At 57.4% G+C, this 54,212-nt stretch carries 61 protein-coding genes and 1 tRNA gene (1 of these 62 running past the window's edge); 32 read left to right on the plus strand and 30 right to left on the minus strand.

Features of this window, described 5'->3' with window-relative positions; translation table 11 throughout:
• Positions 1-1,771 carry the 3' portion of a DNA primase gene (gene dnaG, locus GOW48_RS00540; protein WP_170750540.1) on the plus strand. Its footprint begins 176 nt before the window's first position, so the window shows 1,771 of its 1,947 coding nt (coding positions 177-1,947); its start codon lies off the left edge, out of view; the stop codon is at positions 1,769-1,771.
• A 114-nt stretch (positions 1,772-1,885) separates the two neighbouring features.
• Positions 1,886-3,877, plus strand: coding sequence for an RNA polymerase sigma factor RpoD (rpoD, locus tag GOW48_RS00545; RefSeq protein WP_170750542.1), 1,992 nt, complete (start codon positions 1,886-1,888; stop codon positions 3,875-3,877).
• A 174-nt stretch (positions 3,878-4,051) separates the two neighbouring features.
• On the opposite strand, the gene GOW48_RS00550 is transcribed toward rpoD, so the two are convergent.
• The gene (locus tag GOW48_RS00550) at positions 4,052-5,071 is read right to left on the minus strand and encodes an AraC family transcriptional regulator (RefSeq protein ID WP_170352738.1); all 1,020 of its coding nucleotides are present in this window, start codon (positions 5,069-5,071) and stop codon (positions 4,052-4,054) included.
• Between the two features lie 303 nt (positions 5,072-5,374).
• Here GOW48_RS00550 and GOW48_RS00555 point away from each other — a divergent pair, with 303 nt between their 5' ends.
• The 6 genes from GOW48_RS00555 to ribD all read left to right on the plus strand — a co-directional run bounded on the left by GOW48_RS00555 (position 5,375) and on the right by ribD (position 8,958).
• On the plus strand, positions 5,375-5,812 hold the full coding sequence (locus tag GOW48_RS00555; protein WP_170750545.1) for a thiol-disulfide oxidoreductase DCC family protein: 438 nt from the start codon (positions 5,375-5,377) through the stop codon (positions 5,810-5,812).
• Positions 5,813-6,355, plus strand: a complete 543-nt coding sequence (locus GOW48_RS00560; protein WP_170750548.1) for a DUF4166 domain-containing protein — start codon at positions 5,813-5,815, stop codon at positions 6,353-6,355.
• A gap of 78 nt (positions 6,356-6,433) precedes the next feature.
• The gene (locus GOW48_RS00565; protein WP_170352741.1) at positions 6,434-6,838 is read left to right on the plus strand and encodes a hypothetical protein; all 405 of its coding nucleotides are present in this window, start codon (positions 6,434-6,436) and stop codon (positions 6,836-6,838) included.
• 17 nt (positions 6,839-6,855) lie between these two features.
• Complete coding sequence (locus GOW48_RS00570) at positions 6,856-7,269, plus strand: secondary thiamine-phosphate synthase enzyme YjbQ (protein WP_170750550.1); 414 nt, start codon at positions 6,856-6,858, stop codon at positions 7,267-7,269.
• Positions 7,270-7,390: 121 nt separating this feature from the next.
• Entirely contained in the window at positions 7,391-7,861 is a 471-nt protein-coding gene (gene nrdR / locus GOW48_RS00575) for a transcriptional regulator NrdR (RefSeq protein ID WP_170352743.1), read from the plus strand.
• Positions 7,858-8,958, plus strand: a complete 1,101-nt coding sequence (gene ribD / locus GOW48_RS00580) for a bifunctional diaminohydroxyphosphoribosylaminopyrimidine deaminase/5-amino-6-(5-phosphoribosylamino)uracil reductase RibD (protein ID WP_331251777.1) — start codon at positions 7,858-7,860, stop codon at positions 8,956-8,958. Before nrdR ends, ribD begins: the two co-directional genes overlap by 4 nt.
• Here the strand turns inward: ribD and GOW48_RS00585 are convergent.
• From GOW48_RS00585 to GOW48_RS00595, 3 genes are read right to left on the minus strand one after another with little or no spacing between them, the layout of a single operon-like run.
• Positions 8,955-10,952, minus strand: a complete 1,998-nt coding sequence (locus GOW48_RS00585; RefSeq protein ID WP_170751363.1) for a capsular polysaccharide biosynthesis protein — start codon at positions 10,950-10,952, stop codon at positions 8,955-8,957. The two genes, ribD and GOW48_RS00585, sit on opposite strands and share 4 nt — an antisense overlap.
• A complete protein-coding gene (locus GOW48_RS00590) occupies positions 10,952-12,082 on the minus strand; it encodes a polysaccharide biosynthesis/export family protein (RefSeq protein WP_170352744.1) in 1,131 nt (376 codons plus the stop codon). The genes GOW48_RS00585 and GOW48_RS00590 overlap by 1 nt, the downstream gene beginning before the upstream one ends.
• Positions 12,083-12,114: 32 nt before the next feature.
• Entirely contained in the window at positions 12,115-13,461 is a 1,347-nt protein-coding gene (locus tag GOW48_RS00595) for a capsule biosynthesis protein (protein ID WP_170750552.1), read from the minus strand.
• A 140-nt stretch (positions 13,462-13,601) separates the two neighbouring features.
• On the opposite strand from GOW48_RS00595, the gene GOW48_RS00600 reads away from it, so the two are divergent.
• The 5 genes from GOW48_RS00600 (at position 13,602) to GOW48_RS00620 (ending at position 16,809) form a co-directional block, all read left to right on the plus strand.
• Positions 13,602-14,189, plus strand: coding sequence for a riboflavin synthase (locus GOW48_RS00600; protein ID WP_170352746.1), 588 nt, complete (start codon positions 13,602-13,604; stop codon positions 14,187-14,189).
• A 103-nt stretch (positions 14,190-14,292) separates the two neighbouring features.
• Positions 14,293-15,414: a 3,4-dihydroxy-2-butanone-4-phosphate synthase gene (gene ribB / locus GOW48_RS00605; RefSeq protein WP_170750554.1), complete on the plus strand. Its 1,122-nt coding sequence runs from the start codon at positions 14,293-14,295 to the stop codon at positions 15,412-15,414.
• Positions 15,415-15,416: 2 nt separating this feature from the next.
• Positions 15,417-15,968, plus strand: a complete 552-nt coding sequence (locus GOW48_RS00610) for a 6,7-dimethyl-8-ribityllumazine synthase (protein WP_170750556.1) — start codon at positions 15,417-15,419, stop codon at positions 15,966-15,968.
• Positions 15,965-16,447, plus strand: coding sequence for a transcription antitermination factor NusB (gene nusB, locus GOW48_RS00615; protein WP_170750558.1), 483 nt, complete (start codon positions 15,965-15,967; stop codon positions 16,445-16,447). Before GOW48_RS00610 ends, nusB begins: the two co-directional genes overlap by 4 nt.
• Positions 16,448-16,503: 56 nt before the next feature.
• Entirely contained in the window at positions 16,504-16,809 is a 306-nt protein-coding gene (locus tag GOW48_RS00620) for a hypothetical protein (protein WP_170750560.1), read from the plus strand.
• A 214-nt stretch (positions 16,810-17,023) separates the two neighbouring features.
• On the opposite strand, the gene GOW48_RS00625 is transcribed toward GOW48_RS00620, so the two are convergent.
• Together GOW48_RS00625 and GOW48_RS00630 are read right to left on the minus strand one after the other, a co-directional pair.
• Entirely contained in the window at positions 17,024-17,449 is a 426-nt protein-coding gene (locus GOW48_RS00625; RefSeq protein WP_170750562.1) for an SRPBCC family protein, read from the minus strand.
• Positions 17,446-17,766: an ArsR/SmtB family transcription factor gene (locus tag GOW48_RS00630; RefSeq protein ID WP_170750564.1), complete on the minus strand. Its 321-nt coding sequence runs from the start codon at positions 17,764-17,766 to the stop codon at positions 17,446-17,448. Before GOW48_RS00630 ends, GOW48_RS00625 begins: the two co-directional genes overlap by 4 nt.
• A gap of 114 nt (positions 17,767-17,880) precedes the next feature.
• Here GOW48_RS00630 and GOW48_RS00635 point away from each other — a divergent pair, with 114 nt between their 5' ends.
• A complete protein-coding gene (locus GOW48_RS00635) occupies positions 17,881-18,312 on the plus strand; it encodes an MmcB family DNA repair protein (protein WP_170750566.1) in 432 nt (143 codons plus the stop codon).
• A 4-nt stretch (positions 18,313-18,316) separates the two neighbouring features.
• On the opposite strand, the gene GOW48_RS00640 is transcribed toward GOW48_RS00635, so the two are convergent.
• Positions 18,317-18,505 carry a DUF6324 family protein gene (locus GOW48_RS00640; protein ID WP_170750568.1) on the minus strand — a complete coding sequence of 63 codons (189 nt, stop codon included), beginning with the start codon at positions 18,503-18,505 and terminating at the stop codon, positions 18,317-18,319.
• Between the two features lie 77 nt (positions 18,506-18,582).
• On the opposite strand from GOW48_RS00640, the gene GOW48_RS00645 reads away from it, so the two are divergent.
• Both GOW48_RS00645 and GOW48_RS00650 read left to right on the plus strand, forming a co-directional pair.
• Positions 18,583-19,065 (plus strand): GNAT family N-acetyltransferase, encoded by a 483-nt coding sequence (locus tag GOW48_RS00645; RefSeq protein WP_170750570.1) that lies wholly within the window; start codon positions 18,583-18,585, stop codon positions 19,063-19,065.
• 47 nt (positions 19,066-19,112) lie between these two features.
• Positions 19,113-19,189 (plus strand) — tRNA-His (locus GOW48_RS00650).
• 78 nt (positions 19,190-19,267) lie between these two features.
• Here GOW48_RS00650 and GOW48_RS00655 read toward each other — a convergent pair.
• From GOW48_RS00655 to secG, 10 genes are all read right to left on the minus strand, one after another.
• On the minus strand, positions 19,268-20,074 hold the full coding sequence (locus GOW48_RS00655; protein ID WP_170750572.1) for an ABC transporter permease: 807 nt from the start codon (positions 20,072-20,074) through the stop codon (positions 19,268-19,270).
• Positions 20,071-20,958 (minus strand): ABC transporter permease, encoded by an 888-nt coding sequence (locus GOW48_RS00660; protein ID WP_170751365.1) that lies wholly within the window; start codon positions 20,956-20,958, stop codon positions 20,071-20,073. Before GOW48_RS00660 ends, GOW48_RS00655 begins: the two co-directional genes overlap by 4 nt.
• A 72-nt stretch (positions 20,959-21,030) precedes the next feature.
• On the minus strand, positions 21,031-21,744 hold the full coding sequence (locus tag GOW48_RS00665) for a transporter substrate-binding domain-containing protein (RefSeq protein ID WP_170352757.1): 714 nt from the start codon (positions 21,742-21,744) through the stop codon (positions 21,031-21,033).
• A 32-nt stretch (positions 21,745-21,776) separates the two neighbouring features.
• Positions 21,777-22,553: an ABC transporter ATP-binding protein gene (locus GOW48_RS00670; protein ID WP_170750574.1), complete on the minus strand. Its 777-nt coding sequence runs from the start codon at positions 22,551-22,553 to the stop codon at positions 21,777-21,779.
• Positions 22,554-22,678: 125 nt separating this feature from the next.
• On the minus strand, positions 22,679-23,431 hold the full coding sequence (locus GOW48_RS00675) for a phosphate/phosphite/phosphonate ABC transporter substrate-binding protein (RefSeq protein ID WP_331251776.1): 753 nt from the start codon (positions 23,429-23,431) through the stop codon (positions 22,679-22,681).
• On the minus strand, positions 23,428-23,865 hold the full coding sequence (locus GOW48_RS00680; protein WP_170750576.1) for a tellurite resistance TerB family protein: 438 nt from the start codon (positions 23,863-23,865) through the stop codon (positions 23,428-23,430). The genes GOW48_RS00675 and GOW48_RS00680 overlap by 4 nt, the downstream gene beginning before the upstream one ends.
• A gap of 20 nt (positions 23,866-23,885) precedes the next feature.
• Complete coding sequence (locus GOW48_RS00685) at positions 23,886-24,335, minus strand: tellurite resistance TerB family protein (protein WP_170750578.1); 450 nt, start codon at positions 24,333-24,335, stop codon at positions 23,886-23,888.
• A gap of 123 nt (positions 24,336-24,458) precedes the next feature.
• The gene (locus tag GOW48_RS00690) at positions 24,459-25,235 is read right to left on the minus strand and encodes an isocitrate lyase/PEP mutase family protein (protein ID WP_170750580.1); all 777 of its coding nucleotides are present in this window, start codon (positions 25,233-25,235) and stop codon (positions 24,459-24,461) included.
• 94 nt (positions 25,236-25,329) lie between these two features.
• Positions 25,330-26,973: a CTP synthase gene (locus GOW48_RS00695; protein WP_170352762.1), complete on the minus strand. Its 1,644-nt coding sequence runs from the start codon at positions 26,971-26,973 to the stop codon at positions 25,330-25,332.
• A gap of 161 nt (positions 26,974-27,134) precedes the next feature.
• Positions 27,135-27,500: a preprotein translocase subunit SecG gene (secG, locus tag GOW48_RS00700; RefSeq protein WP_170353144.1), complete on the minus strand. Its 366-nt coding sequence runs from the start codon at positions 27,498-27,500 to the stop codon at positions 27,135-27,137.
• 150 nt (positions 27,501-27,650) lie between these two features.
• Between secG and nthA the strand changes: the two genes are divergently transcribed.
• The 5 genes from nthA to GOW48_RS00725 all read left to right on the plus strand — a co-directional run bounded on the left by nthA (position 27,651) and on the right by GOW48_RS00725 (position 31,025).
• Positions 27,651-28,265, plus strand: a complete 615-nt coding sequence (gene nthA / locus GOW48_RS00705; RefSeq protein ID WP_170750582.1) for a nitrile hydratase subunit alpha — start codon at positions 27,651-27,653, stop codon at positions 28,263-28,265.
• Positions 28,262-28,939 carry a nitrile hydratase subunit beta gene (nthB, locus tag GOW48_RS00710; protein ID WP_170750584.1) on the plus strand — a complete coding sequence of 226 codons (678 nt, stop codon included), beginning with the start codon at positions 28,262-28,264 and terminating at the stop codon, positions 28,937-28,939. Before nthA ends, nthB begins: the two co-directional genes overlap by 4 nt.
• On the plus strand, positions 28,936-29,274 hold the full coding sequence (locus GOW48_RS00715) for a nitrile hydratase accessory protein (protein ID WP_170750586.1): 339 nt from the start codon (positions 28,936-28,938) through the stop codon (positions 29,272-29,274). The genes nthB and GOW48_RS00715 overlap by 4 nt, the downstream gene beginning before the upstream one ends.
• Before the next feature lie 213 nt (positions 29,275-29,487).
• Entirely contained in the window at positions 29,488-30,783 is a 1,296-nt protein-coding gene (locus GOW48_RS00720) for an adenylosuccinate synthase (protein WP_170750588.1), read from the plus strand.
• A complete protein-coding gene (locus tag GOW48_RS00725) occupies positions 30,783-31,025 on the plus strand; it encodes a DUF2842 domain-containing protein (protein WP_170352767.1) in 243 nt (80 codons plus the stop codon). Before GOW48_RS00720 ends, GOW48_RS00725 begins: the two co-directional genes overlap by 1 nt.
• A 7-nt stretch (positions 31,026-31,032) precedes the next feature.
• Here GOW48_RS00725 and GOW48_RS00730 read toward each other — a convergent pair whose 3' ends face one another.
• Complete coding sequence (locus GOW48_RS00730) at positions 31,033-31,596, minus strand: GNAT family N-acetyltransferase (RefSeq protein WP_170750590.1); 564 nt, start codon at positions 31,594-31,596, stop codon at positions 31,033-31,035.
• A 185-nt stretch (positions 31,597-31,781) separates the two neighbouring features.
• Positions 31,782-33,485 (minus strand): hypothetical protein, encoded by a 1,704-nt coding sequence (locus GOW48_RS00735; RefSeq protein ID WP_170750592.1) that lies wholly within the window; start codon positions 33,483-33,485, stop codon positions 31,782-31,784.
• A 123-nt stretch (positions 33,486-33,608) separates the two neighbouring features.
• Here GOW48_RS00735 and GOW48_RS00740 point away from each other — a divergent pair, with 123 nt between their 5' ends.
• Positions 33,609-34,316 (plus strand): thiamine diphosphokinase, encoded by a 708-nt coding sequence (locus GOW48_RS00740; protein ID WP_170750594.1) that lies wholly within the window; start codon positions 33,609-33,611, stop codon positions 34,314-34,316.
• Here GOW48_RS00740 and GOW48_RS00745 read toward each other — a convergent pair.
• The 3 genes from GOW48_RS00745 to GOW48_RS00755 are packed head-to-tail and all read right to left on the minus strand — an operon-like array spanning position 34,261 to position 37,297.
• On the minus strand, positions 34,261-35,175 hold the full coding sequence (locus GOW48_RS00745) for a DMT family transporter (protein WP_170750596.1): 915 nt from the start codon (positions 35,173-35,175) through the stop codon (positions 34,261-34,263). The genes GOW48_RS00740 and GOW48_RS00745 overlap by 56 nt on opposite strands.
• Positions 35,176-35,220: 45 nt before the next feature.
• Positions 35,221-36,594, minus strand: a complete 1,374-nt coding sequence (locus GOW48_RS00750; protein WP_170750598.1) for an L-serine ammonia-lyase — start codon at positions 36,592-36,594, stop codon at positions 35,221-35,223.
• Position 36,595: 1 nt separating this feature from the next.
• On the minus strand, positions 36,596-37,297 hold the full coding sequence (locus GOW48_RS00755) for a glutathione S-transferase family protein (protein ID WP_170750600.1): 702 nt from the start codon (positions 37,295-37,297) through the stop codon (positions 36,596-36,598).
• Positions 37,298-37,463: 166 nt separating this feature from the next.
• Between GOW48_RS00755 and rpiA the strand changes: the two genes are divergently transcribed.
• The 6 genes from rpiA (at position 37,464) to GOW48_RS00785 (ending at position 43,621) form a co-directional block, all read left to right on the plus strand.
• Positions 37,464-38,249 carry a ribose-5-phosphate isomerase RpiA gene (gene rpiA, locus GOW48_RS00760; RefSeq protein WP_170750602.1) on the plus strand — a complete coding sequence of 262 codons (786 nt, stop codon included), beginning with the start codon at positions 37,464-37,466 and terminating at the stop codon, positions 38,247-38,249.
• 101 nt (positions 38,250-38,350) lie between these two features.
• Entirely contained in the window at positions 38,351-39,709 is a 1,359-nt protein-coding gene (gene gor, locus GOW48_RS00765) for a glutathione-disulfide reductase (protein ID WP_170750604.1), read from the plus strand.
• A gap of 72 nt (positions 39,710-39,781) precedes the next feature.
• Positions 39,782-40,927, plus strand: a complete 1,146-nt coding sequence (hflK, locus tag GOW48_RS00770; protein WP_170352776.1) for an FtsH protease activity modulator HflK — start codon at positions 39,782-39,784, stop codon at positions 40,925-40,927.
• Positions 40,927-41,805 carry a protease modulator HflC gene (gene hflC / locus GOW48_RS00775; RefSeq protein WP_170352777.1) on the plus strand — a complete coding sequence of 293 codons (879 nt, stop codon included), beginning with the start codon at positions 40,927-40,929 and terminating at the stop codon, positions 41,803-41,805. Before hflK ends, hflC begins: the two co-directional genes overlap by 1 nt.
• A complete protein-coding gene (locus tag GOW48_RS00780) occupies positions 41,805-41,999 on the plus strand; it encodes a DUF2065 domain-containing protein (protein ID WP_170352778.1) in 195 nt (64 codons plus the stop codon). The genes hflC and GOW48_RS00780 overlap by 1 nt, the downstream gene beginning before the upstream one ends.
• A 131-nt stretch (positions 42,000-42,130) precedes the next feature.
• On the plus strand, positions 42,131-43,621 hold the full coding sequence (locus GOW48_RS00785; protein ID WP_414478912.1) for a Do family serine endopeptidase: 1,491 nt from the start codon (positions 42,131-42,133) through the stop codon (positions 43,619-43,621).
• Positions 43,622-43,851: 230 nt separating this feature from the next.
• On the opposite strand, the gene GOW48_RS00790 is transcribed toward GOW48_RS00785, so the two are convergent.
• The 5 genes from GOW48_RS00790 to GOW48_RS00810 all read right to left on the minus strand — a co-directional run bounded on the left by GOW48_RS00790 (position 43,852) and on the right by GOW48_RS00810 (position 48,146).
• Positions 43,852-44,520 (minus strand): Crp/Fnr family transcriptional regulator, encoded by a 669-nt coding sequence (locus GOW48_RS00790; RefSeq protein WP_170750606.1) that lies wholly within the window; start codon positions 44,518-44,520, stop codon positions 43,852-43,854.
• A 120-nt stretch (positions 44,521-44,640) separates the two neighbouring features.
• Positions 44,641-45,261, minus strand: coding sequence for an inner membrane-spanning protein YciB (locus tag GOW48_RS00795; RefSeq protein ID WP_170750608.1), 621 nt, complete (start codon positions 45,259-45,261; stop codon positions 44,641-44,643).
• A gap of 16 nt (positions 45,262-45,277) precedes the next feature.
• Entirely contained in the window at positions 45,278-46,180 is a 903-nt protein-coding gene (locus GOW48_RS00800) for an EamA family transporter (RefSeq protein ID WP_170750610.1), read from the minus strand.
• An 87-nt stretch (positions 46,181-46,267) separates the two neighbouring features.
• Complete coding sequence (ftsY, locus tag GOW48_RS00805) at positions 46,268-47,449, minus strand: signal recognition particle-docking protein FtsY (RefSeq protein WP_170352782.1); 1,182 nt, start codon at positions 47,447-47,449, stop codon at positions 46,268-46,270.
• 58 nt (positions 47,450-47,507) lie between these two features.
• Positions 47,508-48,146, minus strand: coding sequence for a lysoplasmalogenase (locus tag GOW48_RS00810; protein WP_331251860.1), 639 nt, complete (start codon positions 48,144-48,146; stop codon positions 47,508-47,510).
• A 133-nt stretch (positions 48,147-48,279) separates the two neighbouring features.
• Here GOW48_RS00810 and GOW48_RS00815 point away from each other — a divergent pair, with 133 nt between their 5' ends.
• Positions 48,280-48,675: a hypothetical protein gene (locus tag GOW48_RS00815; protein WP_170352784.1), complete on the plus strand. Its 396-nt coding sequence runs from the start codon at positions 48,280-48,282 to the stop codon at positions 48,673-48,675.
• A 7-nt stretch (positions 48,676-48,682) separates the two neighbouring features.
• Here GOW48_RS00815 and xseA read toward each other — a convergent pair whose 3' ends face one another.
• Positions 48,683-50,176, minus strand: coding sequence for an exodeoxyribonuclease VII large subunit (xseA, locus tag GOW48_RS00820; protein WP_170750614.1), 1,494 nt, complete (start codon positions 50,174-50,176; stop codon positions 48,683-48,685).
• Between the two features lie 75 nt (positions 50,177-50,251).
• On the opposite strand from xseA, the gene purD reads away from it, so the two are divergent.
• Positions 50,252-51,514 (plus strand): phosphoribosylamine--glycine ligase, encoded by a 1,263-nt coding sequence (gene purD / locus GOW48_RS00825; protein ID WP_170750616.1) that lies wholly within the window; start codon positions 50,252-50,254, stop codon positions 51,512-51,514.
• Positions 51,515-51,619: 105 nt separating this feature from the next.
• Here purD and GOW48_RS00830 read toward each other — a convergent pair whose 3' ends face one another.
• Positions 51,620-52,318 carry an FG-GAP repeat domain-containing protein gene (locus tag GOW48_RS00830; protein WP_234899395.1) on the minus strand — a complete coding sequence of 233 codons (699 nt, stop codon included), beginning with the start codon at positions 52,316-52,318 and terminating at the stop codon, positions 51,620-51,622.
• Between the two features lie 92 nt (positions 52,319-52,410).
• Positions 52,411-52,734: a 2Fe-2S iron-sulfur cluster-binding protein gene (locus tag GOW48_RS00835; protein WP_170482635.1), complete on the minus strand. Its 324-nt coding sequence runs from the start codon at positions 52,732-52,734 to the stop codon at positions 52,411-52,413.
• A gap of 127 nt (positions 52,735-52,861) precedes the next feature.
• Between GOW48_RS00835 and GOW48_RS00840 the strand changes: the two genes are divergently transcribed.
• Both GOW48_RS00840 and GOW48_RS00845 read left to right on the plus strand, forming a co-directional pair.
• Positions 52,862-53,236 carry an OB-fold nucleic acid binding domain-containing protein gene (locus GOW48_RS00840; RefSeq protein WP_234899408.1) on the plus strand — a complete coding sequence of 125 codons (375 nt, stop codon included), beginning with the start codon at positions 52,862-52,864 and terminating at the stop codon, positions 53,234-53,236.
• Between the two features lie 112 nt (positions 53,237-53,348).
• Positions 53,349-54,209, plus strand: a complete 861-nt coding sequence (locus GOW48_RS00845) for a DUF2189 domain-containing protein (RefSeq protein WP_170750622.1) — start codon at positions 53,349-53,351, stop codon at positions 54,207-54,209.
• The last annotated feature ends 3 nt before the right edge of the window (positions 54,210-54,212 follow it).

Raw genomic sequence — 54,212 nt, forward strand, 5'->3', positions numbered from 1 at the left:
GGGGTTCTACTATTGCTTCGGCTGCCACGCCAAAGGCGACGCGATCAGTTTCGTGAAAGAGACCGAGAATGTCTCGTTTATCGAAGCGGTCGAGATTCTGGCGCGCGAAGCAGGGATGCCGATGCCACAGCGCGATCCCAAGGCGCAGGAAAAGCAGGACCGCCGCGCGCAACTGGCCGAGGTGATGGAGCAGGCAGTGCAGTTCTTCCGCCTGCAGCTCAAAACTGGGGCAGGGAGTGCCGCACGCGATTACCTGACCCGTCGAGGATTGGACGCGCAGGCGCTGGACCGGTGGGAGATCGGATTTGCCCCCGATGGGTGGCAGGCCCTGTGGGATCATTTAACTGGTAAGAATGTGGCGGAAGATCTGATCCTCGGGGCGGGTCTGGCCAAGCCGTCGAACAAGGGCAAAAAGCCCTATGACACGTTCCGCAACCGGATCATGTTCCCGATCCGCGAGCCGCGCGGGCGCTGTATTGCGTTTGGCGGGCGGGCGATGGACCCGAATGACAATGCGAAATACCTGAACTCACCCGAGACCGAGTTATTCGATAAGGGCCGCAGCCTCTATAACCACGGCCCCGCGCGGCAAGCGGCAGGGAAGGGGCAGCCGCTGATCGTGGCCGAAGGCTATATGGATGTGATCGCGCTGGCCGAGGCCGGTTTTGGCGCTTCGGTGGCGCCGCTGGGTACCGCGATTACCGAGCACCAGTTGCAACTGCTTTGGCGGATTTCCAATGAGCCGATCATCGCGTTGGACGGCGACACGGCGGGCTTGCGCGCCGCGATGCGCGCGGTTGACTTGGCCTTGCCACTGCTTGAGGCCGGGAAATCCTTACGGTTTGCGTTGATGCCCGAGGGCAAAGACCCCGATGACCTGTTACGTGCCGAGGGGCCGGGGGCCGTTCAAACGGTGTTGGAAGGCGCGATCCCCATGGTCAAACTGCTGTGGCAGCGCGTGACCGAAGGCAAAGTCTTCGACAGTCCCGAGCGCAAAGCGGCGCTGGACAAGGCGCTGCGCGACAAGATCAAGCTGATCCGTGACCCTTCGATCCGCTTGCATTATGGGCAAGAGATTAAGGATCTGCGCTGGCAACTGTTCCGCCCGCAGCGTCAGCCTCAGAACCGATCGTGGCAGCCGCGCGGTAAATGGCAACCTAAGCCGACGGCGACACCGGGCGCGCGCGCGTCATTCTTGGCGTCGTCCGAAGGTGCGGAAGTCCAACTGCGCGAGGCAGCGATTTTGGCAATTGCGGCGTTGAACCCGCAAGTGGTTGTGCAGTTCGAAATTCAGTTGGAAGAGATGGAGTGCCGTGACCCTGACCACGCCGCCCTGCGCCACGCCATTTTGCGTCATGCGATTGACGACCCCGAGAACCTGAAAGACCACATAGCCGAAACTTTGGGGGCTGAGGCCCTTGAAAACCTGCTGGCCCTTCGCCATGTCGCAGTGATCCCTTGCGTGCATAAACCGGGCGATGTCGAAAAGGCCGAAATGACACTGGCCGAGGAACTCGCAAAGATCAAAGCTCTCAGGGGGTTGGACGCAGAGATTGCCGAAGCGGAGGAGGAGCTGTCGGATCTGGCAGATGAGGCGTTGACATATCGGCTGGCTCAGGCGGCCGAAGAGCGCAACCGCACAAGCCGTAGCCAGAATGAAGACAGGGCGATTTTCGACGTGGCCGACAATGGCGCGCGAATCAATCGTGACGAGAAAGACGCGTTTGAGGCAATCATGTCTGGGATCAATTTTGAGCGGAAACGCCGGTAAACTGGTGTTTTCGTAAGGCACTGGAAAAGAAAAACGGGTAAACGGGTAGCCGAATCACTTCTACGCGCTAATGATTCGGTTCAATCGAATCACCCATCCCTGCAGGAGCATTGAATGGCCGCCAAAGACACGACCGAAGATCGCAAATCCGACGAGCAGGAACAGGAAATCTCGCTGGACATGAGCCAGGCCCAGGTCAAGAAGATGATCGCTGAGGCCCGCGAGAAAGGGTACATCACCTACGACCAGCTTAATCAGGTTCTGCCGCCGGATCAGGTCAGCTCGGAACAGATCGAAGACGTGATGTCGATGCTGTCCGAGATGGGCATCAACATCATCGAAGATGAAGAAGCCGAAGAAGAAGAAAACAAAGGCTCGACCGAACTGACCACGACAGAAAGCAACCGCGAGGTTGCGCTGGCCGGTGCGGGGACCGAAAAGCTGGATCGCACCGACGACCCTGTGCGCATGTACCTGCGCGAGATGGGCAGCGTCGAACTGCTGAGCCGCGAGGGCGAGATTGCCATCGCCAAGCGGATCGAGGCTGGTCGGAACACCATGATTGCCGGGCTGTGCGAAAGCCCGCTGACGTTCCAGGCGATCACCATCTGGCATGACGAATTGCTGTCCGAAGACATTCTGCTGCGCGACGTCATTGATCTGGAGGCCACCTTTGGAAACCAGATGGACGAAGACGGCGATGTCGAGGAACCGGTAGTCGATACCTCCAACGTGCAGGCCGCCAAGCCTGAGAAAGAAGACAAAGGCCCCGAGCTGGATGCTGACGGCAACCCGTTGAACAACGACGACGATGATGACGACGATGATCAGGCCAATATGTCTCTCGCCGCGATGGAAGCCGCGCTGAAGGATCAGGTTCTTACCACCCTGGAACGCATCTCGACCGACTTCTCGATGCTGTCGGAAATGCAGGACAGCCGGATTTCGGCCACACTGAACGAAGACGGCACCTTCAGCGAGCAGGATGAAGCAACCTATCAGAAGCTGCGCGCCGAGATTGTTGAACTGGTGAATGGACTGCACCTGCATAACAACCGGATCGAAGCGCTGATCGACCAGCTTTACGGTATCAACCGCCGCGTGATGTCGCTGGACAGCTCAATGGTGAAGCTGGCGGATCAGGCACGCATCAACCGTCGGGAATTCATTGACGCCTATCGCGGGCGCGAGCTGGACCCGAACTGGTTGTCGGATATGGCTGAAAAGCCGGGCCGGGGCTGGCAGATGTTCATCGAACGCTCGACCGCAAAGGTCGAGGAACTGCGCAATGATATGGCTCAGGTCGGTCAGTATGTCGGCTTGGACATCCCCGAATTCCGCCGCATCGTGCAGCAGGTTCAGAAGGGCGAGAAAGAGGCGCGGCAGGCCAAGAAGGAAATGGTCGAAGCCAACCTGCGTCTGGTGATCTCGATCGCCAAAAAATACACGAACCGTGGCCTGCAATTCCTTGATCTTATTCAGGAAGGCAACATCGGCCTGATGAAAGCGGTGGACAAATTTGAATACCGCCGCGGCTACAAATTCTCGACCTATGCGACATGGTGGATTCGTCAGGCGATCACGCGAAGCATCGCGGATCAGGCGCGCACGATCCGTATTCCGGTCCATATGATCGAAACGATCAACAAGCTGGTGCGGACCGGCCGCCAGATGCTGCACGAAATCGGCCGCGAGCCGACACCGGAAGAACTGGCCGAAAAGCTGCAAATGCCGCTGGAGAAGGTTCGCAAGGTGATGAAAATCGCCAAAGAACCGATCTCTTTGGAAACGCCAATTGGCGACGAGGAAGACAGCCAGCTGGGCGATTTCATCGAGGACAAGAATGCCGTGCTGCCGCTGGACAGCGCCATTCAAGAAAACCTCAAGGAAACGACCACACGGGTTCTGGCCTCGCTCACCCCGCGCGAGGAACGGGTTCTGCGGATGCGGTTTGGCATCGGCATGAACACCGACCACACGTTGGAGGAGGTTGGCCAGCAGTTCAGCGTGACCCGCGAACGTATTCGCCAGATTGAGGCGAAGGCGCTAAGGAAGCTGAAACACCCAAGCCGGTCGCGCAAGTTGCGGTCATTCTTGGATCAATAGACAAATAGGCGCCTCATCTGAGGCGCTTATTTTTTGCGCGGGTGGTGAAAGTGGCCAGTCCAAAATTCAAATTGGCAGAAAGTCACAAGTGTCATCTGGCTTGGTCGCCTATTTCCGTTTTGTCCACTCATGGGACGGGCCGGGGAGAGGCGACGGTGCCGATGACCCCCGGTCTCAGGCCCCGGAAGTAAAATCCAATCTGCTGCGGAATGTGCTGGGTGCCTGACCTGTCCAGCGTTTGAATGCTGTCGAGAACGCTGGTTGATCAGCGTATCCAAGTGAAAATGCGATCTCTGACAAGGGCATGCCGTTGGTGATAAATGTTTGCGCCAGATCACAACGAAGGTCATCGACAATCTCGCGATAACTGGTTCCTTCGTCTTTAAGACGACGTGCAAAGGTGCGCGCGCTGAGGCCAAGGTTGGCGGCAGCGTCATCCGCCTGAATGATCGCTCCGGGCAGAGAGCGGGTGATCAAGCCTTCAACCCGAGCACGTAGTTTTTGCTTGGGCTGTCGGTGTTCTGCGATGACTCGGTCTCCGTATTCCAACAAATGCGCGCGCAGCTTGGGGTCATAAGTTGGGACAGGTAGATCAAGCGATGATAGTGCCAGCACGATTTCAATTCGTTCCGCCCCAAAGATGACTGGAAAACCCGCAAGCTTTTGGTACGCGGTCCGATTGCCTCCTGTTTCATGTTGAAAACGTATTTCCATTGGGAAGAAATCAATCTGAGTCAGGTTTCGCATCCGTGCCAGACCTGCAAATACTAAAAACTCTGTGCGTCTGTGGTATCGAGCAAAGCTGGCATCTTTCCATTCAGCCTCGATCGACGCGAAATTCCCTGCGACGCGCAAACTGAACATCAGAGCCGGATCAATGATCCCGTGAAAACGCGAGGTATTTTCTAGAACTTGTTTCAAATCTCGCGAGTATTTGCTGATGTATGCGGTAAGGCTTGAGGAAGATCGGTATTCTAGCCCGGCCGCTGCGGCAAAAGTCGGGTCCTCAAGAATATCGCAGGCATATCTGGCAAAGAGGGCTTCTGTGTGGGCGCTACAAGTGCCCGCAGAAACCGTGATGTCATCGCGCTGTATGTTACATTTTTCCAATACTCGATCTGTGACAGCAGGATTCTGTGTCTTGTGATCAAGCATGCGCGTCAAAAGCTGAATACGTGAGATATCGACGTCCATGCTGTATCTTATCGCGATATCTGTTTGTTTGCACCCTTGCTGAGAGGTGTGGGACGCATCCGCCGTGACATAAATCCGTAAAACGTTGGCAAAAAGTCACAAGCGCTTTGGGCGGCAAACCCGTATTTCTGTCACGTTGCCGGGTCAGCGCCTTTTTGGGGATGGGGCCAGAGCCCAGACGATAATTCGAGCAGGCATACTGTGGCTCCCCGGCACGCCCATTCCTGCTGTTGCCTGTGTCGCATTGTGGCGTCGTGTTTGCGGTGTCACTTTGGTGGAAATTACGGCAAAGGCGATTCTAAGATGCACGACATTGCATTGGACGAATTGGTCAAGATCCAAGATTTTATTGTGTTTGATGGCGAATGCGTGCTGTGCACCGGCTTTTTTCGTTTCATGCTGAAACGGGATAGGGCGCAAAGGTTCAAGTTTGTAACTGCGCAGTCCGAGTTGGGGCGAAATCTCTATTCAGATCTTAAATTACCGACACAGGATTTTGAAACGAACCTCGTCGTGTTGAACGGTCAAGTTTATCAACGGTTGGATGCATTTGCTGCAGCCATGCAGGCTCTGCCAGGGATGTGGCCCGTCGTGTCCCTGTGCAAATATCTGCCTGGGGTGGTTAAAGACCCGATATATCACGTTTTGGCGCGCAACAGATATGCCGTGTTTGGTCGGGCTGATACCTGCTTGGTTCCGGACAAAGATCTAATGTCGCGCTTTCTTCCCAAAGGGTACTAGATGCAACCTGATCCGTTTTGGCAGGCGTTGCCGGCGCAGTCAGTTTTGCCCGACGCCTTGCGGCACCTGCACGGCCGTCAGGGAACCTATTCGGGTTTCTGCGATATTGAGCGTGGCCGCGGCCTGTTAGTGCGTATGGCTTTGTGGCTTGGAAGGTTCCCCACTGGTGGCCGCAATGTTCCTGTCTCTTTATCCGTAACAAAACGGGACAGGGCATGGATATGGGTCAGGAATTTCAACGGCCAGACGACCAGGTCGAGGATCGGCTATAGGTCAGGCTACGTACTCGAGCGGATGGGCCCATTGACCTTGTGGCTGAAACCCGTGCTTTTCGATGGGCAGTTGTCCATTCATCTTCACCGGTTACGCTTGTGGGGAATCCCGTGCCCAAAGCTCATAGTACCCAGGTCTAATACGTTTGAGTGGCAGGATGACGAAGGGCGCTTTCGGTTTGATGTGTCCGCTCGGATGCCTGTTTTGGGGTTGCTGATCCGATATCACGGATGGCTAACGGCTGATCACGCAAAACAGGACGTGGGCTGAATTGATCGTGAACCCGCTTTGCCGTTGGGCGGGTTATACTATTTCCAGTCTTACCTCGTAACAGGAAAGAGTATGATTATGAAACAGGTTATGACTTACGCTGCGCTTGCCGCAGTTGTTCTGACTACACCGCTTTCGGCCGCTGGCTTTGCGCGATTTGGGTTTCAGACGGTTTCGGTCAATGCCAACGTCTACGAAGTGATCCCGCGTGGGCGCAACGATGTTGATGGGTATTGGTGTGCCGCTGCCGATTATGCCCGCAGGACTTTGGGCGCGGGTTGGAAACAGCCGATCTATGTAGTGCGCGGTTATGGACCCAGCGAAGCAACTGGACGCCGGACTGCTGTGCAGTTTTCCGTCAGTCCTCCGCCTGGTGTTGATTTGAACGTCAAGTCAATCAACGTCGGCTTTGTTGCTGGTCAAAGCAGATCGGTTCAGAGTGCGAACGCACTGTGCTATCGTCGGCAAATCTTTGACGACTAAGCGAGAATGAGCACCTGTTGCAGACCGAGTTTATTATTTCGACACGCGGACCGGGGTTATATGAATTCACCCCGGACGTAGGTAACTGGCTAAACTCGGTCAAACGCGACGGGCTGCTGACGTTGTTTGTGCGCCATACGTCCTGTTCTCTGGTGATACAAGAGAACGCGGATCCCGAGGTGCAAACTGACCTGAGTGCTTTCTTTGAGAGGCTGGTTCCGCCCTCGGATCATCCATCGATGTCCTATTTACGGCACACTTATGAAGGGCCAGATGACATGCCAGCACACATAAAGGCTGCCTTGCTGCCGGTATCATTGACGATCCCAGTGGCAAGTGGCCGTCCGGCTCTGGGCACATGGCAAGGGATCTATTTGTTTGAACATCGTTCAGCGCCCCACCACCGAAAGGTCGCTGCGCATTTCGCGTGACCCCTTTATCTTGCGGTGAAAAATTCCGACTACCCAAATCCTAGCGGCTGCCCTATAGTTGTGGATAAGTAAGCCACAGCGCTTACAATTAGAGGCGGAATTAGGGACGAGGAGACGGCGGATGCGCTGCCCGTTTTGCGGAAATATTGACACTCAGGTGAAAGATTCACGCCCCGCAGAGGATCACGTCGCGATCCGCAGGCGCCGGTTCTGTCCTGCGTGTGGCGGACGTTTCACAACCTATGAACGGGTGCAACTGCGCGATCTGGTTGTGATCAAAACCAATGGCAAACGGGAAGACTTTGACCGCGACAAACTGGAACGGTCTATCCGTATCTCAATGCAGAAACGTCCAATCGACCCCGAACGTATTGATCAGATGATCTCGGGGATTGTGCGCCGCCTGGAAAGCATGGGTGAGACCGATATCCCGTCGAACAAAATTGGCGAGATCGTCATGGAAGCGTTGGCGCGCATTGACACGGTTGCTTATGTGCGCTTTGCAAGCGTGTACAAGAATTTCCAGGCGGCCGATGATTTCGAGGAGTTTGTCCACGAACTGCGCCCGCCGCAGCCTTCGTCTGACGAGTGAACGACACAGATAAACGATACATGGCGTTGGCCCTGTCTTTGGGGCAACGCGGTCAAGGCACGTGTTGGCCAAACCCCTCGGTGGGTTGTGTTATCTTGCGCGATGGTCGGATTGTTGGGCGAGGTTGGACCCAACCCGGCGGACGACCGCATGCGGAAACCGTTGCGTTGGCACAGGCTGGTGAAACGGCCAAAGGCGCGACGGCCTATGTCTCGCTGGAGCCTTGCGCACATCATGGGAAAACCCCTCCTTGCACGGATGCGCTGATCGCAGCGGGGATTGCGCGCGTGGTTTCACCGGTCGAGGACAGTGATCCGCGTGTTGCAGGGCAGGGCTTCGCCAAATTGCGCGAAGCCGGAATCGAAGTCACGACAGGTGTTTTGGCCGCGCAGGCCGAACGTGACCACGCAGGTTTTTTCTTGCGGATGGAGCAGGGGCGCCCGTTCATAACCCTTAAATTGGCGAGCAGTTTCGATGGCCGGATCGCGACGGCCAGTGGTCACAGCCAGTGGATCACCGGTCCGCAGGCGCGGCGAGAAGTCCATGCGATGCGCGCGCGTCACGACGCGGTTATGGTTGGCGCAGGTACTGCGCGGGCCGATGACCCTTCACTGACCGTCCGTGATCTTGGTGTGGCGCAGCAACCTGTCCGTATCGTTGTTTCGCGCCATCTTGATATCCCATTGATGAGCCAACTGGCCCGATCCGCCAAGCAAGTTCCTGTTTGGCTGTGCCACGGCCATGCCCCCGATGCCGAGCGGGCCCGGGCATGGGAGGGGCTAGGGGCCACATTGATCCCTTGCGCATTGCAAGATCACCAGATTGATGCTGCGGATATGTTGCAACAACTGGGGCAGGCGGGGCTGACACGTGTTTTCTGCGAAGGCGGCTCGGCGTTGGCGGCATCTTTGTTGGCGCAGGATCTGGTTGACGAACTGGTCGGATTTAGCGCGGGTCTGACCATCGGTGCAGAAGGTTTACCGGGGATCGGAGCATTGGGACTGGAGACGCTGGAAGCAGCCCCTCGGTTTGAATTGATGGAAACGCGCGCTGTTGGCCCCGACGTCATGCATCGCTGGCGGCGGTCACTGCGCTAGCGTCGCCATAGATGAGCATGTGTCGCAAAGGCGCCCTGCAGTTTAGATAGCAATCGTAACATCGGCGGACCTTTCATTCCTTCACGGTCGGTCAGGCGCTGCAGCGCGACCTCGACTGGGCAGGGGTTGCCTGTGATCGGGTCCAGATACCGCGGGTAGTCGATCAACGCGGCATGGACCAAACCCAACACTGTGGGATGTGCGCCACGCCGGGCCGGGACGGTGCCGAGGTCCTGCGTCAACCCCCAACCCGCATAGAAGGGGGCACCGACAGTGGTCACAGGCAGGTTGCGGATTAGCGCCTCGAACCCAAGCAAAGAAGTCATTGTCCAGACTTCATTGACCTGAGGCAATAGCTGGGCCGGATCCGTATCACGTATGATGACATCAGCGAGGCCGTCGGCATCTATCGCACCGTCTCGTAGACCGGCCTCGACATCTGGGTGGGGCTTATAGATCAAAACAGCGTCCGGGTTCTTGTCCCGTACCATCTGTAACAGTTCAAGGTTGGTACGGATCGTTCCGGTCCCTAACAGGATCGAGGCGTCGTCCTCTACTTGTCCGGGTACAAGAATGCGATGCCCCTTGGGCAAGTCCGGTACTTGGCCGCCGATATTGTATTTGCTGATCTGCCCCGAGGTGATTTTCTCAACCAGCCTGTCTGCGCGCAGTTCCTGATCCGGGCGCAGAGTTTCCCGTTGGGCGATCAGCTGTTCAAGCCGACTAGCTCGCGTCGGGTCGTAATATATGCCCAGATCATCGGCGACCAGCGAGACGGGCGGAACCAAGGCAGCGCCCAAACCACGGGACCGCAGGAAACCATCCTCGATCCTAACAACACTCTCTTGCCCTTCGGCTCGGCTGGCCCAAACCATATGTGGTTTTTCGGAAGACGCAGGAGCGCTTTTGGTAAAGCGAATTTTGGTCTCACGCCCAAACATCCTTTGAAGATGACCACGTTTCCACAAGCGCATCCCCGAGGCCGTCCAGCCCGCGTGATCCTGACGCCATGCGCGTGTCTGCGCCTCTAACGTATCCAGAACCATTTCCAATTCGCAAAGTTGATCCCGATAGGGGTCATACCAAGTAGGATAAAGGATCATGGCGGCCGCAAAAAGCTGGGCTGGTGTCAGGCTGCGCTGACGGCGGGGCAGGTATTCTTCGTCCTGCGTTAGGCCCCAGCCCGCATAGAAGGGTTGACCAAAGACGCGGGGCTTGTGGCCTGCCAAAATGGCCTCGAACCCGAATTGCGAAGACAGGGTGTAGACGCCCACTGCACCTTCAAGCAAGTCCCACGGGCTGATCGGTTCTTCAAACAAGGCGACACGACCTGATTGGTCCAGGTCAGAGAAATACCCACTGCGATGACCGCTAATGGTTTCGGGGTGGGTTTTGATCAATACGCGCGCGCCTGGGTGCTCTTCTTGCGCCATGACCAACATTTCGCGGAACCGGGCCGCGTCGCCTTTGCTGGCAGTAACCGATGCATCGTCTTGGGCCTGATCGACAACCAACACATACCCCGGCGCCGGCAGAGACTTAGTGACTTCAAACCCCGAGTACTTGCTGAGATGCAGTTCCTTCATCCGCGCAATCGCACCGCGCGCCCGGTTCAGCAGGGCCGTATCATCCAAAGGGTGCGTCGCCAGCAAAGTCTCAAGATCGGATGGGCGCGTAGGGTCGAAGTGTAGACCGGACCGGTCCAGCAATAGGCCTAGCGGCGGTTCGCCATCCCGACCAGGATGCAAAGATCGCAGAAAAGCATCTTCGACACGCAAGACAGGGGATTTGTGTTTTTCTGCGATATTCAAGCCGCGGTGGGCGGTTGGACTGTTGCCCCATATGGCAACGGTATCTCCGTCTTTGGGTAGACCCAGCCGAATGTCGTAGCCCGCAAGCTTAAGAATGCGACGAATACGGCGGTTGGTCAGGAAACCGCCATTGTAGACACGCAGGCGGGTACGCTGTTCCTCGACCATCGCCGCAGCCGACATCACCCGCCTGTCAGGGTCGTAACGTTGGCCAGCGGTGTAAGCCCGCCCGCGATCAGCGATATCGACTTGCTCCACTGCGCATAGGGCGCTTCGGTAACGTAAATCGTGTCGTCGTCGCGGATGACGAAATCACGGGCCACGAACAGGCCGTTTGGTGCAGTAAGGTTAAGCAGGTAAATCACCCGCTGTTCGCCCTGTAAGTCCGAGCGTCCCATGACCGAACGGGCAATGTCCTGTCGTTCGTTTCGCAGCACGAAGATGCCGGTAGGGTCCGAGGACAGGGACTGTAGCCCTCCGACTTGGGCCAAAGCTTCGAGTGCAGTCAAATCTTGACTGTCGAACGCAACACGCGACTGGCCGGTAGCCCCTAGGGCAACATAAGACCGACTGTCGGCTTCGACCAATATGCGGTCACCGGCGCGCAGTGCGATATCCAGCTTAGGATTGGTGAACAGGTCATTGTACCAGACCGTTCCCCGTTGATTGCCCCGAATAACGGTAACAAGCGCGATGTCAGACCCGACTGAAACGCCTCCGGCTTGGGACAGCATGCCAGCCAGAGTGCGGGTCGGGCTTTCGATAGGGTATATACCTGGCGAGCCAATCTCGCCGTTCAGCGTAACGGTTGAACCGTTTCCGGCTGTCCGCCGGACCTCGACCTGTGGATCTGGTGTTTGGTCTTGCAGTTTGCTTGTGATCAGTTGGCGCAGCTGTTCTGGGGTATTCCCAGAGGCCCTGACGCGACCGGCATAAGGAACAAAGATAAACCCTTCACTGTCCACTTGAATTTGATCCAGCGTCGTCGCGCCGCCGATATCTGAAGAAAGCAGCCCGTCATCGACGTTCTCCCAGACCGACAGGCTCAGGGAGTCACCGGGGCGCACTGTATCGGCGGCCAGGTTTGGCGCGCTGAGGAAAGACTGCGAAAACCCGAATTGGGGAACAGCGGACGTGACCTCTGTGATACGATCATCCACTTCGACTATGAACGCATTGCCACCATTCTGAACTGAGCCAGCCAAAATTTCATTCTTGCTCGGGCCAGATTTGGGAAGCTGACACCCGGCCAAAAAGCCAAAAACGGCAACAAGGAAAAATCCCCGTGCCCATTGGAGCGGAAAGCACTGCACTGCCGAATATCCTCAGTCTTCTTTTGTTTGTCTTAAGTTAGCTTGTCATTGCGTTGACTTCCAGCATCAAGCCGTTTGTTTCCTTCAACGATCTTCAACTGTGGCGTCTGCGCCGCGTTACCCGGCAGCAGTGTCTCATAGGGGTCGCATTGGGCAAGCAACATATCCGTTACACGCCGCAGCAACTGCCGCCGACCACGTCTGGAGTAAAACCCTCCGGGCACCTGACAAGTTTTAAGCAGGAACTGGCGATAAGCCTGATACGCGGCCGTGTCAGGAGGGGTGGGGTTGCCAAAAAACTGGGCAAATGTCTGTCCCGAGATGAACTCGGGCTTGTTGTAGACGGACCGCCCGAAACTGCGCAGCGGAATTCCGCGCCACAAAACTTGCTGTCCGGCGGTCGAGTTGATGGTGACAGCGGAATTCGCTTCGTTCAACAGCCGCGCAAGCTTTCCACCCGGCACATAGTGGACACGGTCGCCGACACCATGGGCGTTGGCGATTTGACGGGTTCTGCGGTTCAGGGGTTCTCGGTGGTTTTCAAGCGGATGTTCTTTGATGACAAGCTGGTGGTGACGCGGTGCCCCATCAGCAAAGCCCTTGATGGCCTGTTCCAGAAATTCTGACATGTTGGAATAGTCGGAATGCGATTGAACCGAGCTGTCATGCCCCAATTGCAGCAGCACAAGATGATATGGCATACCGCTTCTGCGAGCGCGAAACGTCGCCCAGCGTCGTTGCAAGCGGTGAAAGGGCATCAGCATAAGCCGTTTGAAATACAGCGTAAATTCCTTGGAAACTGGCAGCTCTCTGTGCCGCTGGAAGTTGCGATACCTCTGATTGAGGAACAACAAAAACCAATGATATAGCGCACCATAAAAGATGTGCTGCCGCATGTCGCCCCAATGCGAAGGCGGCGGGGGATCCTGAGTGTCCGAGCGTTCGAGGGCTTGTTCCATCTGCGGGATCGTAAGCGACATCAGGCGAGAGTTCCCGTTCGATCCCATGCGTTCATAAGTGACCCACCACGGACGCAGATAACCTTCTTCGAACACATGCACGGTTATGTTTCGTTCGCTGGCAATCTTGATTGCTTGGGCATGTATTGGGCGTGCGTCGCCGTATAAGACGAGGTCGGTCACACCAAGCGTCTCAGTCAGCCCGCGGAAACTTTCAGGCCATTGCTCAGGACGGTCGGTAAAGGGAATATAGCTTGCACGGTCGAACCAGAACGCGCGGTCACCGGCATTGAAGCCCACACGCCGAACCTCGGCACCTGTTTTGCGCAGCACGCGTGCGAGTGCATTGAAAAACGGTCCGTGCGGTCCCTGTAGAAACAGGAAAACACGGCGCTCAGAGCCTTTTGTGAGTGGTGGCATTGGTGCTGCTCTTGCTCGTTGGTGCGAAATTTATGCCTTTTTGTGCTGCGTCCGGCAAGGCGGGCCTTGCCCGGAACCGCCGATACGCTTACCTCGGCAAGTAGACTGGATGGAATATTAGGAACCGAAGGGTAAAGGAAATGTTCACAGGTATCGTCACCGATGTTGGCACCATTGCCGAACTTGACCAACAGGGCGACCTGCGGGCGCGGATCAAGACCGCCTATAAGACATCCGGCATCGATATAGGTGCCTCAATCGCGAGCGATGGGGTGTGCCTGACCGTCATCGCCTTGGGGGACGACTGGTATGATGTTCAGATCAGTGCCGAGACGGTATCCAAGACGAACCTGTCCAACTGGTCGGTCGGCAAACATGTCAATCTGGAACGCGCTCTTAAAGTCGGGGATGAGTTGGGTGGTCATATCGTGTCTGGGCACGTGGACGGAGTCGCTGAGGTCGTTGCTATCGAGGATGAAGGCGACAGTACCCGTGTGACCTTGCGCGCGCCCAAGGACCTTGCGCGCTTTATCGCACCCAAGGGTTCGGTTGCGCTGAACGGGACGTCTCTGACCGTCAACGATGTGGACGGCAGTGACTTTGGTATCAACTTCATCCCTCATACCAAAGAGGTGACGACATGGGGCGATGTTGCGATTGGAGACAAAGTCAACCTCGAGATCGACACCCTGGCCCGCTACGTTGCCCGCCTGGCCGAAATGTCCTGAGTTAAACGCCGCGTTCTGACCGGTTCGGGACGTTTGCAGACTGGCCTTTGCGCGCGGGGTGGTCTATCCACCCGTGCAAACATGCTCTGCGAAAGGCTGCCCAATGAGCTTTGAAACCCCCGGACCCGTCGAAGCGCAACTGCGCGACGCGATCAGCCCGATTGAAGAGATCATCGAAGAGGCGCGCAAAGGCCGGATGTATATTCTGGTCGACCACGAAGATCGTGAGAATGAAGGCGATCTGGTCATCGCCGCCGAGTTTGCGGATGCCGAGGCGATCAACTTCATGGCCACCCATGGGCGCGGCCTGATCTGCCTGCCGATGACCGCGGAACGGGTGGATGCGCTGGGACTGCCGATGATGGCGGTGAACAATTCCTCGCGTCATGAAACCGCGTTCACCGTTTCGATCGAGGCGCGCGAAGGTGTGTCGACCGGGATTTCCGCCGCTGACCGCGCCCTGACTGTTGCGACGGCCATCAATGAACAAAACACGATGGCGGCCATTGCCACCCCGGGCCATGTCTTCCCATTACGCGCCAAGCGGGGCGGGGTGCTGGTGCGTGCGGGCCATACCGAGGCTGCGGTTGATATCTCGCGCTTGGCCGGGCTGAACCCTTCGGGCGTGATCTGCGAGATCATGAAGCCCGACGGCACAATGGCGCGTCTGCCCGATCTGGTGGAATTCGCCAAAACCCATGACATGAAAATCGGTACGATCAGCGACCTTATCACCTATCGATCCCGCAATGACAATCTGGTGGTCGAGACGTCTCGTGAAACCGTCAATTCGGAATATGGTGGCGAATGGGAGATGCGGCTGTTCACTGACCAGCTTCATGGCATCGAACATGTGGTCATGATCAAAGGCGACATCACCACGCCCGAACCCGTTCTGACCCGCACCCATGCTTTGCACGAAGCGCCGGATATCTTGGGCCTCGGGCCTAAATCTTCGCGCGAACTGCCGCGTGCGATGGAGAAGATCGCCGAAGAGGGGCGCGGCGTCGTCTGTCTGTTCCGCCAACCGCGCAACTCGCTTTACGCGGTCGAGGATGAAGGCCCTAGGACCATCAAACAAACAGGACTGGGGTCTCAGATCCTGTCCAAATTGGGCATTCACGAGCTGGTGCTGCTGACCGACTCGCCCGAAACCGTATACTTGGGGCTCGACGCGTTTGGCCTGTCCATCGTCGGCACCCGTTCCATCCTCAAGGAAGACTGATCGTGGCTGAACAAGACAAACACGGCGTCCTGCCGACTCCGACATTCGACAAGCCAGTGAAACTGCTGCTGGTGGTGGCCCCGTTCTATCGTGCCATTGCCGACAATATGGTTGCCGGTGCCAAGGACGAGATCGAGGCTGCGGGCGGCACTTGTGACGTGGTCGAGGTTCCCGGCGCGTTGGAGATACCCACCGCCATCGCCATGGCTGACCGGCAGTGCAACTATGATGGCTATGTCGCGCTGGGCTGCGTTATTCGCGGTGAGACGACGCATTATGAAACCGTCTGCAATGACTCCAGCCGCGCGATTCAGTTGATGGGCCTGCAGGGCCTGCTGATTGGTAACGGCATCCTGACCGTCGAGAACGACGAACAGGCCGAGGTTCGCGCCAATCCAGAAAAGATGAATAAAGGGGGCGGGGCAGCCGCTGCGGCCTTGCATCTGATCGCGCTCAGCCGTAAGTGGGGCTCTTCCAAAAAGGGCGTGGGCTTCAAGCCACCGTCCGAGTCCATCCTAGTGGCGGGCGACAGCAACGGACCCACGACAGCATGACCCAGACAGACGCGCCGAAACCGGCAAACCAGAAACGCCTGATGAAATCCGCCGCTCGGCTTTACGCCGTTCAGGCGCTGTTCCAGATGGAACAGTCAGGCCAGACGACCGAAGCAGTCGTGAACGAGTTTCTGGATCACCGGTTCGGTGCCATCTATGAGGGCGAAGAAATGCTGGACGGCGATATCCGCCTGTTCCGCAAGCTGGTCGAGGACGCCGTGAACTATCAGGCCCCGATCGACCAGATGACCGACCGCGCGCTGGTGGCCAAATGGCCCATCGCGCGCATCGATCCGACCCTGCGCGCTGCGTTCCGCGCCGCAGGCGCCGAACTAACCCAAAGCGACACGCCGCCCAAGGTGGTCATCACCGAATTCGTCGACGTGGCCCGCGCCTTCTTCCCCGAAGGAAAAGAGCCGAAATTCGTCAACGCTGTACTGGACCACATGGCGCGCGAAGCCCAGCCCGAGGCGTTCTGACGCCTTTACTAGGTGCTCTGGCAGACTAAGCTTCTTGCAGAACAAGGAGTGCCGCAATGCCCAAGCTCATCCGTCTTTATATCACTCAGGTTATCTGGGGCTTCGTGATCTCAGCCGTGTTTGTCGGTGTGCTGTTGGCGGTGAACGTGGCTAACCTGCGCGGGCTGATCTGGGGTTCGGACGTTGGGCTGGTGGCGTTGGTTATGATTTGGTTCATGAACGGGATTGTCTTTGCAGGCGTCCAGTTTGCTTACAAGATCATGAGCATGGCCGAAAAGCCGGGTGGCCCACGGCGCGGCTCGCCGGTCGTTAATCTATTCAAACCGGTTCCGGTCAAGCAGGATTCCAGCGCAGAACGCTGAAATTAAAAGAAAATTGTGGCGGGACCACCAGTCAACCGTGCGGTGTGATTCCCGAGGACCTGTATGTACAGGTGGGCGCCAGGTAATCAGGCCAGGACCTGAACAGAGCCAGCCCCCTCGGAATTGCTTAAGGCCACCAGAATGCTAACAGTCACAAGAAGGGCAGAACCCGCCAAGCGCTTAGTTAGGGCGTCTTACGGGCTGGCACAAGGGGTTAAGCGTCAACAGTCTCGTGCAGGGCTTTGCGCATCTTGCCGAAATGCTCGTCCCACCCGTTATCCAGCGCCAGGATCAGGCCGAAAGCCTCTGCGCCTTGTGGCAGGCCTTCGTGCTCCAATGACAATCGCGTGCCGCCGTCTATGGGTTCTAACGTCCATTTGACCACGCTGACAGCGTCCCCCATCGGTTTCACCGTGAAGGTATATTCAAGATACTGCGGCTTGCGCGCCTCACGCACCTCTCCCCAGATCAACAGGTCGCCACTTGTGGTCCCGAACATCTCAAGCCTTTGTCCTGCTGCCAGTGGGCGTTCGGGCTTGTGAAACCATTCGGCAAGATGTTCCGGTTCGGTCAGATAGGCCCAGACAGTGTCCGGTTCGGCGCGCAGGAAGATGGTCTTTTGCAAAACTGCGTTGGTCATGTCTCTTTCCTCTCAATGGCTTCTTTCAAGTTACGCAGGCGCTCGTCCCAGAACTGATCAAAGAAGCTCAACCAATCCAGAACAGGGGCCATTCCCTTGGGTTCAAGACGGTTGATGCGTTCTCTCCCCCGAGCTTCGACCCGGATGAGGCCCCCGTCCGACAACACGGTCAGGTGTTTCTTGACGGCTGCTCGGGTCATGTCGAAGCAATCTGTCAGTTGCGCGATTGTCATATCCTGCGATGCAAGCATCTGAACGATGTCCCGGCGCGTGGGGTCCGCAAGCGCGCGAAACGCGTTTTGGATTTGGTCAGGCATCCGTTTCCTCATATTCGATACCATTTGGTTTCATATTTATCCAATACCATATGGTATCATGTCAACGGCAATCTCACCCTTGCAATTTGTTCACGAATTGTTCACATTTTCCCAATGACATTGGATCTACAACCCGGCCAGAAGCTAGCACGCGGCGTGGCGCGTCATCTCAGCGCGCACGGTTTTGTTTCTGTTGAGGAATTCGTGCCGGCGCGCGGGTTGCGTGTGGACGTTATGGGGTTGGGCCCCAAGGGTGAATTGTGGGTAGTGGAATGCAAATCCAGCCGAGCCGATTACCAATCGGATTCCAAGTGGCAGGGCTATTTGGAGTGGTGTGATCGGTTTTTCTGGGCCGTGGATACAGATTTTCCGACCGAGCTGTTGCCGCCTGAGACGGGGCTAATTATCGCCGATGCCTACGATGCTGAAATAGTTCGAATGGCACCCGAGGATAAACTGGCACCAGCACGTCGCAAAAAGATGATCCAGAAATTCGCCACAGATGCGGCCCGGAGACTACACGCGTTGCGCGATCCAAGGCTTTGATACTTCAGCCTTTAACAGCCCGAGCAGCCTGAGCAGCAGCACGGATTTCTTCCGCAATTTCTTCGGCTTCGTCCGGTTCAAAGTCCATCGGAATCTCGACGCCATCCGCCTCAATGAACAGGCGTACCATACCTCGATCGGTTGGGCCGATCTGCAGATTTGCCTGAATGTCACGTTCGGTGTTGATGCTCATTTGCGCCTCCGGGGATGAGGGTCTGTGCTAGCGCGCAAAGACTTGAGAATCAAGACAGAGATGCGCTCAGATACAGTATGAACGATGTAGCAATCAGACTCTTTCGCGCGTCAGATGTGCCTTGGTTGGTAGAGCAGCACGCAATCCTATACGAGCGCGATGAAGGGTTCGACAAAAGCTTTGCCCGGTTGGTGCGCAAGATACTTGACGAGTTCGTGGCCAGTCATGATCCCAAATGCGAATGCGGTTGGGTGGCCGAGCAGGCAGGTGATCGCCTTGGGAGTATTTTTTGTGTCCGGCTAGATGAGGACACAGCGAAACTGCGGCTTTTTTTCCTGGTGCCAAAGGCGAGGGGGAAGGGGCTTGGCAAACGCTTGTTGCGCACCTGTATGAACCACGCGCGTGCTGTTGGTTTCACGAAGATGTCACTATGGACCCATGAAAGCCATAGGGCGGCTTGCGCGCTTTACAAAGCTGAAGGGTGGCATTTGACGGACAGCAAACCAGTGCATTCCTTTGGGGTCGATCTTGTCGAACAAAGCTGGAAAATTCGGCTTTAATCCTCTTGCATTCCCCCGGCGCGTTCGGTAAATCGCCCCTCACGAGTGCCGCCTTAGCTCAGTTGGTTAGAGCGCTGGATTGTGGATCCAGAGGTCCCCTGTTCAAGCCAGGGAGGCGGTACCATTTACTCGAAAAACGCGAATAAAGAAACGCACAGGGCAGAGCCGTGCGCGTGTTGTGTTGCGAAAAGGTGCGCCGGGGTCAGCGCACCAGATTCAGCCTCAGTTTCATTTTACTGCGTTTGGCAACCGGCAGATGCCGGTTCAGACGCTTGTTGACCATTCCAAATCCCCAGATCACGGCCAGAGTCAGCAAGATGAAATAAAAGGCCAGAATCGGGTAGGGGACAAACGGATTGAAAGTCTTGTCCGCGAAATATCCCGCGTAATACAGAGCGTCCCCGCGCTGCTGCCAGACCGGGAAGGCCGAGAAGAAGACCAGCGTGGTTGCGTGGAACAGAAAAATCGCCTCGTTGGTGTAGGCAGGCCAAGCCAGCCGCAGCATGGTGGGCCAGATGATGCGGCGGAACCGTGGCCAGCCGGTCATGCCATAGGCGTCTGCGGCCTCGATATCGCCCTTGGGGATCGAACGTAGCGCGCCATAGAAGATCTCGCCCGAATAGGCTGCCGTGTTGCAGAACAGCACGATCAGCGCGCCCAACCAAGCGGATGTCAGGGCGTCAAGGAAGGGAAAATTCTGTTTGAGGGAGAGGAAGAAGAAATAGGCAAAGAAAAACTGGATAAACAGTGGCGAGCCTCGGAAAAGGAAGATGAACCATTCCGAAGGTTTGCGCAGCCATTTCTTTGTCGACGCTTTTCCCATGGCCAGTGCAGTGGCCAGAAAGAACCCGGTGATCAGCGCCATGATGCCGAAATAGATATTCCAGATCATGCCCGAGCCGATCAGGGTGAAATGTTCGCATAGCGTGAAACCATCGCGTGGCAGCAACCGCTCACCAATCCCGATCGAACGCAGGCCGTAATCCTGAATAGTCTGAAGACAACTCATGCCGTCGTCTCCTTACGCAGCAACTCTCCGCCTGAGGTGGCCTGACCGTGCGACAGTCGGCGCATCAGGCGTTCCAGGCCAATCTCGGACACACGGGTCATTCCAAGGTAGAACACCAGCAGAGCAAGGAAGTACCACATACGCCAGTCACCATGGGGGTATTGGGTGAATTTCGGGTTCTTGATCGCGCCCAGCTCACGTGCCCAGTACACGATATCTTCGATGCCTAGCAGGAACAGAAGCGGCGTGGCCTTTATCAACACCATCCAAAGGTTGGATAAGCCGGGCAGGGCATAGACCCACATCTGAGGAACCAGAACGCGCCAAAAGGTCTGGCGATTTGTCATGCCATAAGCTGCGGCCGTCTCTAGTTGTGCATGGGGAACCGCGCGCATACCGCCAAACAAGACGTTCGCTGCAAAGGCACCAAAAACGATCGAAAAGGTAATAACGGCCAGAAAGAACCCATAGGTTTCGTGGACCCATTCAGGGGATGTGCCCAGCGGCAATTTCGCAGCCTGACAGACGATAAAATCATTGCCTTGCCTAACCGGGTCCGTCCATTCGGGGCACAGAACTTTGTGTCGCGTCCATTCGAACGCCTGATCCAAAGCGATTACGAAGAACATGAAAAAGGCAATGTCAGGGACACCGCGCACGACGGCGATATAGCCTTTGCCAAGCCATGCCAGCGGCAAAAAATGAGATCGGGCCGCCATCGCTCCAAGAAAGCCGAACCCCAATGCCACAGGCGCGGTGATTGCCAGCAGCAGCAGAACCTTGAAGAAGGACAGGTAGAACAGCCAATGGACACCGTTGGTCAGGTAACAGGAGAACCAACGGACCGTGCCGAGCGTTTCGGGATCAGTGCAGAACGAGAAAATGGCGGGCCTCTTTGACTTGCAAGGGCTCAGATGCGGCGCGCCCTGTGATCGGGCGCTCCGCTGAGGTTTGGATTAGAAGGTCGAAGACACTTCCCATTTGGTGATAAGCGCGTTCAGGCTGCCGTCATCCTTCATGGATTGGATCGCCGTGTTGAACTTTTCTTTCAGCTCACCGTCGGATTCGCGGATGCCCATACCGACACCGCCGCCCAGCGGCACTTCGTCACCAACGAATACCATGCCCGAGCCGTCTTCGGTGAAGGGCGCCAGGAAGGATTTATCCGCCAGGACTGCATCCGCCTCACCGTTCTGAACGGCTGCGATTGTTTCTTCGGGGCTGGCGAATTCGACCAGAGTCGCGCCGGAATCGGCGACATAGCCCGCCTGAATGGTGCCGGTCTGCGCAGCGATCACACCACCGGCAAGATCAACGCCATCGGACATCGCAACATAAGCAGACGGATCCGGCGGCGTGTAGTTTTGGGTGAAATCGATGACTTCGTCACGTTCGTCGGTGATCGACATACCGGCGATGATGGCATCGTAGTTGCCCGACACCAGGTTCGGAATGATCGAATCCCAATCGTTCTTGACCCATTCACATTCCAGGTTGGCGCGTTTGCACAGCTCGTCGCCCAGCTCACGCTCAAACCCGTCGATTTCGCCTGCATCGTTGACGAAGTTCCACGGAGCATAGGCGCCTTCCGTGCCAAGACGGACGGTATCCGCCATTGCCATACCAGCGCCGAGCGCCAGGGCTGCTGTGGTCAGAATCAGTTTTTTCATTGGTTACTCCCCAGTTTGGTCCTGTCCGTTTATTAGGCCGCCTGTGTGGCGGATAGAAAGCCCTGAAGCCTCTTGGATTCAGGGGTGGTGAAGATGTCCTCCGGCAGACCTTCTTCTTCGATGAGGCCCTGATGCAGAAAGACGACATGGCTTGAGATATCAGCCGCCATCTTCATGTCGTGGGTCACAATGATCATAGTACGCCCCTCGGCGGCCAGATCCTTGATCACCTTAATTACTTCTTGCTCCAACTCGGGGTCCAGCGCCGATGTCGGTTCGTCAAACAACAGGGCTTCAGGCTCCATGCATAGCCCGCGCGCGATAGCAGCGCGCTGTTGTTGGCCGCCAGAAAGCTGGGCCGGGTAGACGTCGCACTTGTCGCCAATGCCCACTTTTTCCAGATACTTGCGGGCGCTGTCCTCAACCTCGGCCTTGTCACGCCCCAAAACGGTAACAGGGGCTTCCATCACGTTTTGCAGAATGGTCATGTGAGACCACAGGTTGAACTGCTGGAAAACCATCGACAGGTTCGTGCGGATACGCAGAACCTGCTTAGGGTCTGCGGGTCGGCGGTGATGGTCGCTACCTGTCCAGCGCACGGGTTCGCCCTTGAACAGAATCTCACCCTGCTGACTGTCTTCCAACAGGTTGCAGCAGCGCAGCAAAGTGGACTTCCCGGACCCGGACGAACCGATAAGCGATACGACGTCGCCCCGTCTTGCCGTAATATCCACCCCTTTCAGCACCTCAAGATTGCCGAAACTCTTGTGTAGGTTTTTGATCTCGATGACCGGAGTGGAATCTGTCACGGGCGACCTGAGTGTTGTTGGTGTTGGTGCGGTACTAGGGCTTAAATTTCAGCTCAATGCAATGCGCAAATGACACGATTGGGGGGCGAAACCGTCAAATTGACCAGACGTTCTGGTCAAATCGGTCAGGGAATAAGCTGCTTGACCATGTTCGGAGAGGGGTTTGGAATAGCAAGATAGTCTTGCGCAGGTATCGTGATCAGGTCCAGCAGATGCAGAGCATTGCGGTCGCGGGGCGGCAGAGCGTTGATTGCGTGTCGAACGGCATTGGCCACAGCGGTCGCGTCCTGTGTGCCCGAGGTGACATAGGGCAAGGCAGGGGTTGGTTCTGTCGCGTCGACATCGCGCAGTTCCGTTCCCAGTTTTGTATGTTCTTTCAGCATCAACCACGTGAGCGCATCCAGTGCCGCAAAATCGGCTTCGCCTTCAGCCACAGCGCGGGCCGACATGGCGTGAGATCCGGTTTCCAGACCGGACAGAGGACACAATCCCATTTTTTCAAGATGAACCAAGGGGCCTGCCCAACCGGACTGAGACGTCGTCTCGTTATAGGCAAAGGTACCTCGGGAAAGGTCAGCAAGCCCGCGTGAATCCCGTGCGCGTGCCACAAATACCGATCGATAATGACCCGGTGGACAGCCAGACAGACCATAATCGGGCGTACCAACCAACTGAACGTGACCATATAGCCGCGTGCGAAAAGGCATACCGCAGGCCTGCGCGAACAACAAGTCAGGGTTTAGCCAGATATCCCAGGGTTCCGCATCGCGCGTAAGTTCAACCGGGCCGTAACCCAAAGCTGAGCGAATCAACGACCAGTAGCGGTCGTTGGCCGGCCGCAGGCTGGGCAAGTCATACATGCCCAGCGCAGCGATCACGACTTAGCGGCCTTCTGTCGGGCCAGTGCCGAGTCTACGTCACTGACGCCCAAAAGACTTACCACGAGCCGTAAGAGTGAATCTTCTTCACCCGTCCGGTGTCCATCCGCCAAAGCAACCGACCACAGGGCCTGAACGACCGCGAGCCGTTCATCATAGGCAACCGCTTCTTTAATGGCACGTGTAAAACGCACAGTGTCCGGTGCCTCGGCTTCAAGATCTTCGGCACGGGCGCGCAAACCGGCGGCCTCGAAAGGGGACAGGCCATAGCGTTCCATGGATATCCGGTCGATGCGGGACATCTCGCTATCGGCATAGTCATTGTCAGAACGTGCGATCCGCACCAAAAGGGCCGTAAGCGCCAGGCGCGCATCATGATCGGGCAGCGGATCGGGCTGCGGGTTTGTCAGGCGGGACAGAAAATCACTAAACATGCGCCAGATATAAAGCGCCGTCAGGTCTCTTCCAAGCGTCTTTGCACGCGGCCACGGGCGGCTTGGCTGTCATTATAGCTTAGACCCATCGCAATCCGGGCCTCTTCGACGATTTTCATTTCGCCTTCGTCCGAGCTGCCATCGGCCAAAACGACTTCCCATAGTGCGTCTAAGGCGGCGAGACGTTCATGCAGATCGGTGGTCTCACGGATCAGCTTGCCGAATGTGTCCGTCTCAGGAGCGGCGGCGTGCAGTTTCTCGCAGGTTGCGCGAACCTTGGCGGCCTCGATCGCGTTGTGCTGATATAACCGCGCCAGAATGCGGTCGATCAGGCTGATTTCTTCCAGCTTATAGTCCCTATCCGCCTGCGCCACGCGCACCATCAGCGCCCCTAGCGCAAGCTCTGCATCAGGGTCAGGCAAATTGTCGTGTTGTGGCGGTCGGAACGCCAGAAAAAACTTTTTCAACATATCGCGAGGTTATTCCATATTTGGTAGCCCGCCAAGCACGGACTACCTGTCATAGCCATCCGTGATCATCAAACCACCATTGACGATCACAATACGCGAAAAAGCGCCAACAAAACTCGGTTTTCAGCCGCCTTGCTGTAATGCCGCGCTTGCTTGTTCCTGCAACCAGCGCAGCATTTGGCGATAGGGCACGGGGCCATAGCTGATACGTGCCACACCAAGCGAGGCCAGAGTCGCCGTATCAGGCGTTCCGGGCAATGCGATAATGTTCACCGGCAGTTCGGTCGATTCGCAAAGCCGAGCGATCAATCCTTCGTCCTTAAGACCCGGTGCGAAGAACCCGCTTGCCCCTGCATCTGCGAAGGCACTGGCCCGTGCCATGGCTTCATCCAACATCGCATTGTCATGCTCTTCTGGCTTGGCCTTCAAAAACAAATCTGTGCGGGCGTTGATGAAAGCCGGAACGCCTGCCACGTCGCTTCCTTCACGCATCGCAGTCACCCGCGCGGCCTGGGTTTCAATGTCATAAAGATCATTGGTTCCAACAATTTGATCTTCGAAGTTAAAGCCGACAATCCCAGTCTCCAATGCACGCTGGACGTTGGCCGCAATTGCTACAGGGCTTTCGGCATAGGCACCTTCGAAGTCCAAGGTCACAGGCAAATCGACAGCTGAGACGATGCGACTGACATTGTCCAGCGCAAAGTCCATCGGGATATTCTGACCATCGCCGAACCCTTGAGCCATTGCGACCGGTGCACTGCCTGTCGCAATTGCCTTGGCACCGGCATCGCGCACGGGACCGGCGCTACCAGCGTCCCAGATATTGTAAAGGATCACCGGTGTGCCTTTTTGGTGCAGGGCAGCGAAACGTTCCGCTTGTTTGATCTGATCGGTCATGGCCGGTCTCCTGTCTCGTGTTCCACGGACAGTTAACCCTGTAAACAGGTGTTTCGAACAGAAAAATCCGAAACACCCGTCACGTTAAGGTGACTTAAACCAAGCGAGAAGTGTCCTTGGCCGCGCGGACGAAATCGCGAAACAAAGGGTGCGGATCAAACGGCTTCGACTTGAGCTCGGGGTGGTACTGAACGCCGATGAACCACGGGTGATCGGACCACTCGACAATCTCGGGCAGACGGCCATCGGGCGACATGCCCGAGAAGTTCAAGCCCGCTTTTTCAAGTTGTTCGCGATATTTGATGTCGACCTCATAGCGGTGACGGTGGCGCTCCTCGATATTTGTGCCGCCGTAGACTTCTGCTACCTTTGACCCCTCGGCCAGAACCGCATCATAAGCGCCCAGACGCATGGTGCCGCCCTTGTCGTCACCCACTTTGCGTTCGACCTTGTGGTTGCCCTGCACCCATTCTTTCAGGTGATAGACAACTGGCTCAAAACGCTTTTTCCCGGCCTCATGGTCGAATTCCTCGGACCCGGCTTCGGTGATGCCCGCAGCGTTGCGGGCGGCTTCGATCACGGCCATCTGCATTCCCAGACAGATACCCAGATAGGGGACTTTATGCTCGCGGGCATATTGCGCCGCTTTGATCTTGCCCTCGGTTCCACGTTCGCCAAAACCACCGGGCACGAGGATGGCGTGGAAGCCCTCAAGATGCGGGGCGGCGTCTTCAGTATCGAAGACCTCGGCATCGACCCACTCGACCTTGACCTTGACGCGGTTGGCCATGCCGCCGTGGGTCAGCGCCTCGGCGATCGACTTATAGGCGTCTTCCAACTGGGTGTATTTGCCGACGATGGCGACTTTGACCTCGCCCTCGGCATTGTGGATGCGGTCGCTGACATCTTCCCACTTCGCCAGATCGGGCTTGGGGGCAGGGCTGATCTGGAACGCATCAAGAACCGCCTGATCCAGACCTTCGCGGTGATAGGCAAGCGGAGCGTCATAGATGGTCGACAGATCCTGCGCCGCGATCACGCTGTCCGGGCGCACATTACAGAACAACGCCAGTTTTTCGCGTTCTTTCTTCGGAATCGGACCTTCCGAGCGGCAAACCAGAATGTCGGGGGCCAGACCGATCGAACGCAGTTCCTTGACCGAGTGCTGGGTCGGTTTGGTTTTCAACTCGCCCGAGGCCTTGATGTAGGGCAGCAGCGTCAGGTGCATAAACATGCACTGACCGCGCGGCTTGTCCTGACTGAACTGACGGATGGCCTCAAAGAAGGGCAGACCCTCGATATCGCCCACGGTGCCGCCGATTTCACACAGCATGAAATCGACCTCATCCTCGCCAATGGCAATGAAATCCTTGATCTCATTGGTGACGTGCGGGATCACCTGAATGGTCTTGCCTAGGTAGTCTCCGCGGCGTTCTTTCTCGAGCACATTCGAATAAATCCGACCCGAGCTGACCGAGTCGGTCTTGCGAGCAGCAACACCTGTGAAACGTTCATAGTGGCCAAGGTCCAGATCGGTCTCGGCCCCGTCATCGGTGACGAACACTTCGCCATGTTCAAAGGGCGACATCGTGCCGGGGTCAACGTTCAGATAGGGGTCCAGCTTGCGCAGGCGAACCGAATAGCCTCGCGCCTGCAACAAAGCGCCCAAAGCCGCCGAAGCCAGCCCCTTGCCCAAGGACGAAACCACACCACCGGTGATGAAAATAAAACGCGCCATGTTGTTCGGCTAGCTCCCGTGAGACGTCAAAATCAGCTGCCCGACGGTTTACGAAAAACCGCTGCATCACGGGACTTCACACATAAAGGATTCGCGCCCAAAGCGCAAGAGAACCGCAAGATGCTGTTGCAGTTCTCTTTCAGATTTCTAGGTTTTGTGGATCAGTTCGCTTGCGGGATCAGCGGCGCGTTGTCGCCCTGCGCCGGAGGCAGCAGATCATCTGCCGACGGAACCGCCGGTGTGCTTTCCTCGACCGGGGCAGGCGCCGGAACGCCCAGACGGTCGATGACCGAGCTGCCCGAGGATTTTTGCGCGGCGAGAATGGTCAGCGTGATCGAGGTGACGATAAAACACGCTGCCAGAATCCATGTGACCTTGCCCAACGCGGTTGCTGCTGCGCGGCCGGTCATGGCGCCGCCACCGCCGCCACCCATACCCAGGCCACCGCCTTCGGACCGCTGCATCAGAACAACGGCGATCAGGCCCAGAGCCAGAAGAAGATGGATGATGAGAACGACGTTTTCCATGGTGGTCCTGTACAGCGTGGCGTGTATCGCGTGGTACTTATGCAAGTTTGGTTCCGGGGGCAAGTCAGGACTTTGCATCACACCCCATGATGTGTCCTATCACAGCAAAGGGACTGGACAGATCGGCGAAAGCTGGCGCACCCTGCCGCCATGCCTCATGACGATCACGACCACCCGCACGCCCTTTTGCCACCCGAACCCGCTCTGCGCGTCAAGGCGCTGGAGACGATTCTGACCCGCAAAGGGTTGATTGATCCGGAGGCGCTGGATGAGATCATTGATACCTACCAGAGTAAGATTGGCCCTCAGAACGGGGCACGGGTTGTTGCAAAGGCTTGGCTGGACCCGGATTTCAAACGTGCTTTGATTGAAGACGCCACGCCCGTTGTCGCCGATCTTGGGTTCTATGGCCGTCAGGGCGAGCATATCGTGGTGGTCGAAAACACGCCCAAACAGCACAACATGGTCGTTTGCACCCTTTGCAGTTGCTACCCTTGGCCGCTGCTGGGAATCCCTCCGGGCTGGTACAAGTCTGACGCTTACCGCGCCCGCGCTGTGCGCGAACCGCGTAAGGTGTTGGCCGAGTTTGGCGTTACCCTGTCGGCTGAGACAGCCGTGCGGGTTTGGGATTCAACGGCCGAGATTCGCTATCTGGTCCTGCCGCTGCGCCCCAGCGGCACCGAGGGGCTGGACGAAGATGCACTCGCCGCGCTTGTGACCCGCGACAGTATGATCGGGACCGGCTTGCCTAAGGTGCCCGCATGACCCGCGTACATGATATGGGCGGCCGTTTTGGGGATGGGCCGATCAACCCCGAGCCTAACGATGCCCCGGTCTTTGCCGAGGATTGGCACGGCCGCGCGCTGGCGGTGACGCTGGCCGCCGGGTTTCTGGGTCAATGGAACATCGATACTTCTCGGCACGCGCGCGAGAGATTGTCGCCCAAGGATTATGCTCGGTTCTCCTACTACGAAAAGTGGATTTCCGGCCTTGCCGATCTGTTGGTGGAAAAGGCCGTTCTGACTCGCGAGGATTTGTCAGAGGCGGGCTCAAACGATCCGCACCCTCTGGCCGCACGGATGCTGAAGGCTGAGGCGGTGGCTACCGCGCTTGCTAAGGGCGGTCCGGCAGATCGCCCGTCGGACGTGCCTGTCGCGTTCGAGATCGGGCAACAGGTGCGCACCGCCCATCCTGCGGCCAATCGCAAGGTCGATGGCGGGCACACGCGCCTACCGATTTACGCCTCTGGCGCAACAGGGCGCATTCTGCGTCTGCATGGCACCCATGTTCTGCCGGATTCCAGCGCGCATGGTTTGGGCGAAGCGCCGGAACCTCTCTATGCGGTGGTTTTCTCGGCGTCAGAATTGTGGGCGGACCCGGAGAACCAAAGGGATGAGGTCGTACTGGACCTGTGGCAAAGCTATCTGGAGCCGGCATGACCAATTGCCCAAACCTCAGCGCCCCTGAACCTGTCTTCTCTGAGCCTTGGCACGCACAGGTTTTTGCCGTGACCGTAGCCCTGAACGAGGCCGGGCGACTCGACTGGCCCGATTGGGCAAGTATGTTCTCACGCACCCTCAAACAACACGGTCTTGAACGAGAGCTTGACGGGGGCGATGACTATTTCAACGCGTGGCTGGAGACGCTTGAGAACTTGCTTGCCGATCAGGGCACAGCGGCATCTGATGAGATATCGAACCTGCAGTCAGCATGGGAAGAAGCGTATCTGACAACGCCGCACGGGCAACCTGTGCATTTACGGCAAAGCGGGTAGGGGGCTCTGCCCCCGCCGCCCGTTCCGGGCGACTCCCCCGAGGTATTTGGGGCCAGATGAAGCAGGGGATCCGCTCTTCATCTGGTTAAAAATAACTCCGCCGGAGACAGCGCGCGCAGCGCGGTTCAAAACTGCGGCGAATTATCGGTTTCCCTGCCGCGTTCTCCTCGCTATACGAGCGAGGTTTGATAATTCAGCGCAAAAGGACCGGGTATGGCCAATGTGGTTGTTGTCGGCGCCCAGTGGGGTGACGAAGGAAAAGGCAAGATCGTCGACTGGCTCAGCGAGCGGGCAGACGTGATCGCGCGTTTTCAGGGCGGGCACAATGCCGGGCATACTCTGGTCATCGAAGGCGAAGTCTATAAGCTGCACGCACTACCATCGGGCGTTGTGCGGGGCGGCAAGCTGAGCGTGATCGGTAATGGCGTGGTGCTGGACCCGTGGCATCTGCTCAAGGAAATTGGCACCATTCGCGCGCAAGGTGTCGAGATTTCGCCCGACACTCTGATGATTGCCGAAAATACTCCGCTGATCCTGCCGATTCATGGCGAGCTGGACCGGGCGCGCGAAGAAGCCGCCAGCAAAGGTACCAAGATCGGCACCACCGGCCGTGGTATCGGCCCAGCTTATGAAGACAAAGTGGGTCGCCGCTCTGTCCGTGTTGCTGATCTGGCCGATGAGGCGACGCTGGAGGCCCGAGTAGATCGTGCGCTACAGCATCATGATCCGTTGCGCAAAGGACTGGGTATCGAACCTGTGGACCGTGACGCGCTGATTGCGCAGTTGAAAGAGATCGCGGCGGAAATCCTGCCCTTTGCGGCTCCGGTCTGGAAAGTGCTGAATGAAAAGCGCAAAGCCGGCAAGCGCATTCTGTTCGAAGGTGCGCAGGGAGCCCTGCTGGATATCGACTTTGGCACCTATCCGTTTGTGACCTCTTCCAACGTGATTGCAGGGCAGGCCGCCACGGGTGTTGGTATCGGCCCGGGTTCGATCGACTTTGTTCTGGGCATCGTTAAAGCCTATACAACCCGCGTGGGCGAGGGTCCGTTCCCGACCGAGTTGGACGATGCAGATGGGCAGCGTCTGGGTGAGCGTGGACATGAGTTCGGCACCACCACCGGGCGTAAGCGCCGGTGCGGCTGGTTTGACGCCTGTCTGGTCCGCCAGACCTGCGCGACCAGCGGTGTGAACGGTATCTCGCTGACCAAGCTGGATGTTCTCGACGGGTTCGAGACACTGAAAATCTGCGTCGGTTACGATTTGGATGGCGAACGTCTGGACTATCTACCCACCGCCGCGGATCAGCAGGCACGCTGCACACCGATTTACGAAGAAATGCCGGGTTGGAGCGAATCCACCGAAGGCGCGCGCAGCTGGGCCGACCTGCCTGCAAACGCGATCAAATATGTGCGTCGGGTCGAAGAACTGATCGAATGCCCGGTTGCCCTTTTGTCCACCAGCCCGGAGCGGGATGACACCATTCTGGTGACCGACCCGTTTGCCGACTGATGAGCGATAACGAGAAAACCGGCCTTAGCTATAAAGCCCGGCGGCGGTGGTCGCTGGTGCTTTTGCTGGTTGGGCTGCCACTGTACATCGTCGCAGTTGTGACTGTGGTCAACTGGTTGGACCGCCCACCGATTTGGCTGGAATTCCTGATCTACGTGGTGCTCGGTATTCTTTGGGCGTTGCCATTCAAATTCGTATTTAAGGGCGTCGGAAAAGAGGATCCGGATAATCCGTCTGAATAGGGCGGTTCTAACGGCCGCCCCTGACCTCAATTCTCGGCCAGGTCAGGATGGCCCGAGCGAGGGCGTGGTATTCGCCCGAGATTTCTTCGACCAGGCTGAAAGGCGTGGGCCATGGGGGGGTCAGGGTCGCCTCGACCTGACCCGTGACCAGTTTCAGATCGGCTTTGTGTTTAGACGCCAAGCGGCGCATTCTTTGGTTGGTCGCCAAACACATCATGTGAACTTCTCGAAACCCGCGATTTCGGGCGGCGGCAATGATCCGGGATAAAAGCGCGTCGCCGATGCCTCGGTCCTGCCAGGCGGTTTCTACGGTAAAGGCTAGCTCAGCCACCTGATTTTGGCGGTCTGGTACTGTTCGCAATTCCCCAACGCCGCGCAAACAGGAGTCGGGAAACGCACCGTACACCAAAGCACCGTCATCAAAGATCCGGCTTAGGTAAGCGTCCAGGAAGGTGCGGCTAACCGGAGCACCAAATCGCGATGCGAGTGCATCGGTGTCCAGGCTGTTGAAATGGCTTGTAACTTTCGGCGTATCGTAAATTCTTAGTCGTCGAATTGGTAGTTCATACATGGCTTAGCCTCTGCTTGAACAGTGTCTATAGGACTAGTTTCTACAGTTTCGATACTATCATTTTTCTGCACTGCAGCATAGCTGACGTTTCGTCATTCCCGCATTAATCCGCCGAGGATTGGAAAAGGCATAAAAAAGAGGCCCGAGAAAACTCGGACCTCTTTCATCTTTGTGTTTACTGGCCGTCAGCCCGCAGCGCGCTCGTCATCATCGGGTCGGAACCCGATCTGAGTAGAGGCCGCGAACCGACCACCCCCGGCTTTTTCGATTTTGCCGTCGCGCAAAAGCTGCCCAAACGAGCGTAGGCTCTCTTCTCGATTGAACTCATCCTGCTTCAATGAGCGGATTTTGTTCATAAGCTGCGGACGCGAGAATTGTTCCTGACCTTCGACAAAGGACAAGTAGGACGCTGCGGCCTCTAGAAGGTCCGGCAGGGATTGGGCACCCTGTTCCTGAGCATAAAGAGCAAATCCGCCTTCTTCGGTCGCGTTGTCTTGTTCCTGCGCTCGGACGCGGCGTGGGGTTACAGGGTCGTCAGATGATGCTTGTGTATCAACGCGCTGTTCAGCGACCAGTTTCAGTGGGGCCAGTGCCTCGGGCTGCGGACGTGTGCTTGTTACCTCAACCTCAGGGCGGCGGGGGCTGATGGACGAGGTCATATCCCGGTACTCGTCCTCATCGGCGTCCGCCAGAGTCCTTTCAGGTGCTTTGCCACTGCGTTCGGCCTCAGTAGCCGCGACGGCAGCGCGCAAATGCGAATAGGTCTCGCGCTGGTCGCTGGCTGCGGGGTCGTCCATTTGGACGTCGGCTTTGTCCATCAACCGCGACACGTCCTGGTCCATGCCGGATACGTCCGCGCCAGAGTCTGCAGCGCGCCGTGCCAGGAACTCTTCAACGTTCGAAATCTCGCTCAGTAGGTCTTCTTCGTCGTTTGCCGTCAGGAAACCTTCGGGAAGTACCTCTTCGTCTTCATCCTCATCCTCATCCTCGGTCGCGGCCTCGTCATCCATGGCGTAATCACTGAGGATGTTCACGATTTCTTCGTCTTCCTCAGGCGCATTGTCTTGAGAGGACGGTTCGTCCTGAAGATCAGTTTGTTCGAATCCGACGGCTAGTTCGGTCTCTTCTTGTGCCTCCAGCGGTTCCTGCGCTACGGGCGGTTCGTTCACCCTAGCGGGTTCATCCATCGCAGGTTTCTGGTCTGGTTCCGCATGGTCTCCGAAGGCCGGTTCTTGTTGGAAAGCGGTGGGGTCTTCCTGTTTGGGTTCCTCCAGGGTTTCCTCGAAATCGGCACCTTGAAAATCAGGGGCTTCAGTCTCAAGAGTCGGGGTGTCATGAACCTCTTCTTCGAAATCCGAAGAGCTCAGGGTTCCAGCCGCAAACGCGGCCGCGACAGCGTCGCTGGGGCCGGCATCGGCATTCATCAGCGACGTTTCTTCGTCCTCGGCGTATATGACTGTGTTTTCGTCGGTATGAGAAACCACGGCCCGAATGCGCTGAAGCTTGGCGGCAATACTGTCTGCTGCGAGTGGTTCTGCATTTGATGACGGGTCAGTTTCGGGCACAGTTGGTTCTTCCGCCTGTGCCATGGGCGTTGGGAGCGGGGCAGAAGCGATAGGTGCGGGCGCGGGCTGATCTGTCGAGCGTAATACAAGACCGTGATCGTCATGGCTGGCTTCGATCCGCCGCGCGGCATCACGCTGCGCAATACGCGCCAGCATTTCCGCATCCGGCTGAGGGGGCTCCGATCCGAAATAGCGATCTTCCGCAGCCAGGTCGCGGAAGTACTCTGCAATCGCCTTCATCGTCTCGAAAGAGTCGTCGAAGCCTTCCAATGTGCATGAGAAGGTGCCGTAGGAAACGGTCAATACCTTGTTATTCTGTACCATCAGACGCACGTCCTTTACAAACTACGAGAGCCAACCCACCCGTCAGAAGGTATAGCTGTTGACCCAGAACTATGCCCATGAACCTATCATTTTGTGGTCTCAATGTGTCCAAATCCGGGAAAAATGATCAATCTAGGAAAAAATATACCGATTGTGCGTACAAACGAGCCAGTTTTGTTGGTCGGCGGTGGACAAATCGGGTCGGAGGATCTGAATCAGACGCTGATTCGCGCCAAATGCGTCGTCGCTGCTGATGGTGGGGCAAATCATTTGATGCGATTTGGACTGGTTCCCGATGCCGTAGTTGGGGATTTTGATTCGCTCGAGGCCGTTGCAGAGGCTCAGATTCCACCAGATCGACTGTTTCGAATTTGTGAACAGGATAGCACGGATTTCGATAAGGCCCTGCGCAGCATAGATACGCCATTGGCGCTGGGCGTCGGCTTTCTGGGAGGGCGACTGGATCATCAGCTAGCGGTGCTTAACACTCTGTCTGTTAGGCAAGATCGGCCTTGTATCTTGATTGGATCGCATGAAGTCGTATTTCATGCGCCGCCTCAGATCTCGCTCAATTTAGGATCGGGCGATGTGGTTTCATTGTTTCCATTTCGGCATGTAACGGGGCGGAGTCAGGGGTTGGAATGGCCCGTAGACGGTTTGCAGTTTGCTCCGAATGGGCAGATTGGGACGTCCAATCGTGCGGTGTCTGATGTGGAGTTGCAGATGGACGGGCCGGGTATGCTTGTGATGCTGCCGCGCGACGCTTTGGATCAGGTCATGCAGGCGTTTCTGTCGGGGCAGACCGGGCGCTGGCCCGCTCTCTTAGAATGACGTAAAGCCCCGAAGCGATCGTTATGGAGATGCCAACGGCGGCGATGCCGTTGGGCAGGTCACGGAAGATAAACCAGCCGAACAGGGTGGCCACCGGTATCTCAAGATATTGCATTGGGGCAAGTGTGGCCGAGGGCGCATAGCGCAGTGACCACGTCATGAACAGATGTGCCACCGTACCCAGCAGTCCAATGGCCCAAAGCAACACATACGTGTTGCCGGTCGGTGCGATCAAAGACAGTTCCCATGCACCCGCGGCGGTTCCGATCAGAAGAAACGGTAACATGATCACCGAGGCCATTACGCCAGACACAGCTTGTAGGGAAATCGGATCGGTCTGTTTGGCGATTTGCCGGGTGACCAGCATGAACAAGGCGAAGACAACGGCAACCACAAGCGGTAGCAAAGCTGCTGCACCGACTTGCGCAAAGCTTGGCTGGATGACCAGCAAAGTACCAATGAACCCTACGATACACGCGATCAGGCGGCGCAGGCCCACTTCCTCTCCCAGCACGTATTTACCCAGCAAAAGCATGATGAAAGGCATAACAAAGACAATGGCGACCGCGTCCGCCAAAGGCAGGTATTGCAGAGACGTAAACATCGCGCTGATGCCGATGATGTGCAGAATTGTCCGCACAACCGTCAGCCGCAGCGCGCGGCCTTGCATCTTCCAAGCACGTCCAGTCAACGCAACCAGAGGTGCCAGCACCGACGCCTGAACGGCAAACCGGACGAAGACCAGCATCGCGACCGGTGTTGTCTCGCCCAGCAGTTTGGCCATCGCGTCGCCTGCGGGGGCGAGGATGCAAAAGCCAAGCATCAGCATGATGCCAAGAACGGGGCGATCGACTGTCATATCGATTACGCTAAGCCGTTTAAACGGCCGATGAAAGCCGAAGCGTCAGCAGTTCGGTACGTTAACAGCAAGACCGCCCAACGAGGTCTCTTTGTATTTCTCGTGCATGTCATGGCCGGTTTGGCGCATGGTCTCGATCACCGCATCCAAGGGCACAAAGTGATGACCATCCCCGCGCAGCGCCAGTGACGCTGCCGAGACGGCCTTGATCGCCCCAAGCCCGTTACGTTCGATGCACGGCACCTGCACCAATCCTGCAACCGGGTCACAGGTCATGCCCAAATGGTGCTCCAGTGCGATCTCGGCGGCGTTTTCGACCTGTTCGGGCGTTCCGCCCATAACCGCGCATAATCCGGCAGCGGCCATGGCAGACGCGCTGCCCACCTCGGCCTGGCATCCGGCTTCAGCCCCAGAAATCGAAGCGTTGAACTTAACCAGCCCTCCGATGGCCGCAGCAGTCAGAAGAAAGTCCTCGATACGGCTTTCCGAGGCGCCCGGCACGTGGTCCAGGTAATACCGCAATACGGCAGGCAGAACACCGGCAGCGCCGTTGGTTGGGGCGGTGACCACCTGACCTCCGGCGGCGTTTTCCTCGTTCACGGCCATGGCGTAAACGCTCATCCAATCGTTGATTGTATGAGGCGCGTTCAGGTTCATGCCGCGTTCGGCCTGCAGCGCATCGTGGATACCCTTGGCCCGGCGACGCACATGAAGACCGCCGGGCAAAATGCCGTCGGTGGTCAGGCCGCGCTCGATGCAATCATTCATCACTTGCCACAGCCGCGCAGTGCCTTTGGCAAAACTGTCTGCACAGCCGCGCGAGATTTCGTTGGCGCGCTTCATTTCGGCGATGCTTTTGCCGCTGGCCTTGGCCATGTCCAGCATCTCGACCGCCGACTTGAACGGGAAGGGTACAGGAGCACCTTCGTCTGTCGCTTTGCCCTCGGCCAGTTCTTCTTCGGTCAGAACAAAGCCGCCACCGATCGAGTAGAAGACCTGGCGCAGGATGACGTCGCCTTGGGCATCGGTGGCCATCAGGATCATGCCGTTTGCATGACCCGAAAGGTGATGTTTATAGTCAAAGACCAAGTCAGTCTTGGGATTGAAATCAAGCGTGGGCAGCCCCTCGGGGGAAACGCTGTGCGTCTCATGGATCTCGGCCAGCGCGGCCTCAGCCATGTCGTGGTCGTAGGTATCGGGCACAAATCCAGCGAGGCCCAGAATGGTTGCCCGGTCAGTTGCGTGCCCTACGCCGGTGAACGCCAACGAACCATGCAAAGACCCACGCAGCCCTGTAAATTCGAAGGGCGACGCCCGCATCTGGTCTAGAAACCGCGCAGCGGCGACCATCGGCCCCATTGTGTGCGACGAAGACGGGCCGATGCCCACTTTGAACATATCGAAGACTGACAGGAACATATCAGATAGCAGAGCCTTCCGGAGGGTTAGCGTATGTGGGTGAGGTAAAGGGTGTGACCCCCAACCCCTCGGCCGCGATTGCGGCGCGCGTTGCAGGGCGGGTTTCCAAATTCATCAGGATGTGTTGCAGGTGCGGTGTATCTGCCAGTTGGAACCAACTGTGATCCGAGCCCGTAGGATACAGCGCCATCCATCTCATCATACACGCAATGTAATAGGTCAGGGCAGATGGTGCGTCTGCTCGAAACCACTCAGGCGCGCCTTCGGCCACGGATTCAAGCAATTTCAGGTGATGGCGCAGGCGAGGCCGGATGCCTTCGCGCAGTGTTTCGGACTGAACTGCATCAATGTACTTGTCCGCGTAGAACAGAATCCGCATGTCGGCATGCAAGGTGTTCGAAGCGAAGAATAGCCATTTCAGAAACGCGGCGCGGTCCGGATTGTCGGCGGCGGGAGCCATCTGCTTGTGTGTGTCAGTTAACCAAAGCAGAATGGCGGCGGTTTCAAAAACCGGCCCTTGGGGCGTTTCAAGAACAGGGATCAACCCGTTGGGATTAAGCGCAAGATATGCGCTGCTGGCTTGCTGATTTCGGGCGCGGTCAACCAATACGGTATCGTAGGGAAGGCGCATCTCCTCCAGCACCAGCCGGATCACCAGCGAGGCGTTGTCAGGGGCGTAGTGAAGGCGATATCGCGTGTCCATGAAACCTATCTATACCGTACATCAATTCCCGAAAGTCTCGATTGCGACGTTTCCCATAGGAAACGCGTAGTTTGGCATTGGTTCGCTGAGGAATTGGCGGATTCGGTCTCGCAGTTGGTGCAGTCATTCCGTATAAGTTTCGGCAGCAAAACAGGGGGATGCTGCAATGACCGTAGGGATGTCACCCATCGACACGGCAAAATACGTCGCCGCGCGCCGCGCAGCCGACATGGTTCAGGATGGCATGCGGGTTGGGTTGGGCACCGGGTCGACAGCTGAATGGATGGTCCGCCGGTTGGGCGACAGGGTGCAGAAAGAGGGGTTGAAGATCAAAGGTGTTCCAACTTCGACCCGGACAGCCCAACTGGCGCGCGAGGTCGGGATCGAGGTTGTCTCGCTGGATCAGGCCGGATGGCTGGATATGACTATCGACGGTGCCGATGAGTTTGATCGGGAATTAAACCTAATAAAAGGCGGCGGTGGCGCGCATTTGCAGGAAAAGATCGTGGCGACTGCCAGCGATCAGATGGTGGTTATCGCGGATGCGGGCAAACAGGTCGAAACGCTGGGCGCTTTTCCTTTGCCCTTGGAAGTTATCCCCTTCGGCTGGCAAACGACCCGAACTTTGGTGGAGGAGGTTTTGGACACGATGGACGTCCTTGGAACCTCGACGACCCTGCGACTCAATGGTGAAGCTCCGTTTGTTACAGATGAAGGCAACCATATCCTTGATTTGCACCTGCAACGTATCGGAAACGCCCGACAGTTGGCGTTGGTTCTGAACCAGGTGCCGGGCGTCGTCGAGAACGGGTTGTTTATTGATATCTGCGACAAGGTTGTAATCGGGCATGGAAATGGTCGAGTAGAAATCCGGGATATCAATGAAGGAACGGTCGAGACCGAGCATTCGCCAGACAACAGCGAGAACTTATTTCTGGATATAGCGGACTAAACTTGGCCCGGTGATAGATTTTTTGGGCGACCAAGGGTTGGCAGTGCGGTATTCGACCCCAGATACTCAACGAATTTTGGCCTGACAAAAAGGAACTCAGGATGAGCTTTGACTATGATCTTTTCGTCATCGGAGGCGGCTCGGGCGGGGTCCGCGCAGCGCGTGTGGCGGCGGGCGAAAACGGGGCCAAAGTGGCCTTGGCCGAAGAAGATCGCTATGGCGGCACCTGTGTCATTCGGGGCTGTGTGCCCAAAAAGCTGATGGTCTTCGCCAGCGAATTTTCGAGCATGGTCGGCGACGCGCAGGCCTATGGTTGGGATATCCAACCCGGCGCGTTTGATTGGGATACGTTCCACGGCAAGCTGGTGACAGAACTGGACCGGCTGGAAGGTATCTACCGCAATATCCTGAAAAACAACGGCGTCGAAAGCTTTGACCAGCGCGCACATATCGTTGATGCACATACGGTTGAACTGGCCGACGGTACCCGCAAGACCGCCAAACACATCCTGATCGCCACCGGCGGTCGCCCGGTTGTGCCGGACTTCCCCGGGTCAGAGTTGGCGATCACATCGAACGAGATTTTCCACCTGCCGAAACTTCCCGAAAGCATTCTGATCGTTGGCGGCGGTTATATCGCCAGCGAATTTGCCGGGATCATGAACGGGTTGGGTGTGAAAACGACTCAGTTTTATCGCGGCGCGCAGATTCTGCGCGGCTTTGACGAAGAGGCGCGCGGTCTGATCTGTGAAGAGATGCGCCAGAACGGCATCGACGTGCGTCTGGGCACCAATGTGCTTGAGATGACGAAAGAGGGCGACAAGATCCGCGTCAAGGCCACCGACGGCACCGAGGATCAGTTCGACGTGGTCATGTACGCCACCGGTCGTGCGCCCAATGCAGATAACCTGGGGCTTGAGGCCGTAGGTGTTGAGCGTGGCCGTAAGGGAGAGATCATCGTTGATGAATACAGCCAGACCGGCGTGCCCTCGATTTATGCCATCGGGGATGTGACTGATCGTGTAAACCTGACCCCGGTTGCGATCCGCGAGGGCATGGCTTTTGTGGAAACCGTGTTCAAGGGCAACCCCACGCCCGTGGATCATGACCTCATCCCCACCGCCATTTTCACCCAGCCCGAAATGGGCACTGTGGGCCTGAGCGAGGAAAATGCCGCCGCGCAGGAGCCGATCGAGGTGTATGCTACTTCGTTCAAGCCAATGCAAAAGGCGTTTGCAGGTGGTACTCAGAGGGTTCTGATGAAGCTGATCGTGTCTCAGGCGACACGCAAGGTTCTGGGCTGTCACATTGTCGCCCCCGGCGCAGGTGAAATGATCCAGCTGGCCGGAATCGCCGTAAAAATGGGCGCGACCAAGGAAGATTTTGATCGGACGGTTGCGGTTCACCCAGTTATGGCCGAAGAGCTGGTGACAATGCGGCAACCTGTGCGCACTGCTTGATTTGCAACCGCGCGCACACAAGTTACAAGGGAACCCGTGATCACACGGTCCAACACAAGGGAATAGATACACATGGCGGGCAACAGCGGTGGCCCCTGGGGGGGCGGAGGCTCTTCTGGCGGCGGAGGAAATCGGGGTAACAACGGGAACGGGCAACGCCCGCCCGAAGGCGATGGCCCGCAGATCCCCGAGATCGACGAGCTGATGAAAAAAGGGCAAGAGCAACTGCGCGTTCTGATGGGCGGTCGTGGTGGCTCGGGCCGTGGCGGCAATGGTCAGGGCAGCGGGGGCGGCGGTCCCATCTTTACCAAAGGGACCATAGCGATTGGCGCGCTGGTCGCGGCCGGACTATGGGCGGCTGCAAGTTTTTACACAGTGAAACCAGAAGAGCAGTCGGTAGAACTTTTCCTGGGCGAGTTCTCCTCTGTCGGGAATCCTGGTCTTAACTTTGCCCCGTGGCCCTTTGTAACTGCCGAAGTCATCCCGGTTACGCGCGAACAGACCGAGGACATGGGCGGTGCACGCGGTAGCGATGATGGTCTTATGCTGACCGGCGACGAAAACGTGGTAGACATCGACTATCAGGTTGTCTGGAACATCAACGATCCGGCAAAATACCTGTTCAATCTGCGTGATCCGCGACAAACCATTCAGGCTGTGTCGGAATCGGCGATGCGTGAGATTATTGCTCAAAGCGAGCTGGCGCCGATCCTGAACCGGGATCGTGGTATCATCGGTGAACGCCTGCAAGAGTTGATCCAGTCCACGATGGACAGCTACGATTCGGGCGTAAACATCATCCGTGTGAACTTTGACAAAGCCGACCCGCCGCAAGACGTGATCGCCGCCTTCCGTGACGTTCAGGCTGCCGCGCAAGAGCGGGATCGATTGCAGAACGTTGCTGACGCCTATGCCAACCAAGTTTTGGCGGAAGCCCGTGGTGAGGCCGCGCAGGTTCTGGAACAGGCCGAGGCGTATCGCGCTCAACAGATCAACAGCGCACAGGGTGAGGCCAGCCGTTTCAGCGCGGTTCTGGAAGAATACAGCAAGGCACCTGAAGTGACGCGCAAGCGCCTGTATCTGGAACGGATGGAGCAGGTTTTGGGAGATGTCGACAAGATCATCCTTGATGAGAACTCGACCGGTTCGGGGCAGGGAGTTGTACCTTACCTGCCGTTGAACGAACTGCGCCGCAATTCTGGGCAGGAGAGCAACTGATGCGTAAATCACCCATTATCCTCATCATCCTTGTAATTATCGGCGTCCTTGGACTGTCTTCGATCTTTATCGTCGATGAGCGCGAACGTGCTCTGGTTCTGCGGTTTGGCCGAGTTGTCGATGTCAAGGAAACGCCGGGCCTTGCCTTTAAACTGCCGATCTTTGATGAGGTCGTGCGCTATGACGACCGCATTCTGTCGATTGACGTACAACCGCTTGAAGTCACGCCTCTGGATGATCGACGTCTGGTGGTCGATGCCTTTGCCCGGTACCGGATCGCGGACCTGAACCAGTTCCGTCAGGCTGTTGGTACCGGTGGCATCCCGGTTGCCGAGAATCGTCTGGATAGCATCCTTCGTGCCGAGACCCGTGAGGTCCTGGGTTCGGTGTCGTCCCGCGATATTCTTAGTTCGGACCGGGCCGCACTGATGCTGCGCATTCGCAACAGCGCGATTGCTGAAGCACGCGCGCTGGGTGTGACTGTTATCGACGTACGTCTGAAAGCAACAGATCTGCCGCAGGCCAACCTTCAGGCGACCTTTGACCGGATGAAAGCCGAGCGGGAGCGTGAGGCCACCGATGAGCGCGCCCGTGGTAACGAGGCGGCGCAGCGTGTGCGGGCGCAGGCCGATCGTACTGTGGTTGAACTGGTCTCGGATGCAAACCGAGAGGCCGAGATCATTCGTGGTGAAGCCGACGCCGAACGCAACGCGATCTTTGCCGAAGCCTATGGTGCGGATCCTGAGTTCTTTGAGTTCTACCGTTCCCTGTCGGCCTATGAACAGGCGCTGCAGGGGGGCAACAGCTCGTTAGTTCTGAGTCCAGACTCTGAGTTCTTTAACTATCTGAAGTCGCCTTCCGGCCAAGGCGGTCGGTAATGGGCATGATCCTTCTGGCCTTCGGGCTGGTGTTGATTGTCGAGGGGCTGGCCTATGCGCTGGCCCCTTCGCTTATTGAGCGTATGCTCGAGGCGCTGCGTGCGTTGCCCGAACAAGCACGGCGACTGGCGGGGCTGCTTTGTGTGGTCAGTGGATTGGTGCTGCTGTGGGGCGCGCATCAGGTCGGGTTTTAACACAGGGTTTTCACTTGCCGGTGATTTCTCCGCGATCCTCAGTTGCGGGCTTGGCCAAACCGACTACATTGGTTGCCAAGGAGGAACGCCTAAGGGCGATCCAGTTAGAGTTGACGACAAGGAGTTCCCAAGTGCAGGCACAAGCGCGCAGTATTTCCGTCCGGCGGGACGAGGTTGTTGGTTTCACGCGGCTGATGTGGTTGGCCTTTGTCGGGATGCTGTTGGTTCTGGCGCAGACCGTCTCCGCGCAAGCACGGGGCGAAAGCCTTGCTCCTCTGGCCGAAAAGATCAGCCCGGCGGTGGTCAACATCACAACGTCAACTCTGATCGAAGGCCAATCCGGTCCTCAGGGGATCGTACCCGAAGGGTCTCCGTTTGAGGATTTTTTCCGCGAATTTCAAGACCGCGGGAATAATGGTCAGAACGCCCCGCGCCGCAGTAATGCGCTGGGCTCGGGATTTGTGATTTCTGAAGATGGGTTCATCGTAACCAACAATCACGTCATCGCAGAAGCCGATGAAATCCTAATCGAGTTCTTCCCCGGCGATGGCCAGCCTGTAAAAGAGCTGCCCGCCAAAGTGATTGGCACCGATGAGAAAACCGATATCGCGCTTCTTAAGGTCGAGGCGTCGGGGCCACTGCAATATGTGCAGTTCGGTGACAGCGATGTGGCTCGCGTGGGCGATTGGGTGATTGCAATGGGTAATCCTTTGGGTCAGGGATTCTCGGTCTCGGCCGGTATCGTATCTGCGCGCAACCGGGCGCTCAGCGGATCGTATGATGACTACATTCAGACGGATGCCGCAATCAACCGGGGTAACTCGGGCGGTCCGCTTTTCAACATGGAGGGCGAGGTAATCGGAGTGAACACCGCGATCCTTTCCCCCAATGGCGGCTCGATCGGGATTGGTTTTTCGATGGCGTCAAACGTCGTGATCAAGGTCGTGGACCAGCTGCGCGAGTTCGGTGAAACGCGCCGTGGTTGGCTGGGTGTGCGCATTCAGGACGTGACCGAGGATATGGCCGAGGCGATGGGTCTGGACAAACCGGGCGGTGCGCTGATCAGTGACGTGCCGGATGGTCCGGCCAAGGACGCCGGGCTGCTGGCAGGCGACGTGATCCTCAGCTTTGATGGGGTCGAGGTCGAAGATACCCGTGGTCTGGTCCGTCAGGTTGGAGAGACCACAGTTGGCAAAGCAGTCCGTGTTGTGGTGCATCGCGACGGCGGAACGCAGACCGTTCTGGTGACGTTGGGCCGACGCGAAGACGCTGAGCGGTCTGAGAGCAGTGAAGAAGATGCGCCCGAAGCGCCGGTTGAAGAAAACGCCGATATTCTGGGCCTGACCATCTCACCACTGACGGATGAGCTACGGTCAGATTTGGCCTTGGATGCAGAGGCCGAAGGTCTTGTGGTGACCGAAGTTGATGAAGCGTCGGAAGCCTATGCCAAAGGTTTGCGCGCTGGTGACCTGATCACTGAGGCCGGGCAGCAAAAAGTGACATCGATCGAAGATTTCGAAACGCGCATGGTGGAAGCAGGCGAAGCAGGGCGCAAATCGTTGCTTCTGCTGGTACGTCGCGGCGGAGACCCTCGCTTTGTCGCGCTGAGTCTGGAACAGTAATCAACTTGCAAAAAACAGTGGAAGGCCAGAGCAAGCGCTCTGGCCTTTTGTTTTTCGCGCTTTTTTAAGACTGACCAATAGAAAGAGCCACGCGCCGGGGAAGGCACGTGGCTCTGATACAGGGAGAGGTCAGTGGACAGATATCGGGGATGATTCTCTGACCTCCTACGGTAACAGTTATTAAGATAGTCTTAACGACTGGGAGAGTATGTGAAGCAGGTCACAGCCCGTCAGATCAAATCAGAATCTGCAAGTTCCCGCAGCGCGTCAAAGTCGTGGATCTTAAGGCCGCCGCGCGATGCCTCGACCACTTTGTCCCGCTTCCAGGTCGAGATCGTCTTTGACACCGCCTCTCGCGTTGCGCCAACGAATTCAGCCAGTTCGCTTTGCGACAGAGTGATGCGATTGCTTGCGTCGCCTTGCAGGTCAGACAGGTGCAGCAATTTACGTGCCAGACGGATCGGCATCGGCAGAAAGACCTGTTCGTTCAACTGAGAGCCCATCCAACGCATCCGCAATCCGGCCAGCCTGATCATATCAACCGCAAGGTCGGGGTGCTGCCGAATCTGGTTCATGACGTCCTTGCGTCGGACTCGAAGAACGCGAGACGGCTCGGCGGCGGCAATGGTGGCGGTGCGTGGGCCGTTGTCGAACAGGCCGATCTCACCAAACACTTCTCCGGGTTTCATAAGGGTCAGAGACAGCTTGCGGCCGCTCATCGCCAGAAAGGAGACTTCAAGCGTTCCTTCAAGGATCGCATAGAGAGCGTCGCCCTCGTCCCCCTGTTCAAAAAGTACATCTCCTTGGGTCAAGGAGATCTCGGTCGCCTGAGCCGATAGCATGGTTCTAAGCCGGTCAGATGCCTCGGCCAGAAAGCCGGTGTTTGGAAAGGGCGTCATATTGGTGGTTTAACCCGAGGGATTGTGAGTGGTCCCACAACTTTTCACAGCAAACGCCTTTAGCCAAGGTTTTTGTGCACTTATTTTATATCAGAGCGACGTCCGTGACCTTCTGAACCTTCAGCCGTCCTGATTTTCATTTTGGTCGGGTTCTTCCATATACGTCTGCAACATGCTGAATTGCAGCATTAAAAACGCCATCAGCGCGATTGGAAACGCGAAGGTTTCGATTTTCACCCATAGATCAGTCGATAGGGTGCGCCACACCAGTTCATTCGCCACAGCAAGAACTGCGAAGCACCCGCACAGACGGCGGGTCAGTATCATCCACCCTTCGTGCCGCATCGGCAGCATCTCGTCCAGCACATAGGCCAAATAGGATTTGCCCTGCAGCAGGCCTATGCCAAGGATCGCGGAGAAGAACCCATAGACCAGCGTGGTTTTCATTTTGAAAAAACGCTCGTCGTTGAACCAGGCCGTCAAGCCACCGAAGAAGATCACCATGAACGCGGTGAATATCTGCATTCGGCTGAGTTTCCCGGTCAGTACCCAAAGAACAGCCATTGCCCCTAACATAAGCGGGACAAAGATAATGGTGGCCACGATGAACCCCGAGTATTCGGTTCCCGCGAATTCAAAGCTGTCGTCGCGCAGACGCAGGTAGATGAAAAAAAAGGCCAGCGGAGGCCCAAGCTCCAGCGCCTGTTTCAGGAAAGGGTTGATCTCTTTTTTGCCTGTCATCACGGATTCCTGCTGCTTACCCGCCCATTTCAACTATTACGGCGCCAAGTGCAATCAATGCCATCAACGCAATCCGTCTGGGGCCGACGGTTTCTTTGAGGATCAACCAACCGATCAGTGCAGCAAATACCGTTGAGGTTTCACGCAGCACAGCGGCTTCGCCGACCTTGTCCAGTCGGGTGGCCAGCATGATCGAGCCAAATGACAGCGGCGCGATGATACCTCCGGCGAGTCCGCGCAGCATTAAAGGTCCAAGAGCCGGACGATGGATCATGGCCCGCCATCTGAGAAATGCGTAGAATGGCATCGCAGCCCCGTCGATCATGAAGAACCACGCCAGAAACGTGAAAGGATCCGCCGTGGCGCGGATGCCATAGGCGTCATAGGTTGTATAGAGCGCCACGAACAGCCCCGTCGCGATGGCCAATGCAAGGGCAATGCCCAACGTCTCACGATTTGTTTCGAGAAATTTGAAGTTGTAGGCGGCCAGACCGAAGATACCGGCAAGTAGGACGGCGACTCCGAACCATTGGGTTCCGGTGAAGGTTTCACCGAACAAAAGGTAAGCGCCGATGACGGTGAACAGTGGGCCGGTGCCACGTACCACAGGATAAACGACCGTGTAAGATCCCTTGGTATAGGCCAACGCCTGAAGCGTTTTGTACAAGATATGGATCACCCACACGACGGCAAAGATGGGCCACATGTAGGGTTCAGGCCAGGGCACGACAAAAAGCGCAAAGGGGGCAGCCATCAGGCAATAGGAGGCGTCGATAGCCCCGCGCGACATCCAGGGGTCGTGGCGTCCCTTTTGTAACGCTCCGAAGGCTGCGTGCAGAAAGGCAGCCATAAGCGCTAGCGCCAGTGCCAACTGGTGGCCTGCTTCGGTGCCTTCCAGTGATATCAGCCAGTCGCTCAATACAAGTGCTCTTTCACGGGTGGTGAGGCCGGGGGTTTTCCACCCCCGGATCCCCGAAGGATATTTTTAGCCAGATGAAGGGGCGGATCAGTTTTCCAGCCCAGTCAGGGCTGCGGCAAACTCTTCGGGATCGAAAGGCGCGAGGTCGTCGATCTGCTCACCAACTCCGATTGCGTGGATCGGAAGACCGAACTTGTCGGCCAGCGCGACCAAAACCCCGCCCTTGGCCGTTCCGTCGAGTTTCGTCATCACAAGCCCCGACACATCCGCCAGCTTGCGGAAGGTTTCAACTTGGCTGAGTGCGTTTTGCCCGGTGGTGGCGTCCAGTACCAGAAGGGTGTTATGCGGAGCGGTTTCGTCGACCTTGCGGATGACACGGACGATTTTGGCGAGTTCTTCCATCAGGTCTGTGCGGTTTTGCAAACGACCCGCCGTGTCGATCATCAGAAGATCCGCGCCTTCCTCTTGTGCTTTGGTGAGTGCGTCAAAGGCAAGAGAAGCAGGGTCCGAGCCTTCCGGAGCAGTCAGGACCGGCACTCCGGCGCGATCCCCCCAGACCTGCAGCTGTTCAACTGCGGCAGCGCGGAAGGTGTCTCCGGCGGCAATGACGACCTTTTTCCCGGCAGTTTTGAACTGGCTTGCGAGCTTGCCGATGGTTGTGGTCTTGCCGGATCCGTTAACGCCCACGACCAGCACCACCTGCGGGCGTTTTGGGTAAATAGGAAGGGGTTTCGCCACCGGCTCCATGACGCGGGCGACTTCTTGCGCCAGAAGCTGTTTGATTTCTTGCGTCGAGAGTTTGCGACCGTACCGCCCCTCGGCCATGTTCGAGGTTACGCGCAGGGCAGTGTCGACGCCCATATCCGAGGCGATCAGCAGTTCCTCGAGCTGTTCCAGCATGTCGTCATCCAGCGCACGGCGGACAACGGTCTTTGGCTCACTTCGGCCAAACAGACGCCCCAGCACGCCTTTGGAAGACGTAGCTTCGGGAGGGGGTGGCGCGGGTTGTGGATCGGCAGGCGACGGGTCGGGCGTTTCGACCGGCTGCGGCGTGGGTACAGGGGCGGGTGTTGGTTGTGGTGCGGGTACTGGTTCCGGCGTTGGTTGAGGTACTTCCGGAACAGGTTCAGGCTGCGGTTCGGGCTCTGGTATGATCGGGTCCGGGGTTGTTGTTTCCTCGCCGCCATCCTCGACGATTGCGTCCAGCCCCTGTTCAAGGCGGGACGAGGATTTGAAAAGCTTGTTCTTTAGCTTTGAGAAAAACGCCATTTTTGGTCTCCGCAGGTGTTCCCCTCACCTAATGCGGATTCGCAGCGGTTGCAAAGGGTCAGGCAAACGCCAGCAGTAACCCCACCTGCGCCCCCCAGTACAATATCCAAATCGGATAGGGTGTAACTTTCCGAGATGGGTGGTTAGGGGGCAAAAGGAATTTCTCGGTGGCCAGGATCAGGTCTGAGGCGATGAAGGCAAGGGCAGCGGGCAGGGCCAACCACAGCGCGTCTGTATCCGGTAGGGTCAAAACCGCGATCCCCATCCCCAAAATGATCGGAATATAGGCAAGCACCGGGCCTTTCAGGTCACCTGCGCGCGGGGTCAGCAACGTGGCGGCAATAATACCCAAAACGATCAACGACCAGAACATGGCCGGTCGTTCCCAAATCAGGCCCGGGTCGCTGGACGGATGCGTGAGAAACAACGCAATATAGGCCAGATGCCCGGCGGCAAACGCTCCGATGCCGGCCATGAAGGTCTGGTCCGTTTCGCGTGACAGTAACGCATCCCCGATTGCGCAAAGGGCAAGTGCCGTCGACAAGAGCAATGGCGCACCGCTGAAAACCGCAATGACGGCCAGTGTGCCAACTGAAGCGGTCTTAAAAAACGTTCTCGCCGTGCTGACAGGTTTTGGGGCCATTGGCATGTAAGCCAGCGCACAGGCGGATGCGAAAATCAGCAGAACAGTGGTCACGCGTTGGTCTCCGGGTTGGTGATCAAACCAGAACGCCATGATCATGCGGTCAATTCAACGGGTTACGTCAGGGCAGGGTGGTCTGACGCAATGGTAATTGGCCTTGTCTTCCGGCTTCTGACAGAATGACTGCATGCTGAGACACATCGTGATTCTTTTAGCCCTTTCCGCGCAGGCGGTCGGTGCCCAGACGGCCCTGTCCGGGTCCGAGTTCGATGACTATACACGCGGTAAAACCCTGTTTTACGGGTTTCAGGGCGAGGTTTACGGTGTCGAACGGTACCTGCCGAACCGTCGGGTGATTTGGTCCTTTTTGGATGGCGACTGCAAAGAGGGCGTCTGGTATGAGCAGGAGGATCAGATCTGTTTCCTCTATGAAGACAGGCTTGATCCACAATGCTGGCGCTTCACCCGGTCTGGCGCTGGGTTGATTGCTCAATTTGAAGGAAATCCCGACCAGACCGAATTGTATGAGGCCGAGGACATCGACGAAGAGATGATATGCCTCGGGCCAGAGGTCGGAGTTTAAGTGTCACTTAGAACAATGAGCCTTGATCCGGTGCGTCTTTTTTAGGCGATTTTTTTGGTGCCGGTCGCGGCGCCTGCGGCTGTCCCGTGGTGAGCATACCATCGGCAAATTCAATCTCTAGTGCGTCGTGTTTTGCAGCCTGCTTCTTTGTGGTTATCACTTGATCGTCGGCTCGTACCACGGCGTAACCACGTTGCAACGTCGCCTTGTAGCTGAGCGTTTCGCGCAGGCGGTCCGTGGCCTCTAGCTGTTGCCGCATCCGGTCCAAACGCAGGGTGTGGGCCGCGCTCATCCGTTCGCTTAACCTCGAGAGAGTTTGGCGCTGCACCTCGATCTCGCGCTGGATGGGGCGCAGTGACAGGCGCGAGGACAGGTTGCGCGCCGCCTCTTGTCGGCTGCTTACAAGATTGCGCAGGGTTGAGGGCCGCAGATGGGCAGAGAGCCGCACCACTTGCAACTGGCGGTTTTGCACGCCGCGCTCCAGCGCCGGGGTCAGGCGATCTGCAATCAAATCAAGTCGTTGGCGTGGAGAGTTCAACAAGCTGTCCGGGCGCGGCAGGGCGCGGGACAAGTCGCGCAGGCGTTGGCTGCGGCGTTGCACGGTATCGGTCGCGGCGCGGGACAGGCGCGCGCCTTGCTCGCCGGTCCAGGCCAGTAGCTCCAATCGAACGGGCACAGCCAGTTCGGCGGCTGCAGTGGGTGTGGGCGCGCGACGGTCCGAGACGAAGTCGATCAGCGTTGTATCAGTTTCATGCCCCACAGCCGAGATCAGCGGGATCTCCGAGGCCGCAGCCGCCCGCGCGACCGCTTCTTCGTTGAAACCCCACAGGTCTTCGATCGATCCTCCGCCGCGGGCAACGATGATAAGGTCGGGGCGCGGCAGGGCACCTCCGGGCGAGAGTTGGTTGAAACCGTTGATCGCGTTGGCAACCTCGGGCGCGCAGTTCGATCCTTGCACGGCGACAGGCCAGATCAGCACCTTGCGCGGGAACCGGTCGCGCAGGCGGTGTAGGATATCGCGGATCACCGCGCCAGATGGTGATGTCACTACGCCGATGATCTGCGGTAGATAGGGCAGGGGTTTCTTGCGTTCAGGCGCGAACAGCCCTTCGGCCTCAAGCTGTTTCTTGCGCTTTTCCAGCAGCGCCATCAGCGCGCCTTGCCCGGCGACGGCGACCTCATCGACGTTGAGGTTGTATTTCGATTGCGCGCCGAATGCGGTCAGGCGGCCGGTGACGACGACCTCAAGCCCTTCTTCGGGCACAACGGACAGGCCCGAGATCTGCCCCTTCCATGTGGTGCAGGCGAGCACGTTCTTGTCGTCCTTGATGTCGTAATACAGATGACCCGAGCGCGCCTTGAACACGCGACCGACCTCGCCGCGTACACGGATTCGGCCGAACGTGCCTTCAAGCGTGCGTTTCACCTCACCCGAGATGTCAGAAACTGTATATTCCGGGGTGTTTTGGCCGGGAATGGGGTCGTCAAGCAGGTCGGACATTTCAGCGCCTTGTGTCAAATGCCCACCCAGCTTAGAACGCGCGGAAGGCGAGGCCAAGCAGATCGGAGAGCAGTCATGAATATCCTAATTCTTGGAAGCGGTGGGCGCGAACACAGCCTGGCTTGGGCGGTGATGCAAAACCCAAAATGTGACCGTCTGATTGTGGCTCCGGGTAATGCAGGGATCGTGCAGATCGCCGAGTGCGCAGCGCTGGATATTGAAAATGGCGGCGCGGTGGTCAGCTTTGCCGAGGAAAACGCGATTGATTTCGTGATTGTCGGCCCTGAGGCCCCGCTGGCCGCTGGTGTCGCGGACCGTTTGCGCGAAGCAGGTGTGTTGGTCTTTGGCCCCTCGGCTGATGCGGCGCAGTTGGAGGCATCCAAGAGCTTTACCAAGGAAATCTGCGACGCCTCGGGTGCGCCGACCGCCGCCTATGGGCGCTTTACCGAGGCCGAGCCTGCCAAGGCCTATATCCGCGAACAGGGCGCGCCGATTGTGGTCAAGGCCGATGGTCTGGCCGCCGGCAAGGGCGTGATCGTGGCGATGGACGAGGCCACCGCGCTGGAGGCCATCGACGACATGTTCGGTGGTGCTTTTGGCGGGGCCGGGGCCGAGGTGGTGATCGAGGAATTTATGGAGGGCGAGGAAGCTTCGCTGTTCGTGTTGTGTGATGGAGAGGATATCCTGTCCGTTGGTACCGCGCAGGATCATAAGCGCGTGGGTGAGGGCGATACTGGGCTAAACACGGGCGGGATGGGGGCGTATTCTCCGGCCCCGGTCCTGAGCGCCGAGGTCGAGGCTCGCGCGATGGAAGAGATCATCAAGCCGACCGTGGCCGAGATGAAAAAGCGCGGGATGCCGTTTCAGGGGGTTCTCTATGCGGGTTTGATGATCAAGGACGGGCAGCCGCGACTGGTGGAATACAATGTGCGCTTCGGCGATCCTGAATGTCAGGTGCTGATGATGCGCCTGGGCGCGCAGGCGATGGATCTGATGCATGCCGCAGCCGAGGGCCGTTTAGGCGAGGCGCAGGTGAACTGGGCCGACGATCACGCGCTGACCGTTGTGATGGCGGCCAATGGCTATCCCGGTTCTTACGAGAAGGGCAGTGTGATTGGCGGTCTGGACGCGTTGCCCGAGGACAGCAAGAACATGGTTTTTCATGCCGGGACCAAGGCGGCAGACGGGCAAGTACTTGCGTCGGGTGGTCGGGTTCTGAACGTCACTGCTCGGGGCGAGACACTGCAGGACGCGCGCGACCGGGCTTATGCGATGGTTGACGGGATTGACTGGCGCGGAGGGTTCTTCCGACGCGATATCGGTTGGCGGGCTTTGTGATCTGATTGCCGGGCTGCGCCCGTCTTGATTTTTTGCGGAAGGGGTTTTGCCTTCTCGGCCTTTCGGCCTCACCCCCAAGGTATTTTTGGCCAGATGAAGGGCGGATCAGCAGTTTAATGCGTCGGTCAGGTCGCTGCGTCCTCTGAGCGAGCCAAGGTCGGTGGTTTTCCAACCATCTTGGAAATAGACGCCTTTGACGCGAGACCAGTCTGCACTGGCCACAACGAGTGCCGAGCGGGCACCACAGCTGCGGATACCGCCTGAGATGAAGTCTTCTCCGATTTTATGGTTTGTCAGGCCGGGAAGCGCGGCAATCTCAGTAAGAGCACCATCCTTGAATCGCCAGATGCGCAGGGTTTTGGCCAGATGAGGGCGGTCGATATAGGCGATTTCGACATGGCCGTCGCCGTCCAGATCAGCTGCGCCGATTGGCGCGAGCCAGCGGAAACGGGTGCCTATATGCGGGGTGGCGGCTATCTTTTCTCCGCGCGCGTTATAGATGGCGAGTTGTGCGCCTTCGTGAACGCTGGATTCGACAACGATCACCTCGTTCGTACCGTCAAGATCAACATCGGCAAGTCGAGGCTCGAGGTCTTCGAATACGCGGTCCGGGGGAAGCTTGATGGAGTGTGTTGTCCATTCGTATACCGGTTGCAAGCGGAGTGGGGCTTGCGATGAGGCGTCTTCGATCCGCATCTCCAATCCGCCATATTCGACGAAATCGCCCAGGACACCATGGGCATAGCGAGTGGTTGGATCGGTGAAATGGGCCCTTGTAACCGTGTCTGCTGCTGCAAGCGGCATTGTCCCTACCAGCCACAAGCACACCGTCAGCAGCGCGCCGCGAGACCTGCCTTGCCAGAGGCGAGAGGGCCGGCGCGGCGCTTTGGAGATCATCAGATCTGCTTCTCAGGCATCTGAACGACCAGACCGTCCAATGCGTCGGTGACTTTGATCTGGCAGGTCAGGCGGGACCGCGCTGGGTCGGGCTCAAACGCAAAGTCCAGCATGTCCTCTTCCATGTCGTCTTTGGCAGGCACTTTCTCGACCCAGTCAGGGTGGATATAAACATGACAGGTCGAGCAGGCGCAGGCGCCGCCGCAATCGGCCTCGATGCCGGGGATGTTGTTGTCACGGGCCCCTTCCATGACGGTCAGTCCGTTGGCGACCTCGACAGTGTGCTCGGTACCGCCATGCTCGACATAGGTGATCTTTGCCATTGCGTGCGTCTTCCTTTTACGATGTTCGAAACCTTCCTTAGTCAAGCCATTTAGGTCTTTCCACCCTCATTTGCGACTCGGGATGCCGCGACTGGACATTCCTGTGATATGTTCTATCTTTGTTCACATGCTTGTTGCCCCTGTTCGCCGTGCAGTTCCAAACCGAGACTGGCCGCGCCCACCGGCCTGCCTGCCAGCCAATCGGCTGGACGATCCCCCCGATAACGCCCGTGTGACCGTGGCCGGGCTGGTGATCTTGCGGCAGAGACCGGGAACCGCCAAGGGGGTGATCTTTCTGACGCTTGAGGACGAGACCGGTATCGTGAACGTGGTGGTCTGGCGCGCGATGTACGAGGCGTTCCGTCGCGCGGTGATCTCGGGGCGGTTGTTGCGGGTTACGGGGCGGATGCAAAGGGCGCATTCCGTGACCCATGTGATCGCGGAAGAGATCGAGGATATCTCGGGGATGTTGGACGTGTTGGTGCGGGGGGAGGGAGCCTAGGCGCTGCCATACACTCCTGCCTTGTCCAAACGCCAGCGCTGATGCACAATTTCATCATTAGATGTTGGGCGCGCCGACAGACCACCACGCCACGCTTTGGGAGGAACGTGTCATGCCATCCAAAACCGCAGATTCCACACCGCCAGAGGACCTGACGCCCCAGCAGCAGGACAGGGCCGACGTCAATACAATCACTGTCGACGATATAACCGCCTCGTTAAAAGCTGGCTTCTCTGACTTTCTGGCGCGCCCGGTCATGAGCGGCTTTTTCGGTCTGTTCTATGCGGTGTTCGGAATTCTTCTGGTTTGGGTCATGGTCTGGCTGGGTAAGATCTGGATGATCATTCCGGCCATTGTCGGCTTTCCATTGATTGCACCATTTGCGGCCGCTGGGCTGTACGAAATGTCACGCCGGTTGCAAAACAGAGAGGACTTCGGATGGTCTGAAATCCTAACCGTCATGGCCAATCAGCGAAAGCGTGAGATGGGCTGGATGGCCTTTGTTACCCTTTTCATATTCTGGGTGTGGGTTTACCAGATTCGGCTATGGCTGGCGATTATCCTACAGGACGCCTCTTTTTCGGACTTGGACGGGTTTCTGAACACCGTATTTTTCACTCCGCAGGGATGGACGTTTCTTGCTGTCGGCACGGCCATAGGGGCATTTCTGTCAGCGGTCCTGTTCTCGACAACTGTCGTTGCCATGCCCATGCTGCTGGATCGCGAGACCAATTTCGTCTCTGCCATGCTCACATCAATCCGGGTTGTCACCGAGAACCCCGTGGTGATGCTGAGCTGGGCTGCGATCATCTCGGTCACGATGCTGCTGTCGCTGGTTCCGGCGTTTTTGGGCCTGATCTTTACACTGCCGATTCTGGGGCACACGACGTGGCATCTGTACCAGCGGGCTGTCCCGCCGGTGGCGGCTAATTCGCCCGCTGTCAGTACAAACCACGCATCATCCGCAGGTTAGCTA

This window comes from Ruegeria lacuscaerulensis (genome assembly GCF_013033355.1).
GTDB classification, from domain to species: Bacteria; Pseudomonadota; Alphaproteobacteria; order Rhodobacterales; family Rhodobacteraceae; genus Ruegeria; species Ruegeria lacuscaerulensis_A.

Bases quoted from the DNA above. Each gene is read 5' to 3' on its own strand.
- GOW48_RS00640 (WP_170750568.1), bottom strand. From the start codon at position 18,505: ATGAGCATCAACACCGAACGTGACATTCAGGCAAATCTGCAGATCGGC.
- ftsY (WP_170352782.1), bottom strand. From the start codon at position 47,449: ATGGCGTTTTTCTCAAAGCTAAAGAACAAGCTTTTCAAATCCTCGTCC.
- rpiA (WP_170750602.1), top strand. From the start codon at position 37,464: ATGACCGTAGGGATGTCACCCATCGACACGGCAAAATACGTCGCCGCG.
- GOW48_RS00680 (WP_170750576.1), bottom strand. From the start codon at position 23,865: ATGTTTAGTGATTTTCTGTCCCGCCTGACAAACCCGCAGCCCGATCCG.
- GOW48_RS00550 (WP_170352738.1), bottom strand. From the start codon at position 5,071: ATGGACGTCGATATCTCACGTATTCAGCTTTTGACGCGCATGCTTGAT.
- nrdR (WP_170352743.1), top strand. From the start codon at position 7,391: ATGCGCTGCCCGTTTTGCGGAAATATTGACACTCAGGTGAAAGATTCA.
- GOW48_RS00740 (WP_170750594.1), top strand. From the start codon at position 33,609: ATGATCAATCTAGGAAAAAATATACCGATTGTGCGTACAAACGAGCCA.
- ribB (WP_170750554.1), top strand. From the start codon at position 14,293: ATGAGCTTTGAAACCCCCGGACCCGTCGAAGCGCAACTGCGCGACGCG.
- nthA (WP_170750582.1), top strand. From the start codon at position 27,651: ATGCCTCATGACGATCACGACCACCCGCACGCCCTTTTGCCACCCGAA.
- GOW48_RS00750 (WP_170750598.1), bottom strand. From the start codon at position 36,594: ATGTTCCTGTCAGTCTTCGATATGTTCAAAGTGGGCATCGGCCCGTCT.
- GOW48_RS00840 (WP_234899408.1), top strand. From the start codon at position 52,862: ATGCTTGTTGCCCCTGTTCGCCGTGCAGTTCCAAACCGAGACTGGCCG.
- GOW48_RS00790 (WP_170750606.1), bottom strand. From the start codon at position 44,520: ATGACGCCCTTTCCAAACACCGGCTTTCTGGCCGAGGCATCTGACCGG.
- GOW48_RS00730 (WP_170750590.1), bottom strand. From the start codon at position 31,596: ATGTATGAACTACCAATTCGACGACTAAGAATTTACGATACGCCGAAA.
- GOW48_RS00555 (WP_170750545.1), top strand. From the start codon at position 5,375: ATGCACGACATTGCATTGGACGAATTGGTCAAGATCCAAGATTTTATT.
- xseA (WP_170750614.1), bottom strand. From the start codon at position 50,176: ATGTCCGACCTGCTTGACGACCCCATTCCCGGCCAAAACACCCCGGAA.
- GOW48_RS00685 (WP_170750578.1), bottom strand. From the start codon at position 24,335: ATGTTGAAAAAGTTTTTTCTGGCGTTCCGACCGCCACAACACGACAAT.
- purD (WP_170750616.1), top strand. From the start codon at position 50,252: ATGAATATCCTAATTCTTGGAAGCGGTGGGCGCGAACACAGCCTGGCT.
- GOW48_RS00780 (WP_170352778.1), top strand. From the start codon at position 41,805: ATGGGCATGATCCTTCTGGCCTTCGGGCTGGTGTTGATTGTCGAGGGG.
- GOW48_RS00560 (WP_170750548.1), top strand. From the start codon at position 5,813: ATGCAACCTGATCCGTTTTGGCAGGCGTTGCCGGCGCAGTCAGTTTTG.
- GOW48_RS00720 (WP_170750588.1), top strand. From the start codon at position 29,488: ATGGCCAATGTGGTTGTTGTCGGCGCCCAGTGGGGTGACGAAGGAAAA.
- GOW48_RS00625 (WP_170750562.1), bottom strand. From the start codon at position 17,449: ATGACCAACGCAGTTTTGCAAAAGACCATCTTCCTGCGCGCCGAACCG.
- GOW48_RS00745 (WP_170750596.1), bottom strand. From the start codon at position 35,175: ATGACAGTCGATCGCCCCGTTCTTGGCATCATGCTGATGCTTGGCTTT.
- GOW48_RS00565 (WP_170352741.1), top strand. From the start codon at position 6,434: ATGAAACAGGTTATGACTTACGCTGCGCTTGCCGCAGTTGTTCTGACT.
- GOW48_RS00835 (WP_170482635.1), bottom strand. From the start codon at position 52,734: ATGGCAAAGATCACCTATGTCGAGCATGGCGGTACCGAGCACACTGTC.
- GOW48_RS00630 (WP_170750564.1), bottom strand. From the start codon at position 17,766: ATGCCTGACCAAATCCAAAACGCGTTTCGCGCGCTTGCGGACCCCACG.
- GOW48_RS00585 (WP_170751363.1), bottom strand. From the start codon at position 10,952: ATGTCGGCTGCGGCGATGGTCGAGGAACAGCGTACCCGCCTGCGTGTC.
- GOW48_RS00620 (WP_170750560.1), top strand. From the start codon at position 16,504: ATGCCCAAGCTCATCCGTCTTTATATCACTCAGGTTATCTGGGGCTTC.
- GOW48_RS00695 (WP_170352762.1), bottom strand. From the start codon at position 26,973: ATGGCGCGTTTTATTTTCATCACCGGTGGTGTGGTTTCGTCCTTGGGC.
- gor (WP_170750604.1), top strand. From the start codon at position 38,351: ATGAGCTTTGACTATGATCTTTTCGTCATCGGAGGCGGCTCGGGCGGG.
- secG (WP_170353144.1), bottom strand. From the start codon at position 27,500: ATGGAAAACGTCGTTCTCATCATCCATCTTCTTCTGGCTCTGGGCCTG.
- GOW48_RS00845 (WP_170750622.1), top strand. From the start codon at position 53,349: ATGCCATCCAAAACCGCAGATTCCACACCGCCAGAGGACCTGACGCCC.
- GOW48_RS00655 (WP_170750572.1), bottom strand. From the start codon at position 20,074: ATGAGTTGTCTTCAGACTATTCAGGATTACGGCCTGCGTTCGATCGGG.
- GOW48_RS00715 (WP_170750586.1), top strand. From the start codon at position 28,936: ATGACCAATTGCCCAAACCTCAGCGCCCCTGAACCTGTCTTCTCTGAG.
- hflK (WP_170352776.1), top strand. From the start codon at position 39,782: ATGGCGGGCAACAGCGGTGGCCCCTGGGGGGGCGGAGGCTCTTCTGGC.
- GOW48_RS00755 (WP_170750600.1), bottom strand. From the start codon at position 37,297: ATGGACACGCGATATCGCCTTCACTACGCCCCTGACAACGCCTCGCTG.
- nusB (WP_170750558.1), top strand. From the start codon at position 15,965: ATGACCCAGACAGACGCGCCGAAACCGGCAAACCAGAAACGCCTGATG.
- GOW48_RS00735 (WP_170750592.1), bottom strand. From the start codon at position 33,485: ATGGTACAGAATAACAAGGTATTGACCGTTTCCTACGGCACCTTCTCA.
- GOW48_RS00725 (WP_170352767.1), top strand. From the start codon at position 30,783: ATGAGCGATAACGAGAAAACCGGCCTTAGCTATAAAGCCCGGCGGCGG.
- rpoD (WP_170750542.1), top strand. From the start codon at position 1,886: ATGGCCGCCAAAGACACGACCGAAGATCGCAAATCCGACGAGCAGGAA.
- GOW48_RS00690 (WP_170750580.1), bottom strand. From the start codon at position 25,235: ATGACCGATCAGATCAAACAAGCGGAACGTTTCGCTGCCCTGCACCAA.
- GOW48_RS00665 (WP_170352757.1), bottom strand. From the start codon at position 21,744: ATGAAAAAACTGATTCTGACCACAGCAGCCCTGGCGCTCGGCGCTGGT.
- hflC (WP_170352777.1), top strand. From the start codon at position 40,927: ATGCGTAAATCACCCATTATCCTCATCATCCTTGTAATTATCGGCGTC.
- GOW48_RS00795 (WP_170750608.1), bottom strand. From the start codon at position 45,261: ATGACAGGCAAAAAAGAGATCAACCCTTTCCTGAAACAGGCGCTGGAG.
- GOW48_RS00635 (WP_170750566.1), top strand. From the start codon at position 17,881: ATGACATTGGATCTACAACCCGGCCAGAAGCTAGCACGCGGCGTGGCG.
- nthB (WP_170750584.1), top strand. From the start codon at position 28,262: ATGACCCGCGTACATGATATGGGCGGCCGTTTTGGGGATGGGCCGATC.
- GOW48_RS00595 (WP_170750552.1), bottom strand. From the start codon at position 13,461: ATGCCACCACTCACAAAAGGCTCTGAGCGCCGTGTTTTCCTGTTTCTA.
- GOW48_RS00815 (WP_170352784.1), top strand. From the start codon at position 48,280: ATGCTGAGACACATCGTGATTCTTTTAGCCCTTTCCGCGCAGGCGGTC.
- GOW48_RS00600 (WP_170352746.1), top strand. From the start codon at position 13,602: ATGTTCACAGGTATCGTCACCGATGTTGGCACCATTGCCGAACTTGAC.
- GOW48_RS00830 (WP_234899395.1), bottom strand. From the start codon at position 52,318: ATGCCGCTTGCAGCAGCAGACACGGTTACAAGGGCCCATTTCACCGAT.
- GOW48_RS00645 (WP_170750570.1), top strand. From the start codon at position 18,583: ATGAACGATGTAGCAATCAGACTCTTTCGCGCGTCAGATGTGCCTTGG.